54 protein-coding genes and 8 pseudogenes (1 of these 62 running past the window's edge) are annotated in these 55,610 nt (G+C 59.6%); 33 read left to right on the plus strand and 29 right to left on the minus strand.

The window, feature by feature from the left end; all coding sequences use genetic code 11:
• The 7 genes and pseudogenes from repA to IHQ71_RS30010 all read left to right on the plus strand — a co-directional run bounded on the left by repA (position 1) and on the right by IHQ71_RS30010 (position 8,748).
• A complete protein-coding gene (gene repA, locus IHQ71_RS29980; RefSeq protein ID WP_258163384.1) occupies positions 1–1,236 on the plus strand; it encodes a plasmid partitioning protein RepA in 1,236 nt (411 codons plus the stop codon).
• The gene (gene repB / locus IHQ71_RS29985; protein WP_258163385.1) at positions 1,233–2,204 is read left to right on the plus strand and encodes a plasmid partitioning protein RepB; all 972 of its coding nucleotides are present in this window, start codon (positions 1,233–1,235) and stop codon (positions 2,202–2,204) included. Before repA ends, repB begins: the two co-directional genes overlap by 4 nt.
• A 153-nt stretch (positions 2,205–2,357) precedes the next feature.
• The gene (gene repC, locus IHQ71_RS29990) at positions 2,358–3,566 is read left to right on the plus strand and encodes a plasmid replication protein RepC (RefSeq protein ID WP_258163482.1); all 1,209 of its coding nucleotides are present in this window, start codon (positions 2,358–2,360) and stop codon (positions 3,564–3,566) included.
• Positions 3,567–4,941: 1,375 nt separating this feature from the next.
• Complete coding sequence (locus IHQ71_RS29995; protein WP_258163499.1) at positions 4,942–5,139, plus strand: hypothetical protein; 198 nt, start codon at positions 4,942–4,944, stop codon at positions 5,137–5,139.
• Between the two features lie 85 nt (positions 5,140–5,224).
• Positions 5,225–6,376, plus strand: a pseudogene (locus IHQ71_RS30000) (strawberry notch C-terminal domain-containing protein); the annotation flags it as partial.
• A gap of 15 nt (positions 6,377–6,391) precedes the next feature.
• A complete protein-coding gene (locus IHQ71_RS30005) occupies positions 6,392–7,429 on the plus strand; it encodes a toprim domain-containing protein (RefSeq protein WP_258163386.1) in 1,038 nt (345 codons plus the stop codon).
• A gap of 377 nt (positions 7,430–7,806) precedes the next feature.
• Positions 7,807–8,748, plus strand: coding sequence for a DUF2493 domain-containing protein (locus IHQ71_RS30010; protein WP_258163387.1), 942 nt, complete (start codon positions 7,807–7,809; stop codon positions 8,746–8,748).
• Positions 8,749–8,807: 59 nt separating this feature from the next.
• Here IHQ71_RS30010 and IHQ71_RS30015 read toward each other — a convergent pair whose 3' ends face one another.
• Together IHQ71_RS30015 and IHQ71_RS30020 are read right to left on the minus strand one after the other, a co-directional pair.
• Positions 8,808–9,314 (minus strand): RES family NAD+ phosphorylase, encoded by a 507-nt coding sequence (locus IHQ71_RS30015; RefSeq protein ID WP_258163388.1) that lies wholly within the window; start codon positions 9,312–9,314, stop codon positions 8,808–8,810.
• Complete coding sequence (locus tag IHQ71_RS30020; protein ID WP_258163483.1) at positions 9,311–9,784, minus strand: DUF2384 domain-containing protein; 474 nt, start codon at positions 9,782–9,784, stop codon at positions 9,311–9,313. Before IHQ71_RS30020 ends, IHQ71_RS30015 begins: the two co-directional genes overlap by 4 nt.
• Positions 9,785–10,435: 651 nt before the next feature.
• On the opposite strand from IHQ71_RS30020, the gene IHQ71_RS30025 reads away from it, so the two are divergent.
• On the plus strand, positions 10,436–10,759 hold the full coding sequence (locus IHQ71_RS30025) for a DUF736 family protein (protein ID WP_258163389.1): 324 nt from the start codon (positions 10,436–10,438) through the stop codon (positions 10,757–10,759).
• 342 nt (positions 10,760–11,101) lie between these two features.
• Complete coding sequence (locus IHQ71_RS30030; protein WP_258163500.1) at positions 11,102–11,269, plus strand: hypothetical protein; 168 nt, start codon at positions 11,102–11,104, stop codon at positions 11,267–11,269.
• A 76-nt stretch (positions 11,270–11,345) separates the two neighbouring features.
• On the opposite strand, the gene IHQ71_RS30035 is transcribed toward IHQ71_RS30030, so the two are convergent.
• Complete coding sequence (locus IHQ71_RS30035) at positions 11,346–11,615, minus strand: WGR domain-containing protein (RefSeq protein WP_258163390.1); 270 nt, start codon at positions 11,613–11,615, stop codon at positions 11,346–11,348.
• Between the two features lie 358 nt (positions 11,616–11,973).
• Between IHQ71_RS30035 and IHQ71_RS30040 the strand changes: the two genes are divergently transcribed.
• Positions 11,974–12,369, plus strand: a complete 396-nt coding sequence (locus IHQ71_RS30040; protein WP_258163391.1) for a hypothetical protein — start codon at positions 11,974–11,976, stop codon at positions 12,367–12,369.
• A gap of 32 nt (positions 12,370–12,401) precedes the next feature.
• Here IHQ71_RS30040 and traG read toward each other — a convergent pair whose 3' ends face one another.
• From traG to IHQ71_RS30055, 3 genes are read right to left on the minus strand one after another with little or no spacing between them, the layout of a single operon-like run.
• Positions 12,402–14,321, minus strand: a complete 1,920-nt coding sequence (gene traG / locus IHQ71_RS30045; protein WP_258163392.1) for a Ti-type conjugative transfer system protein TraG — start codon at positions 14,319–14,321, stop codon at positions 12,402–12,404.
• Positions 14,318–14,551, minus strand: coding sequence for a conjugal transfer protein TraD (locus IHQ71_RS30050; protein ID WP_258163393.1), 234 nt, complete (start codon positions 14,549–14,551; stop codon positions 14,318–14,320). Before IHQ71_RS30050 ends, traG begins: the two co-directional genes overlap by 4 nt.
• Complete coding sequence (locus tag IHQ71_RS30055; RefSeq protein WP_258163484.1) at positions 14,541–14,828, minus strand: TraC family protein; 288 nt, start codon at positions 14,826–14,828, stop codon at positions 14,541–14,543. The genes IHQ71_RS30050 and IHQ71_RS30055 overlap by 11 nt, the downstream gene beginning before the upstream one ends.
• A gap of 220 nt (positions 14,829–15,048) precedes the next feature.
• On the opposite strand from IHQ71_RS30055, the gene traA reads away from it, so the two are divergent.
• The 6 genes from traA to IHQ71_RS30085 all read left to right on the plus strand — a co-directional run bounded on the left by traA (position 15,049) and on the right by IHQ71_RS30085 (position 25,777).
• On the plus strand, positions 15,049–19,668 hold the full coding sequence (gene traA / locus IHQ71_RS30060) for a Ti-type conjugative transfer relaxase TraA (RefSeq protein ID WP_258163394.1): 4,620 nt from the start codon (positions 15,049–15,051) through the stop codon (positions 19,666–19,668).
• A gap of 27 nt (positions 19,669–19,695) precedes the next feature.
• Positions 19,696–19,965 carry a hypothetical protein gene (locus tag IHQ71_RS30065; RefSeq protein ID WP_258163395.1) on the plus strand — a complete coding sequence of 90 codons (270 nt, stop codon included), beginning with the start codon at positions 19,696–19,698 and terminating at the stop codon, positions 19,963–19,965.
• 2 nt (positions 19,966–19,967) lie between these two features.
• Positions 19,968–22,442 carry a zeta toxin family protein gene (locus IHQ71_RS30070; protein ID WP_258163396.1) on the plus strand — a complete coding sequence of 825 codons (2,475 nt, stop codon included), beginning with the start codon at positions 19,968–19,970 and terminating at the stop codon, positions 22,440–22,442.
• Positions 22,443–22,639: 197 nt separating this feature from the next.
• Positions 22,640–22,855: a hypothetical protein gene (locus IHQ71_RS30075; protein ID WP_258163397.1), complete on the plus strand. Its 216-nt coding sequence runs from the start codon at positions 22,640–22,642 to the stop codon at positions 22,853–22,855.
• 323 nt (positions 22,856–23,178) lie between these two features.
• The gene (locus IHQ71_RS30080; RefSeq protein ID WP_258163398.1) at positions 23,179–24,786 is read left to right on the plus strand and encodes an RcgA family putative transporter; all 1,608 of its coding nucleotides are present in this window, start codon (positions 23,179–23,181) and stop codon (positions 24,784–24,786) included.
• Positions 24,776–25,777: an alpha/beta fold hydrolase gene (locus tag IHQ71_RS30085; protein ID WP_258163485.1), complete on the plus strand. Its 1,002-nt coding sequence runs from the start codon at positions 24,776–24,778 to the stop codon at positions 25,775–25,777. Before IHQ71_RS30080 ends, IHQ71_RS30085 begins: the two co-directional genes overlap by 11 nt.
• A gap of 555 nt (positions 25,778–26,332) precedes the next feature.
• Here IHQ71_RS30085 and IHQ71_RS30095 read toward each other — a convergent pair.
• Complete coding sequence (locus tag IHQ71_RS30095) at positions 26,333–27,178, minus strand: substrate-binding domain-containing protein (RefSeq protein ID WP_258163399.1); 846 nt, start codon at positions 27,176–27,178, stop codon at positions 26,333–26,335.
• Between the two features lie 61 nt (positions 27,179–27,239).
• Here IHQ71_RS30095 and IHQ71_RS30100 point away from each other — a divergent pair.
• Positions 27,240–27,368: pseudogene (locus IHQ71_RS30100) on the plus strand (DDE-type integrase/transposase/recombinase); the annotation flags it as partial.
• 485 nt (positions 27,369–27,853) lie between these two features.
• Here the strand turns inward: IHQ71_RS30100 and IHQ71_RS30105 are convergent.
• Positions 27,854–28,408: a DUF4142 domain-containing protein gene (locus tag IHQ71_RS30105; protein WP_258163400.1), complete on the minus strand. Its 555-nt coding sequence runs from the start codon at positions 28,406–28,408 to the stop codon at positions 27,854–27,856.
• 280 nt (positions 28,409–28,688) lie between these two features.
• Between IHQ71_RS30105 and IHQ71_RS30110 the strand changes: the two genes are divergently transcribed.
• From IHQ71_RS30110 to IHQ71_RS30125, 4 genes are all read left to right on the plus strand, one after another.
• Positions 28,689–28,946, plus strand: coding sequence for a hypothetical protein (locus IHQ71_RS30110; RefSeq protein WP_258163401.1), 258 nt, complete (start codon positions 28,689–28,691; stop codon positions 28,944–28,946).
• Positions 28,943–29,317: a GFA family protein gene (locus IHQ71_RS30115; RefSeq protein ID WP_258163402.1), complete on the plus strand. Its 375-nt coding sequence runs from the start codon at positions 28,943–28,945 to the stop codon at positions 29,315–29,317. The genes IHQ71_RS30110 and IHQ71_RS30115 overlap by 4 nt, the downstream gene beginning before the upstream one ends.
• Positions 29,314–29,715, plus strand: a complete 402-nt coding sequence (locus IHQ71_RS30120; protein WP_258163403.1) for a GFA family protein — start codon at positions 29,314–29,316, stop codon at positions 29,713–29,715. Before IHQ71_RS30115 ends, IHQ71_RS30120 begins: the two co-directional genes overlap by 4 nt.
• Before the next feature lie 100 nt (positions 29,716–29,815).
• Positions 29,816–30,151, plus strand: coding sequence for a hypothetical protein (locus IHQ71_RS30125; RefSeq protein WP_258163404.1), 336 nt, complete (start codon positions 29,816–29,818; stop codon positions 30,149–30,151).
• 218 nt (positions 30,152–30,369) lie between these two features.
• On the opposite strand, the pseudogene IHQ71_RS30130 reads toward IHQ71_RS30125, so the two are convergent.
• Both IHQ71_RS30130 and IHQ71_RS30135 read right to left on the minus strand, forming a co-directional pair.
• Positions 30,370–31,248, minus strand: a pseudogene (locus tag IHQ71_RS30130) (alpha-amylase family glycosyl hydrolase).
• A gap of 163 nt (positions 31,249–31,411) precedes the next feature.
• Positions 31,412–31,696: a DUF1236 domain-containing protein gene (locus IHQ71_RS30135; RefSeq protein ID WP_258163405.1), complete on the minus strand. Its 285-nt coding sequence runs from the start codon at positions 31,694–31,696 to the stop codon at positions 31,412–31,414.
• A gap of 255 nt (positions 31,697–31,951) precedes the next feature.
• Between IHQ71_RS30135 and IHQ71_RS30140 the strand changes: the two genes are divergently transcribed.
• Positions 31,952–32,101, plus strand: a complete 150-nt coding sequence (locus tag IHQ71_RS30140; protein ID WP_258163406.1) for a hypothetical protein — start codon at positions 31,952–31,954, stop codon at positions 32,099–32,101.
• 871 nt (positions 32,102–32,972) lie between these two features.
• Positions 32,973–33,197, plus strand: coding sequence for a hypothetical protein (locus tag IHQ71_RS30145; protein ID WP_258163407.1), 225 nt, complete (start codon positions 32,973–32,975; stop codon positions 33,195–33,197).
• A 668-nt stretch (positions 33,198–33,865) separates the two neighbouring features.
• On the opposite strand, the gene IHQ71_RS30150 is transcribed toward IHQ71_RS30145, so the two are convergent.
• Both IHQ71_RS30150 and IHQ71_RS30155 read right to left on the minus strand, forming a co-directional pair.
• On the minus strand, positions 33,866–34,267 hold the full coding sequence (locus IHQ71_RS30150) for a GFA family protein (protein WP_258163408.1): 402 nt from the start codon (positions 34,265–34,267) through the stop codon (positions 33,866–33,868).
• 397 nt (positions 34,268–34,664) lie between these two features.
• Positions 34,665–35,945, minus strand: coding sequence for an NRAMP family divalent metal transporter (locus IHQ71_RS30155; protein ID WP_258163409.1), 1,281 nt, complete (start codon positions 35,943–35,945; stop codon positions 34,665–34,667).
• Between the two features lie 110 nt (positions 35,946–36,055).
• Here IHQ71_RS30155 and IHQ71_RS30160 point away from each other — a divergent pair.
• Positions 36,056–36,490, plus strand: a pseudogene (locus IHQ71_RS30160) (OB-fold nucleic acid binding domain-containing protein); the annotation flags it as partial.
• 84 nt (positions 36,491–36,574) lie between these two features.
• On the opposite strand, the gene IHQ71_RS30165 reads toward IHQ71_RS30160, so the two are convergent.
• Together IHQ71_RS30165 and IHQ71_RS30170 are read right to left on the minus strand one after the other, a co-directional pair.
• The gene (locus tag IHQ71_RS30165) at positions 36,575–36,847 is read right to left on the minus strand and encodes a PAS domain-containing protein (RefSeq protein WP_258163410.1); all 273 of its coding nucleotides are present in this window, start codon (positions 36,845–36,847) and stop codon (positions 36,575–36,577) included.
• Between the two features lie 80 nt (positions 36,848–36,927).
• A pseudogene (locus tag IHQ71_RS30170) lies at positions 36,928–37,068 on the minus strand (damage-inducible mutagenesis protein); the annotation flags it as partial.
• A gap of 295 nt (positions 37,069–37,363) precedes the next feature.
• Here IHQ71_RS30170 and IHQ71_RS30175 point away from each other — a divergent pair.
• Positions 37,364–38,135 (plus strand): annotated as a pseudogene (locus tag IHQ71_RS30175) (SOS response-associated peptidase family protein).
• Between the two features lie 97 nt (positions 38,136–38,232).
• On the opposite strand, the pseudogene IHQ71_RS30180 reads toward IHQ71_RS30175, so the two are convergent.
• From IHQ71_RS30180 to IHQ71_RS30190, 3 genes and pseudogenes are all read right to left on the minus strand, one after another.
• Positions 38,233–38,915: pseudogene (locus IHQ71_RS30180) on the minus strand (IS5 family transposase); the annotation flags it as partial.
• Between the two features lie 75 nt (positions 38,916–38,990).
• Complete coding sequence (gene xth / locus IHQ71_RS30185) at positions 38,991–39,761, minus strand: exodeoxyribonuclease III (protein WP_258163412.1); 771 nt, start codon at positions 39,759–39,761, stop codon at positions 38,991–38,993.
• Positions 39,762–39,767: 6 nt separating this feature from the next.
• Positions 39,768–39,944 carry a hypothetical protein gene (locus IHQ71_RS30190; RefSeq protein ID WP_258163413.1) on the minus strand — a complete coding sequence of 59 codons (177 nt, stop codon included), beginning with the start codon at positions 39,942–39,944 and terminating at the stop codon, positions 39,768–39,770.
• A gap of 199 nt (positions 39,945–40,143) precedes the next feature.
• Between IHQ71_RS30190 and IHQ71_RS30195 the strand changes: the two genes are divergently transcribed.
• Genes IHQ71_RS30195 through ligD (IHQ71_RS30205) form a run of 3 tightly spaced genes read left to right on the plus strand, consistent with a single transcriptional unit; the run spans position 40,144 to position 42,908 of the window.
• Positions 40,144–41,040: a Ku protein gene (locus tag IHQ71_RS30195; RefSeq protein WP_258163414.1), complete on the plus strand. Its 897-nt coding sequence runs from the start codon at positions 40,144–40,146 to the stop codon at positions 41,038–41,040.
• A 15-nt stretch (positions 41,041–41,055) separates the two neighbouring features.
• On the plus strand, positions 41,056–41,868 hold the full coding sequence (locus tag IHQ71_RS30200) for a Ku protein (RefSeq protein ID WP_258163415.1): 813 nt from the start codon (positions 41,056–41,058) through the stop codon (positions 41,866–41,868).
• Entirely contained in the window at positions 41,865–42,908 is a 1,044-nt protein-coding gene (gene ligD / locus IHQ71_RS30205; RefSeq protein ID WP_258163416.1) for a non-homologous end-joining DNA ligase, read from the plus strand. The genes IHQ71_RS30200 and ligD (IHQ71_RS30205) overlap by 4 nt, the downstream gene beginning before the upstream one ends.
• A 159-nt stretch (positions 42,909–43,067) precedes the next feature.
• Here the strand turns inward: ligD (IHQ71_RS30205) and IHQ71_RS30210 are convergent, their stop codons facing one another.
• The 5 genes from IHQ71_RS30210 to IHQ71_RS30230 all read right to left on the minus strand — a co-directional run bounded on the left by IHQ71_RS30210 (position 43,068) and on the right by IHQ71_RS30230 (position 47,969).
• On the minus strand, positions 43,068–43,568 hold the full coding sequence (locus IHQ71_RS30210) for a DUF4334 domain-containing protein (RefSeq protein WP_258163486.1): 501 nt from the start codon (positions 43,566–43,568) through the stop codon (positions 43,068–43,070).
• 48 nt (positions 43,569–43,616) lie between these two features.
• A complete protein-coding gene (locus IHQ71_RS30215; protein ID WP_258163417.1) occupies positions 43,617–44,510 on the minus strand; it encodes a hypothetical protein in 894 nt (297 codons plus the stop codon).
• Between the two features lie 42 nt (positions 44,511–44,552).
• Entirely contained in the window at positions 44,553–47,201 is a 2,649-nt protein-coding gene (ligD, locus tag IHQ71_RS30220; protein WP_258163418.1) for a DNA ligase D, read from the minus strand.
• A 2-nt stretch (positions 47,202–47,203) separates the two neighbouring features.
• Positions 47,204–47,512, minus strand: a complete 309-nt coding sequence (locus tag IHQ71_RS30225; RefSeq protein WP_258163419.1) for a hypothetical protein — start codon at positions 47,510–47,512, stop codon at positions 47,204–47,206.
• Positions 47,513–47,783: 271 nt separating this feature from the next.
• Positions 47,784–47,969, minus strand: coding sequence for a hypothetical protein (locus IHQ71_RS30230; protein ID WP_308737990.1), 186 nt, complete (start codon positions 47,967–47,969; stop codon positions 47,784–47,786).
• Between the two features lie 121 nt (positions 47,970–48,090).
• Here IHQ71_RS30230 and IHQ71_RS30235 point away from each other — a divergent pair, with 121 nt between their 5' ends.
• Entirely contained in the window at positions 48,091–48,267 is a 177-nt protein-coding gene (locus tag IHQ71_RS30235; RefSeq protein WP_258163420.1) for a hypothetical protein, read from the plus strand.
• A 97-nt stretch (positions 48,268–48,364) separates the two neighbouring features.
• Complete coding sequence (locus tag IHQ71_RS30240) at positions 48,365–48,505, plus strand: hypothetical protein (RefSeq protein WP_258163421.1); 141 nt, start codon at positions 48,365–48,367, stop codon at positions 48,503–48,505.
• A gap of 105 nt (positions 48,506–48,610) precedes the next feature.
• Here the strand turns inward: IHQ71_RS30240 and IHQ71_RS30245 are convergent.
• From IHQ71_RS30245 to IHQ71_RS30255, 3 genes and pseudogenes are all read right to left on the minus strand, one after another.
• Positions 48,611–49,191: pseudogene (locus IHQ71_RS30245) on the minus strand (cysteine hydrolase family protein).
• 11 nt (positions 49,192–49,202) lie between these two features.
• Complete coding sequence (locus tag IHQ71_RS30250; RefSeq protein ID WP_258163422.1) at positions 49,203–49,499, minus strand: hypothetical protein; 297 nt, start codon at positions 49,497–49,499, stop codon at positions 49,203–49,205.
• 16 nt (positions 49,500–49,515) lie between these two features.
• A complete protein-coding gene (locus IHQ71_RS30255; protein ID WP_258163423.1) occupies positions 49,516–50,016 on the minus strand; it encodes a DUF4142 domain-containing protein in 501 nt (166 codons plus the stop codon).
• A 176-nt stretch (positions 50,017–50,192) separates the two neighbouring features.
• Between IHQ71_RS30255 and IHQ71_RS30260 the strand changes: the two genes are divergently transcribed.
• From IHQ71_RS30260 to IHQ71_RS30270, 3 genes are read left to right on the plus strand one after another with little or no spacing between them, the layout of a single operon-like run.
• A complete protein-coding gene (locus IHQ71_RS30260) occupies positions 50,193–51,362 on the plus strand; it encodes a zinc-dependent alcohol dehydrogenase (protein WP_258163424.1) in 1,170 nt (389 codons plus the stop codon).
• Between the two features lie 17 nt (positions 51,363–51,379).
• A complete protein-coding gene (locus IHQ71_RS30265; RefSeq protein WP_258163425.1) occupies positions 51,380–52,174 on the plus strand; it encodes an SDR family oxidoreductase in 795 nt (264 codons plus the stop codon).
• A gap of 1 nt (position 52,175) precedes the next feature.
• The gene (locus tag IHQ71_RS30270; RefSeq protein WP_258163426.1) at positions 52,176–52,472 is read left to right on the plus strand and encodes a hypothetical protein; all 297 of its coding nucleotides are present in this window, start codon (positions 52,176–52,178) and stop codon (positions 52,470–52,472) included.
• Positions 52,473–52,520: 48 nt separating this feature from the next.
• Here the strand turns inward: IHQ71_RS30270 and IHQ71_RS30275 are convergent, their stop codons facing one another.
• From IHQ71_RS30275 to IHQ71_RS30290, 4 genes are all read right to left on the minus strand, one after another.
• Positions 52,521–53,438 carry an NAD(P)/FAD-dependent oxidoreductase gene (locus IHQ71_RS30275; protein WP_258163427.1) on the minus strand — a complete coding sequence of 306 codons (918 nt, stop codon included), beginning with the start codon at positions 53,436–53,438 and terminating at the stop codon, positions 52,521–52,523.
• Entirely contained in the window at positions 53,435–54,094 is a 660-nt protein-coding gene (locus IHQ71_RS30280; protein ID WP_258163428.1) for a DUF6766 family protein, read from the minus strand. The genes IHQ71_RS30275 and IHQ71_RS30280 overlap by 4 nt, the downstream gene beginning before the upstream one ends.
• Before the next feature lie 61 nt (positions 54,095–54,155).
• Complete coding sequence (locus IHQ71_RS30285) at positions 54,156–54,656, minus strand: ferritin-like domain-containing protein (protein ID WP_258163429.1); 501 nt, start codon at positions 54,654–54,656, stop codon at positions 54,156–54,158.
• A gap of 93 nt (positions 54,657–54,749) precedes the next feature.
• On the minus strand, positions 54,750–55,610 hold the 3' portion of the coding sequence (locus IHQ71_RS30290; RefSeq protein WP_374990084.1) for an alpha-amylase family glycosyl hydrolase. The gene runs 636 nt beyond the window's last position; the window shows 861 of its 1,497 coding nt (coding positions 637–1,497); the start codon falls outside the window, past its right edge; its stop codon occupies positions 54,750–54,752.

Consider the following 55,610-nt stretch of genomic DNA (forward strand, 5'->3'; position numbering starts at 1 on the left):
ATGGCGAAGATCAAGCAAGCACCAAGCCCGAAAGCATCCCCGTTGCGGGAGGTAGTGCGACGCCATTCCAACACCCTGTCGAAACAACTCCAAGCCCATCAAGCGAAAATATTCCCTCCGCTCGCTAAAAAAACCATCAGGAACTTTACTCCCGCTGAAGTGGCTAAGTTTCTTGGCCTGGCAGAGGGATACCTCCGGACGGTCGTAGCAGACTTGGAAGCCCGTCAGGATAATGATTTCAGGCCATCAACCGGCCCCGGCAATCGCCGCGTCTACACTGTCGATGATATGGCAAAGTTGCGAAGGCTTCTGGACGAGACCACGCGTGGAGCAAGAGTGCCCCGTCGATACGTGCAGAACCGGACGGAAGGTGAAGATCTTCAGGTAATCGCCGTGATGAATTTCAAGGGCGGCTCCGGGAAGACGACGACCGCTGCTCATCTGGCCCAGTACCTTGGATTTCGTGGATATCGCGTGCTCGCAATCGACCTTGATCCGCAGGCGAGCCTTTCAGCCCTATTCGGAACTCAGCCCGAACTTGACGTGGGCGAGAACGAAACGATCTATGGCGCTATTCGCTATGACGACGAGCGCCGGCCGATGCGGGACGTGATCCGAAAGACATACATCCCTGGTCTCGATTTAATACCGGGAAATATTGAACTTATGGAGTTTGAGCACACCACGCCCAAGGCGCTGATGCAGAAGAGACCAAATGAACCGATTTTCTTTGCTCGGATCCAGACAGTCATCGAAGAAGTTGGGGACGACTACGATGTGGTGGTGATCGACTGCCCTCCGCAGCTCGGGTTCCTCACGATGTCCGCCCTCACCGCAGCGACTTCGGTCATGATTACCGTGCACCCGCAGATGCTGGATGTAATGTCCATGAACCAGTTCCTCGCAATGACGAGCGATCTGCTTGACGAGATAGCTAGCGTCGGCGCGGATGATCGGAACAACTGGATGAGATTTCTCATCACCCGTTTCGAACCTACCGACGGGCCGCAAAACCAGATGGTCGCCCTTCTCCGTAGCATGTTCGATGATGACGTTATGGTGAATTCCATGCTGAAGAGTACGGCGATCTCGGACGCTGGCTTGACTAACCAAACCCTTTTTGAGGTCGAACGTGGTCAGTTCACGAGAACGACTTATGACCGGGCTCTGGAATCGATGAACAACGTCAATGCCGAGATCGAAGGTTTAATAAAGCAGGTTTGGGGAAGATCATGAGTCGAAAAGGGATCTTTGACCATCTGAATGATTCAAACGATGAACTGGCCGTGCCTGCTCGACCACTTATGAAGCCGAAATCAATGGCCGCTGTGAGCGAAACTATCGGTAGCCTCAACGACCGCACTCGCAGAGCCGACGAGATCGAAAAGCGTCTGGCCGAAGGACAGGCGGTCGTTGATCTCGACCCCGCCGATATCGATCCTTCTTTCGCGCAAGACCGAATGCCCGGAGACATTGATGGCCTGAAGGCTTCTATCAAGGAGCAGGGTCAGCAGGTCCCCATTCTGGTTCGCCCACACCCGGAGGCACCGGGCCGCTATCAGGTTGCCTTTGGCCACCGGCGACACCGCGCCGTGAGTGAGTTGGGTCTTCCGGTCAAATCCATTGTCCGCGATTTGACCGACGAACAGCTTGTCGTAGCACAAGGCCAGGAAAACAATGAGCGACAGGATCTGACGTTCATCGAGAAGGCACGGTTCGCTGCCAGGCTGAAAAATCGCTTTCCACGCGATGTGATTATGTCTTCGTTGTCGATCGACAAGAGCACGCTCTCAAAAATGCTTATGCTTGTCGATGCGCTGCCGGTTGATCTGATTGATGCGATTGGCCCCGCACCAAGTGTGGGTCGGCCCAACTGGCAGCAATTGGCTGATCTTGTAGAGAAGGGTTCGTCGACGGCCGATGCGACGGAATTTGCAAAGTCGGATTCTGTGCAGGCACTCGCCTCAGAGGATCGGTTCAGGCGTGTTGTCGCTCATCTGCAGCCAAAGCGTATCACCCGTGGCGCCCCGGAGGTTCTGACGACACCAGGGGGCGAACGTCTCGCACAGATGAAGCAAAACAAGATCAAGATGGAAGTCACGATTGACAAGAAGGCGACGCCGGATTTTGCGGCCTTCGTCGTGGAACAACTCCCGGCTCTCTATGAGGCACACCGGGCAGCCAAACAGAAACGGGGAGAGTAAGCCGCAAAAGAAAAGGCCCCACAACGTCGCCGTCGTGGAACCCGATCTGTAAGTCTAGCAGCTACAGAATCGCATTTCCTCGAATTCTCGTCAAGAGCCTTTGGCACCGTTTTGGTGAGCGAATTTCTTTTGCCTTTTGAAAGGTGAGAGATGATGCAAACGGGAACTGTAACGACGCCATTCGGGCGGCGGCCAATGACGCTCGCGCTCGTGCGGCGGCAGACGACTGAAATCAAAGCTGGGAAGACAGCAGAAAAGTGGAAAGTGTTCCGCGACGCATCGGCAGCAATGAGTCAGCTCGCCATCCAGTCGAATAGCCTTGCTGTGCTCGATGCCTTGCTGACCTTTTATCCAGAGAACGAGCTGCGCCAGGACGCGCAAATGATCGTATTTCCGTCCAACACCCAGCTCGCATTGCGAGCGCACGGTATGGCTGGCGCCACGTTACGTCGGCACCTCGCCGTGCTGGTGGAGGCCGGGCTGATCGTACGCAGGGATAGCGCCAACGGCAAGCGATACGCTCGTAAGGACAATACAGGGGCCGTCGAAGCCGCTTTCGGCTTCGATCTTTCTCCCCTTCTGGCGCGCTCGGAGGAGCTGGCGCTGATGGCGCAAAAGGTCATGGCTGATCGCGCCACTTTCAGGAAGGCAAAGGAGAGCTTGACGATTTGCCGCCGCGACGTCCGCAAGCTGCTTACCGCGGCGATGGAGGAGGGTGCGGACGGCGACTGGGAGGGTATAGAAGAGATGTACGTTCGATTGGTCGCCAGGATCCCGCGCGTGCCGACGCTCGCCGAAATCACCGCGGTACTCGACGAGATGCAAATGCTTCACGAGGAAGTCGTCAACCGATTGGAAATTCGGGAGTTTTCGGAAATTAATATCGCCAATGCTGCTCACAATGAGCAGCACATACAGAATTCAAACACCGAATCCCCAAATGAACTTGAACCATGCTCCGAAAAAGAGCAGGGCGCGAAGCCGAGTGCAACGGGCCTGCCGAACCGCGATCCGATAAAAGCATTCCCGCTTGGAATGGTGCTGAGGGCCTGCCCAACGATAGCCGATTACGGCAAGGGTGGGGCAATTGAGAACTGGCGGGATCTCATGTCCGCTGCAGTGGTGGTTCGATCGATGCTGGGTGTTAGCCCCTCGGCTTATCAGGATGCCTGTGAAGCCATGGGGCCAGAGAATGCCGCCGTGGCCGTGGCCTGCATCCTGGAGCGAGCGAACTTCATCAACTCGGCCGGGGGATACCTGCGAGATCTGACACGGCGGGTCGAGCGGCAAGAGTTTTCGCTCGGGCCGATGATTATGGCGCTGCTGAAATCAAACGGGGAGGTTGGCTTGAAGGCGGGATAGCCGTTGGCAGCTGCCTACATTCTTAACCGACTGTAAAATAACTGTTTTTCGAGCTGGACGCTATCGGTCTTCGAATAAGGCCTTAAAAGGTTCTTGCCACACCAGATTTCACTCCCGGAACTCAAGTTCTCACTTGAAGCATGCGCTGATGTTGCTAGGCCATCTCAAGCGATGGCTATCGGCTCGATCTGGCGACGTTTTCAGCGGCAGGTGGAAGGTCTTCGGACTTTGATATTTGAAGGCACCGCGCTGGAGAACTGCATCGAGGCCAAGACAGTCTTTCTTGCTCATGAGTTTTGGTCTCGCGACGTGAGACACAGCACGGTCGCCGAGCTTCATCCATCCCGCTAGAGCTTTGACGGTTGACTCCAGTCCCTTGTCGTTGACGGTGATCTCCAGTTTCTGATCAAAGCGCCTTTTCTGCCATCAGCTTGGTCCGAAGGATCCTGCCGAGGAACAATATCCGGCCACCACAAGAGCCAGCGATTGATGTGATTTTCCACTGTCGTCTATACGGAATCTGGGGCGTCGAGCGCTCGGGCGTCTAGGATGGCGACTGGCTGCAAGTTGCCGTGATTTGGTAGCTTGTCGAACCACGCGCAACGGTGAGATCAATGCAGGACAACAACTTCCTCTAATGGGGCTCCGGCTTGCGAGTAGGTGTAGAAGGTGATGGAAAGAGGCTCAGTCAACGGTTCCTCCGGGAGCATTTCCGGCGGTGCGCCCCCGCCGTCCCATGCTCATTGACCCCTGGTGATCGGGGAACTCGATGCCATTTCGGGTGGCACCAACCGGTAGCAGGAACAGTGCGTACTGCTTCGGCGCAAAGCTGTATCTCATTGAATTTGTCATGAAATTTCTTCACTTTTCCGCCCCAATGCCCCGGCACCTGGACCGATGGCCGCGAGTAGATTGAGAGACCGCGGCCGCAGGGAAGGGAAGTTGGCAAGGAGGCGGAGGGCGGCGAAGTCCGCACGATTTGCCCCGCGTTTAGTCGGTCAATCACACGTCATTGGTACCCGATTCCATCATCCTGGCAAACTGAACAGACGGTCACCGGTGGTTGGAATGAGGCGGATGCCGGCCGGAAACAGTGAGGGCGGCGGTTTGAGCGGGAGGGAGAGGGGGGAAGGGGCGTTTTCGGTGGGTTGAGGGTGTCGGAGAGAGGCTTCGGCCAGCCCGCCACGGAGAAACGACATGGCACAGGCCATACAGAAAATCACGCTCAATGCAGGGCGCGACATCCCCTTCAGCAAGCTCGTGCTCAGCCAGCAGAACGTGCGCAAGGTCAAGGCAGGCGTCTCGATCGAGGAGCTTGCTGACGAAGATGCCCTAAGCCGCCCGGCTGCTGGAAGGCAGTGGTTGGCTCCCCGAGGTGCTGCGGCTTCCGGTCGACGCGACCCTCGCCGAACCCGACGATGCCTCAGTGTCGGATGCGGATGGCATCGATGACGAAGTCATGGAAAGTGCCGACGTCGAACTTCCTGCCTTCCTGACAGAAGGGGTGGATGCCGAAGAAACATCCACCGATCTTGCAGAGGGTGGTGACGCGCACCTCGAAGCGGCGGAATAATCGCGCCCAAACCCATCGCTCAATGGAGGCCCGACTAAACGTCGGGCCTTTTGATGTCTGAACATTGGAAACAATGCGTTTCGGGCGCTCGGAGGATAATCTCGAATCCCAATATGCCCGCGATGCGCTCCGGCAGTTCTATAAGCTGATCCACGGCGGCGGGGTCGCAGGATGTTCGCTGGAAAAATTCGAGACCATCACCGGCCTGTCGCTGAGCGCGGAAGAAGGCGGCCTCAAGGACGAGTTGCCGCCGATCCATACCTTCCTCAACCGCATGCTGGCGCTCACCATCGCCATGCAGAACTTGCTCTTCGACGCCTTCGAGCAGTTATTGGCCGCCCGCATCGAGGGCGCGATCGCAGCGGGAGTCTACGACAAGGGCCTGGAGACACTGACAGCGGACCGGATGACGGTGACGGCCAGACAACTGGTGTACACCCATCCCGTCACCGGAGCGCAGTCGCATCTCCTGACGATCGAACGCATGGACCGCAACGAGCCGATGCCGCTTGGTGACGCCTTGGGACTCGCTGCGCGAGATCCCCGTGCCATGTTGATGCTCAACGACAAGCCGGGCCGTGCGGCCGTGCAGATACCAACACGGTCGGTCATGCTCGATGACGGCTCGATCCAGCCGCGCGTGGCGCTCATCCGACCGATGGACGAAAACCGCTTCGAGGTGCGCCAGCTCGCCGAAACGAACTGGGAGGAAGCGGACGAGCAGAGCTTTTCCGCCGCCTGGAACGCGGAAGTCGGCGATCTTCCGGAGTTCTCCGTATCGACCATGCATGTCGTCTCCGGCCTCCTGTTGCCGATCTGGAAACTGCTGCCGCAGGATTATTGCCGGGTCTATCGCCTTGAGACCGACGAGGGCGAACGTATCGTCGGCCGCTTGATATCGGCGGAGGGGCTCTCCCGGCTTTGCCGGAATTTCGGGCTCGACCAAACGGAGGTCATCACCGCCGCACAGGTCTGGCAATCGCTGCTCGGCGGGACCTCGGTCGTCGCACTCGCCGGCAACATGACGCTGCGGCGCGCTCGAGTGATGAATGACTATCGCGTCGAGCTCGCTGGCTTCACCGACGGGATGCGCGACAGGCTGAGGTCCATCGGTCTCTTCTCCGAAATGATCGCCTGGAAGGTGAGGTTCTTTGTCCCGACCACGGACGAGGGGCCCGCGATCCTTTCACGGCTTATCGAGCGCCATCGCGTCGTCGATGTCGCCGGCCGGACGTGATGGAGGCCATACACCATGCTCTCCGCCTCGCAATTGGCGGATCGTCTGGCGCGCGATGCCGAGGCGGTCTGCCGTTATTATCTCTCCGCCGGCCATCGGGCCGGCAATTACTGGGTCGTCGGCGACGACGCCAACAGCAAGGGGAAGTCGCTTTACGTTCATCTCTGCGGACCCCGCAAGGGCAGGTGGGCGGACGCGGCGACCACCCAGTATGGTGACCTGCTCGATCTCGTGCGCGAATCCTGTGGACTGGTCGATTTCCGCGACGTTGCCGATGAGGCGCGGCGTTTCCTGAACGAACCTCAGTCCAGACCGGTTTCGTCCCGCAGGGAGGAGTCCCTCGACAGCCTGCCGGTCGAAAGGCCGGCTGGGGAACGTGCAACACGCCTGTTCCGTATGACGCAGCCGCTCTCCGGCACGCTTGCTGACAGCTACCTGCGCCAGCGTGGCATCCTGCGCGCGTCGTTGCATCCCTCGCTCCGCTTCCACGCGTCCTGCTACTATCGTGATCTCGTCAGCGGCAGGACGAGCAGTTATCCAGCGCTGATCGCAGCCGTGACCGATCAAGCCGGCGCGATTACCGGCGTGCATCGCACCTGGCTGGATCCGGACGGTGGCGGCAAGGCGAGGGTCGATGATCCCCGCCGTGCGCTTGGCGGGCTGCTCGGCAACGCCGTGCGGTTCCGCTTTCCTGTCGATGGCCTCGTGCCTGTCGTGGCGGCGGGCGAGGGGCTCGAGAGCATGTTGTCGCTCTCGCATGTGATGCCCGATATGCCGATCGTCTCGGCGCTGACGGCCAATCACCTTGCCGCGTTCCGGCCGCCAACCGGGTGCCTGCGCCTCTACGTCGCCGCTGACGCGGATGCCGCTGGCCGGCATGGCATCGAGGGATTGAGCCGCCGAACGCAGGCGTTTGGCATCCTGCCGCTTGTGCTCACCCCTGAGCTCGGCGACTTCAACGAGGATCTGCGCCGGCTTGGACCGGAGCGGCTCATCGCAAATCTTCGGGCACAGCTCGCACAGGAGGACGCTCAAGTCTTTCTGCCCGCCTGATTTGGCCTTGAGGAACGCGAGGGGCTGGCGCGGGGGCGTAGAGAAGGGGGGCTCTGCCAGTCGCCGTCCGGATGGCGCGCGCCTGCGGGCCTGGCGAGAGGCGACCCTTACCAGACGGCGGGCGAGCCTTCAGCGGGTCAGTCAGGTTTCTTCCCCGCGCCGGCTTTTTAGTCCGCATCGGCCGGTCCGAAAACCGGTTCCCACTTTTCGGGCCGATGCGGCAGCCGGCGCTCCTCGCGGGCCAAGAAACCCTCCCTCAACCGCCCGGCGCTGCGCTGGGCCGCTTCGCTGCGCTCGCGGTTCCGGCCCCGCCCGCCGCCTGAACAGGGATCGCCGTCAGGCCGCGAGAGGCGCGGCCCAACCCGACGGAGACCATCATGAACCTGACCCTTCCCATCGCCGACGCCTTCGAGCCGCACCACGCGTCTTCCCCGACGGACCGCTTCATCTACGAGATGCAAGTCTTTGGCTACCGCCCGTTTCAGGACGAGCCGGATCCGCGGCTGCTACCAGAAGAGCCGGTCGTCCAGTCGGCGCTGACCGCGATGTTCTCCGCAATGTTTGAGATGCTCGGCGACACGCGGCTGGAGCCCGATCTCGAAGATCTTCTCTGGTCGACGGTCAATCTCTTCCACCGCGCCGGCGAGCGTATCCAGCGCGAGCTTCAGCGCAACGAGGACGCACAGCGCAACGGCCAGCGTGAACAGGACGGCTCCGAGGTGAAGTCGGTCGAGCTCGAGCGACACATCGTCGAAGGCATCTCGCTTCTGGAGCGCCGCAACGCCTTCGAGTACATGCGCGACTACGCAGCCGATCTCTTCGAGGCGCAGACCGGAACGCCCTGGCGGCCGCGCACCGGCTCGAAGGTCAATCACGCCAACATGACCGCGGCGATGATCGACTCCCGGGATTTCCTCTCTGCCCGCCGGCATGCCGAGACCGAGGTGCTGATCCCGGCCGGTACCAAGATTGCCTTCGGCGGCGGCACCGACTACAACGATCACGACCGGATCTGGGCGAAACTCGATCAGGCTCTCGCCAAATATCCCGACATGGTGCTGCTGCACGGCGGATCGCCGAAAGGCGCCGAACGCATCGCCGCCTGCTGGGCGGAAACCCGCAAGGTGACGCAGATCGCCTTTAAGCCCAACTGGACGAAGCACGCCAAGGCAGCACCCTTCCGCCGCAACGACGATATGCTCTCGGTCATGCCATCAGGCGTCGTCGCCTTTCCCGGCTCCGGCATCACCGGCAATCTCGTCGACAAGGCCCGACAACTCGGCATCCCGGTCTGGCAGGTCCAGGGAGACGGCGCGTGAGCGCGACGACGGAAGCGTATGGTGTAATCGGGTGCGTCTCGTGCCCGGTTATGCCTGTGTCATGCCGATGGTGGGTGCAGCCTTGTGTCGAGAGCGAAAGCCTCCTGAAACTTCAGCGAATAGGCGCCTGTCGCGGCACTCGCCACAAAGAGGAGGTTCCAACTATGCGTCGACACCGCGCTCGGGATCGCGACAAAGGCATGCTTTCGCAGCAGTTCGTCGCCGAACGCCTGCTGGCCGGCGCTCGGAATTCCGGGGCGCAGCCAGTTGGGATTGGGAATGGTCGACGGGTCGACGACATGTACCGCGGAGATATCGGCGACGACGGCCGCGGTCAGGATGTGCGGAACAGTATCCAGCGCGCGAAACCCCTTGTGAACCGCGACTTCGAGGATCGCGGTCGACGGGTCGATCGAGCAGTAGACCGCCCGCACGCCCTTGCTATTCCAGCGGCCGCCGACACGATAGGCGCCTTCACCGCTATCCCATGTCGGGGCATAGGCGGCTTGGTCGAGCCGCCAGGCGATCAGCTCGGAACCGCCGAGCGCAATCGGCAGAGGCGTCATGCATAGACGCCGTATTCGAGCCGTTGGAGATAGTCCTCGACCAGTTCAACGCCGGCAGGCGTTCCCAGGAGGTCGATCGGGCGGCGCTGGTCGAGCCCGATTGCCGGACGCTCCAGCCATTGCTCGGCTTCCGCCTGCGTTCCCAGGACATCCGTCGCCTTGGCCAGGATTTCGGCAAATTTCCATGCCCGGCCGCTTTGCTCTTGGCTCAGTGGCTTGGACGGCGCATCCTTGCGCCGCTGCCATGTCCTGAGGCTCATACCGACGGCCTTTTCAAGGGATTCGGTCTTGCCGATGAAGACCAGGCATCCGACGAGGTGATCGATCGCAGACGCTGGCAAGCCATGCAGCAGGAGTTCATGCGCATCGAGCGCACTCGTCAGACTGCGCGACAGGACACGCGTCCCGCCGAGAAGCGCTGCCACCTTCTGCAATTCTCCGCCGGCTGCATCCGGGAAGCCTTTTTCCATTGCAATTGCCACCGTAACTCTCCTACGTCATCTGTCGTTCCATATATGACAGTTGACGCGACATTGTTCAATAGGGTCTTGAGAAGCCGGCAGCCTGAGAACGCGCGTTGCGGCGAATGCCGGACGGCTGGCAGGCGGCGGCGTCTGGTCGGTACGCATAGCGAACCCAGTCTCCTGCAGGCAAGACTGGTCGCCAGGAGCTGGAGCGACGTAGCGGCCAATCGCCGGCAGCGCGCGGGTTGCCAGTTCGCAATGCAGCCCGGTGATCCCGACGTGCACCAGCGCGGCGGCAGCAAGCCAGGCCGATACCGATTGTGCGGGTATGGAGCCTGATCCGCTGGAACCTTCTCATTTCCGCTTGTTTCCGCGCCGGTCGCGCGAGGGGTTGACGCCGATCGGGGGACATGGCCGGGCTGAGCCAGCATCTGGGCACGGGCAGCAACCGGGCGGCCGATCGATGTGCGTCCCCGACCTTCGGTTACATCGAGAGCCATCCCCTGTCCATGTCGCCTTTGTAGGCAACCCCCGGACCTATGCGGTCAACCCCTGAAGGGGTTCGCCCTCGCCCGAAGGCTCGGTGACCGCGGCCGAGGGCCGCCTTCTTTGGCGCCATCGGGAATGGTTCCCGATGCAACCGAAGGAGACAGCACAATGGCCACCACGATCGCAACCCTGACGCAGAAGACCGACGGCATCCTCGAAGGCATCTTCGCCACCATCCGGGTCAATGCCCCGATCGCCATCATCCCGAATGCAAGCAAGGCGAGCGAAGAAGCCCCCGACTACCGCGTCATCCACCGCAAGACCGGCTTCGAGATCGGCGCAGGCTGGAACCGCATCGCCCGCCAGACCGGCGAGGAATACCTCTCGGTGAAGCTGGAAGCCCCCGAGATCGGCGTGATCTTCGGCAACCTCGCGCCGGCGCCCGGTGGCGAACCGAACAAGAAGGTGATCCTCTGGAACAACCCAAACTGAACGACGAGCGAGTGGCCCCGAGTGATCGGGGCCGACTTCGCCTTGCGGTTTGTTGCGCGCTGAACCGGAAGTAAAAGCGGGCATCGAGCCCGCTTTTACTTCTCTTGCCGGTGCCCACACGAGACCAAGGACTGTCTGCTCAGATACGCGAGTGTGCCGTGAGGCTCGTGCCGCCTCAAGGACTTCGCGGCCCCTCCAATTTTCAGCCGATGCCCCGAAGGGCACCGTCAGAAAATCGGTTCCTCCGCTCGCCGGCTCCGCCGGTCGCTGACGCGCTCCTTGACCCGGCCCGATCCTCACGACCCCGGGCGTCATCTTTCACATCATCAGGAGATGACGACGATGACGATTGCACTCGAAATTCAGGTTGAAGAACTGCGCGCCGAACTCAGGAATGCCGATCCGGCCGAACGCCGCGAGATTGCAGCGGATTTGGAACTGGCACAGGCCGAACTGGCGGCAGCGATCGCCGAGCAGGACGGCACCATCGACGCCGACCCGCCCTTCTGAGGGCGGCGTTTGCCTTCTCCCCTGGATCGGCACGCCGGATCGACCGGCGCACCGGCCCGAAGCTGCGCTTCCCACATCAGGCCATGCGCTCACGCTGCACACTTGCGTTCGGTCTGTAACCGCGAGATCGTTTCGTCCGTAGCAGATCGAGGAACAAGCGGACAGCATCCTCTTCTCTGTCGAAGTGATGCACCATGGCCCGTCCGCTTGTTCCTATGCGGCCCCATCGCCGCGTCAGACACGGCGTGCCGAACAACGTCGGTTCGATCGCGAGCGCGTAGAAGCGCGCCATATTTTTCGTCGCGTCCGTGCGTTCGATGTAAAGCTGGTAGGGCTGACTGAGCATGGCGAAAGAATCTCGCGTTCGAGCTTTTGCGTCCAACGAGACTTATGAATCGGTCAGCCTCCGTCGATTCATTTTCGTGGTCGATTGTCGGATCTGAGGTTCGTGGACTTGGGCGAGCCGGCCGATGGCCGACCGGGTGCTATTCGCTCCGCTCACGGAGCCCGCAAACGGTCTCCGCCTCCGGTCACGCCCCCTCTCGCGGAAAGCTGCGGCCGGATCGATCGGCCGCGACATTGCGATGGGATACCCCTCGCTCTCCGGCCGGTTACGTCAGCGGTACCAGCAGGTTCTTGCTTTGATCCAGGTTTGCGGTTAGACTATCAGGAACCTGATAGTCAGTTGTCCCTGGCAGTCCGTGATGTCGACAGAGCATCAAAGTGGTGAACCCGAAACCGGCGCGACGAGCCGCAGCAACGCTTCCCGCGCGCTCCGGTTCATCGTCCGGTTTCCCTTTTTGATCGCCTTCGGCATCGTCAGAGCTGCGGTCTACAGCGCGTGGTATCTTGCCTTCTTTCTCCTCTGCATGTTCCGCCCCTTCACCGGTTTCCTGATGCTGACGGCGATCGTCATGGTGCCGATGGCGATCGTCGTCCACGCCCATCCCGATGCGGCCAATGGGATGCCATCTCTCGCGTTCGGTCTGATGGCGATCGGGCTCGTTGCCTTCGCGATCGGCTATACGATCTTCCTCGATTGGTTCACCCCGCCCGGCGCGGAGGACCCGTTCGCCCGCTATCGCCGGTCCGATCGGTAGGAGACATTTGCCGACGCGAGGTCTGCGACCCCTCACGGGATCGGCTTGACGAAGCGGTTCGTCTTCGCCTCCTTCTTCATGTCCTTCCGCCGGAAGTAGATCGCCCGACCGCAGCGGATGGGGCTATGGCCCTGGACAATGATGATCTGCTCGTCCTTGCGCATCGACTGGGTGATTTCGTGGGGCATGATCAGCGGACGGCGCTGGAAGTTCACGCTCTCGGATTTTCGCGATGCGTTGTTCTTCGTGTCCCAGCCGATGTTGCGGGAGCTGCCCTTCACCTCCACCGTCATCTCGCCGCATTGCGCCGAGACGTTGCGCGCGGTGTCGAGCGCCTTGATCGCCGCGTAGGAGGCAAAAGCGCAGCCGTCGATCCACGACGTCGCGCCATCCTTCCCGAAATGCCGCTCCAGTTGCCCGACCGACTGGTACATCAGCATCATCGAGATGCCGTATTTGCGGCCGCGGTCGCGCGCCTCCTCGAGCACCCGCATGTAGCCGAGAAGATCGACCTCATCGAGCATGAACAGCGCCCGGCGTTGGAATGCACCATCCGCCTGCACCATGGCGTTGATCAGGGAGCCGATGATAACGCGGCCGATCCCGGGATAGGAGCGTAGGATCGATGCCGGGATGTTGAGGAAGACGTCCTTCTTGCCCGAGACGATATCGCTCGATTTGAACGCATTGCCGCAGACGAGCGCCGCGTAACTTTCGAGCGACAGCCACTGCGTATCCTTCGATGCGGTCGAATAGACTCCGCTGAACGTTTGTTCGGTCATGTTGGTGAAGACGCCGAGGGTTTCTCGGATGAAGGTCGAGGCGGAATGCTCCTGAATGTCGCGGAGCATGGCGAGCACGGAGGGCTCAGGCTCCGAAACGATCTGGCGCAGACTGCGCAAGGTCCGCCGTCCCTCGTATTCCGGTGAGAGCATCACATGGGCAAGCAGACCGGTCAGAAGATTGTGGGCCTGGTTCTGGAAGTAGGAGCCGGTCGAGCTTTCGAAGCGCGCGCTCTCCGACAACAGCATATGGGCGATGCCAACGATGTCCTCTTCCTTTTGCTTCGAGGTCTCGATCCCGTCGAGCACGTTGAAGCCCATGATCGGGTTCGTGGGATCGAGCACCATGACCTCGCGCCCAAGGGCGCGGGTTCGGTGTTCGACAACCATCGGCGCGACCTCCGTCGATGGATCGAGGCAGATCAGCGGCGCGCTATAGCGTAGCGCGGTTGGCACCACGTTGCTCGTGGTCTTGTATCCACCCGACCCGGCAAAGAAGAGCATGTGCGTGGAATCGAAGTCCTGTTTGTAGGTGAGCAACGGCGCCCTGCCGCCTTGCCCCCAGGTCGCCGGATCGTTTGGATCGAAGGGCAGTTCGTGGACGATTTCCTTGTCGACCCGGTAACGCTCACCGACGGCGATTTCGCCGTCCGGCGGAAACAGCTTTCCGGCAGCAGACATCGAAAGCCAGTCTGCGTCCCCGAAGGTTCCGCGCTTGGCGCGCGTCACTGGCTCGGGCACGACGGTCGAGATGCGCGCCGTCACCGCCACCGCCATGAAGCCCATCAGCGCGCCGATGACGGCAACGAAATCCAGATAGGAAAGCGCCTGGTTCCATGTGACCGTGCCGCTCTCCACGGACGGGGCGAGCCTGCCGAATTCGCGCAGCGCGTAGATGCCGGCCACAGCCAGAAAGCAGACAAGGCTCGCCATCGCCACCGGCCTTCGCCGGTGCAAAGGCAAAGCCCATACACTCAATAGACCCGCGAGCGGCCCGAATAGAAGCGCCGGAACGGGTGCTGCCCGCAGGAACCAATAGGCCGACTTGCCCGACATCCCAACGGCCAATTCCTGCCACCGCCAGCCAACCGCATAGGCGGCAAACGCAGTGACAGTGAGCGGCACCAGAATGAGCAACAGGCTCGGATGCAGTTTTCCTGGCCCACTCATTCTGCTGCCTCCCCGATGCGCCGCGATCCGACATCGACCATGGGCATCTTGAACGCCTCCTCGCCGATATCGCGCATGCGCCGATACTCCGATGACCCCGGAGCGATCCTTGCCAGTTCGAGAAAGCCACCGAGCAGGAATGCCCGGTCGGCCTTGCTAAGACCCGACTTGACAACGATGCCGCCGAGCAAAAACTTCTCCCGTGCCTCATACTTGCGATCAGCCGTCATGAGAAACCTCCGCCGTCGTTCCAGTGCCGCCAGTTGGCGGTCGACGCGGCGTAGGAGTTGGGCCGGAAGGTCCCTTTTTCTCCCCTTTCCGAAATCGCGCGGCGATCTCCTCGACGAGGCGCTCGATCTCCTCGTCGTCGATCTCCATTTCGGCCAGCCCCGACTTGGTGGCGGCTCGGGCAAACCGCTCGGCGGATTTGGCGATCATCGCGCGTCGGCGCTCGCGCAGCTTCTCGATCTGGGAGTCTATGTCGGTGATCGATGATTTTGCAGCCATTCCAGCGTCCTTTCCTGTTGGAACAATCTCAACGATTTCGATCATACTATCTATTTTCTGATAGTAAAATAGGCTATGTTGCATTCACCCGAAAATGTCGCAGCGGAAATCCGGCCGATGACCGTGTTCCGGAAAAGCGGCATCGGCCCTGCGGTCCGATCGGTTTGAGGGCGCAATATACGTCGCTGGCGCGACGTGCTTGGAAGTTCAGGAGACCACAGTGGCGATCATGTTCGTCAGAGCGCAGGTGATCAGCAGGGGAGCGGGACGCAGTATCGTCTCGGCGGCCGCCTATCGCCACCGCGCCCGGATGATGGACGATCAGGCTGGAACGTCCTTCAGCTACCGGGGCGGCGCGTCCGAACTGGTGCATGAGGAGATGGCGCTGCCGGACCAGGTTCCGGGCTGGCTGAAGACGGCGATCGACGGCCAATCCGTCGCCAAGGCAAGCGAGGCGCTCTGGAATGCACTCGATGCCTTCGAGACGCGGGTCGATGCGCAGCTGGCTCGCGAGCTGATTATCGCACTGCCGGAAGAGTTGACGCGGGCGGAGAACATTGCGCTTGTCCGCGCGTTCGTCCGAGACAATTTTACGTCGAAGGGGATGGTGGCCGATTGGGTCTATCACGACAAGGACGGCAATCCGCACATCCATCTGATGACGACGCTGCGTCCGCTGACCGAGGAGGGGTTCGGACCAAAGAAGGTCCCTGTGCTTGGTGAGGATGGCGAGCCGCTGCGCGTCGCCACACCAGATCGGCCGAACGGCAAGATCGTCTACAAGCTCTGGGCCGGCGACAAGGAAACCATGAAGGCGTGGAAGATCGCCTGGGCAGAAACCGCAAACCAGCATCTGGCGCTCGCCGGCCATGAGATTCGCCTCGACGGCCGCTCCTATGCGGAACAGGGCCTCGACAGGATCGCGCAAAAACATCTCGGGCCCGAAAAGGCGGCGCTCGCCCGAAAGGGCGTCGAGATGTATTTCGCGCCGGCCGATCTCGCCCGAAGGCAGGAGATGGCCGACCGCCTGCTGTCGGAGCCGGAGCTTCTCTTGAAGCAGCTTGGCAACGAGCGCTCTACTTTCGACGAGAAGGATATCGCCAGGGCGCTGCATCGCTATGTCGACGATCCCGTCGATTTTGCCAATATCCGGGCGCGTTTGATGGCGTCGGACGATCTGGTCATGCTGAGGCCGCAGCAGCTCAATGCCGAAACCGGCAAGGCGTCGGAACCGGCAGTATTCACCACGCGAGAGATCCTGCGGATCGAATATGACATGGCGCGGTCGGCTGAGATTCTATCAGAGCGCAAGGGCTTTGGTGTTTCCGGTGCCCAAGTCGCTGCAGCTGTCAAAAGCGTCGAAACGGCCGATCCGGCAAATCCTTTCAAGCTCGATGCCGAACAAGTCGATGCTGTCAGTCATGTCACCGGCAACAACGCGATTGCAGCCGTTGTCGGTCTAGCCGGCGCCGGTAAATCGACGCTGCTTGCCGCCGCGCGCGTCGCCTGGGAAAGCGAAGGCCGGCGGGTGATCGGCGCAGCACTTGCCGGCAAGGCGGCCGAAGGGTTGGAGGACAGTTCCGGCATCAGGTCGCGCACGCTGGCCTCCTGGGAATTGGCATGGGCGAGCGGGCGCGAGACGCTCCAGCGCGGCGACGTCCTTGTCGTCGATGAGGCTGGCATGGTGTCCTCGCATCAGATGGCTCGTGTCCTGAAAGCCGTGGAAGGCGTAGGCGCGAAAGCCGTGCTGGTCGGTGACGCCATGCAGCTTCAGCCGATCCAGGCCGGTGCTGCCTTCCGGGCGATTTCGGAGCGTGTCGGCTTTGCGGAACTTGCCGGCGTCCGCCGCCAGCGCGATGAGTGGGCGCGTGAGGCCTCGCGGCTCTTCGCCCGCGGCAAGGTCGAGGAGGGTCTCGACGCCTATGCGCAGCATGGACGCATCGCTGCAGCCGAAACACGCGCAGAAATCGTCTCGCGTATTGTCGCGGATTGGACGGATGCCCGGCGCGACCTCCTTCAGAAAACCGCCGGTGGAGGAGAGGCTTCCCGGCTTCGTGGCGACGAACTTCTTGTGCTGGCGCATACCAATGAGGATGTGAAGCGTCTCAACGAATCCCTGCGCAAGGTGATGATGGAGGAGGGCGCGCTGACCGGCGCCCGCGAATTCCAGACGGCGCGCGGGGTTCGCGAGTTCGCTGCTGGCGACCGGATCATCTTCCTCGAAAACGCGCGTTTTCTGGAACCGCGCGCCCGCCGTCTCGGTCCGCAATACGTCAAGAACGGCATGCTTGGTACGGTCGTAACCACCGGTGACCAGCGGGGTGATGCGTTGTTGTCGGTGCGTCTCGACAATGGCCGCGACGTCGTCATCAGCGAGGCCACTTATCGCAACGTCGATCACGGCTATGCCGCGACGATACACAAATCGCAGGGGTCGACGGTCGACCGGACCTTCGTGCTCGCCACCGGCATAATGGACCAGCACCTGGCCTATGTGGCGATGACACGGCATCGCGATCGCGCCGATCTTTATGCTGCGAAAGAGGACTTTGAGACAAAGACGGAATGGGACCGCAAGCCGCGCGCCGATCACGCGGCCGGCGTTACAGGCGCGCTGGTGGAAACCGGATTCGCCAAGTTCCGGCCCAATGATGAGGATGCCGATGACAGCCCCTATGCTGACGTCAAGACGGACGACGGAACGGTCCATCGTCTCTGGGGCGTCAGCCTGCCGAAGGCGATCGAGGATGCCGGCGTCGCGGACGGCGACACGGTCACGCTGCGCAAGAACGGCGTTGAGAAGGTCAAGGTCCAGATTCCGATTATTGACGAGCAAACCGGACAGAAGCGGTTTGAGGAACGGGAAGTCGAGCGCAATGTCTGGACGGCGAAACAGGTCGAAACCGTCGAGGCTCGCCAGGAGCGGATCGAGCGCGGTAGCCATCGGCCGGAATTGTTCAAGCAACTCGTCGAGCGCCTGTCGCGGTCTGGCGCCAAGACCACCACGCTCGATTTCGAGAGCGCCGCCGGCTACCAGGCGCATGCGCAAGATTTCGCGCGGCGGCGCGGTATCGACACGCTCGCCTCGGCCGCGGCCGGGATGGAGGAGGGCGTTTCCCGGCGGCTGGCGTGGCTTGCTGAGAAAAAAGAGCAGGTGGCGGAGCTCTGGCAGCGCGCGAGCGTGGCACTCGGTTTCGCGATCGAACGCGAGCGGCGCATTTCCTACAGCGAGGACCGGGCGGAATCAGTCTCTGCAGAAATCCCAACCGGTAGGCGCTATCTGATCCCGCCCACCACTGACTTCGCGCGAAGCGTCGACGAGGACGCTCGCCGCGCGCAGCTTTCGTCACCCCGGTGGAACGAGCGGGAGGAAATCCTTCGGCCGCTGCTCGCAAAAATCTATCGCGATCCGGATGTCGCGCTCACCCACCTGAACGCGCTCGCCTCGGATGCCAGGATCGAACCCCGCACGCTCGCCGGCGATCTCGCCAATGCGCCGGATCGGCTCGGCCGCTTGCGCGGGTCCGACAATATCGTCGAGGCGCGCGCAGCGCGCGACGAGCGCAGTGTTGCTGTGGCGGCATTCAAGGAATTGCTGCCCTTGATTCGTGCGCACGCGACCGAGTTTCGCCGGAATGCCGACCGGTTCCGCGAACGTGAGCAGACGCGCCGTGCCTATATGTCCTTGTCGATCCCGGCGATTTCTAAACAGGCCATGCAACGTCTTGTCGAAATTGAAGCAGTGCGCAGCCGAGGTGGCGACGACGCCTGGAAAACTGCCTTCGCCTTTGCCACCGAGGATCGCTCTCTCGTGCAGGAGGTCAAGGCCGTGAGCGATGCTTTGACGGCACGCTTCGGCTGGAGCGCCTTCACCGGAAAGGCCGATGCGATTGCCGAGCGCAACGTACTCGAGCGCATGCCGGAGGATCTCACGGACGAACGGAGGGGGAAGCTGACGCGGCTCTTCGAGGTTATCAGGCGCTTCAGTGAGGAGCAGCATCTTGCCGAGCGCAAGGACCAGTCGAAGATCGTCGCCGGCGCCAGCATCGAAGCCGGCAAGGAGCCTAACGCCGTGCTGCCAATGCTTGCCGCAGTGACGGAGTTTAGGACGCCGATTGATGATGAAGCGCGTCCACGCGCGCTCGCCACTCAGCACTATCGTCACAATCGTGCTGCTCTGGCCGAGACTGCCACGCGCATCTGGCGCGATCCGGCCGGCGCCGTCGACAGAATAGAGGGTCTGATCGTCAAAGGCTTTGCGGCCGAGCGGATCGCGGCGGCTGTCGCGAACGACCCCACTGCTTACGGGGCGCTGCGCGGCTCCGATCGCCTGATGGATCGGATGCTCGCCGTCGGCCGGGAGCGCAAGGATGCGCTGCAAGCCGTACCGGAAGCATCCGTCCGACTGCGCTCGCTCGGCGTGGCTTATGTCAGCGCCTTCGATGCCGAGCGCCGGTCCGTCACGGAAGAACGACGCCGCATGGCGGTTGCCATTCCCGGATTGTCGCAAGCCGCCGAAGACGCGCTGCGCAAGTTGGCAGCGCAGATGAAAAAGCAAGGCAACAAGCTCGCCGTTGCCGCCGGTTCGATTGATCCGCGCATTGGCCAGGAATTCGCCGCGGTCAGCCGCGCACTCGACGAACGTTTCGGCCGCAACGCCATCCTCCGCGGCGAGAAGGACGTCGTCAATCGTGTGCCGGCGGCGCAGCGTCGTGCCTTTGAGGCAATGCACGAGCGGCTGATGATCTTGCAGCAGACCGTCCGCATGCAGGCAAGCCAGCAAATCATATCGGAGCGTCAACAGCACATCATCAACCGCGCGCGCGGCGTCATCTTTTGAGAGCCTGAAGAAAGAAAGGAAGAGATCATGGCCGAACAAGAAATCCCATACGACGCGATCATCCGGACCGAGGTCGCCATCAAGATCCTCAACGAAGCCCGGGCGATCGTCACGGCGCGCGTCTATGAACTTGAAGAGCAGGACCCCCCTGCTGCGGAGCAGTTGCGTGAGCGCCGCCGTGGCCTTCTCGATCTCCAGGAGCGTCTCGAGGCCGACGCGCCCGATGCGGTGGAGGACGTGATCGCGGTCTGGGGACCGCGCGTCAAGGACGAACTCCGCTTTTGGGCGGAGTTCTGACCATGGCGGAGGACGAGCCCGGCCTGCTCTCACCGGCAAGAAACGAGACCATTTTCCGAAACGACATTTTGCGCGACTATCTGCCTGACACCATGGGTCGGGCGGAGCGACCGCACCTCATCCTGCTCGGCGGGCAGCCAGGTGCGGGCAAGACGGCCGTCCTCACGGCAAGCCAGAACGAGCTTGCCCAGTCCGGGCCAACCATCCGCATTGTCGGCGACGATCTGCGGTCCTATCACCCCGAGTATCTCGCCTTCCAGAGGCAGGATCCGGAGACTGCTTCCCGCTACACGCAGATGGATGCGGGGCTTTGGACGGAGAAGCTTTTGGCGGCTGCTACGGAGCGGCAGGTCAATGTCGTCTTTGAGACGACGATGCGCACGCCGGAGAATGTCGCCCGGGCAATCGGCACAGCACGCGATGCTGGATACGCGGTGGAGGTGCGCGCTGTTGCGGTCAATCCACGCCTCAGCTGGCAGGGCGCCCATCATCGCTTCGAGGAAATGCTGCATGCCGGGCAGGGGCCGCGCATTCCGCCACAGCACGTTCACGACGCGGCCGTCGACGGGCTTCGTGTCAGTCTGGAAAAGCTCGAGGGCGAAAAGCTGGTCGACCGGGTACAACTGCGAACCCGAGGCGGTGCGATTGTCTATGACAATGAACGCCGCGACGGGCAATGGTTCTATGCTCCCAGCAGCAGACTGGTCCTGGAACGCGAGCAGAGCCGGCCGATGACGCGGGGCGAGTTGCAGCGTTTCGCGGACGACTGGAACCATGTGCTGGCTCGCATGGAAGAACGGCGGGCGCCCAACGACCGCATCGCTGACGTCAAGACGCGCGCCGCAGACGATGTGCGCTACCTGCTCTCGCAGCGTCACGAGGCAGATGGAGCGGAGAGCCAGCGCCGTGGACGGACAATCCCCCAAGAGCCCGCCGAGCGTCATCGGCTCTTCGTCGAATTCTACGACAACGCGGTGCGTGACGCCGAGCGCCGACCGATCGGCAATGTCGAGGCGCATGCGATCGGGCGCCTCGCACAGACCTACATGGCACTGCGACTGGTCGAGGTGGCGCGAGACCTCGGTTTGCTGCCGGAGGATGGGACGATCGTCGCGACGCGGGCGATGGTGCAGGACAAGCGTGGAGCTCCCGAATTTCCGGCGGCCCATCGGATGCCGGCGGATCCCGCTGTCGAAACGGCGGATGGGCGTCGCCGCCGGCTGACGGAGCATTTCGCCGTGGAGCTCAATCGAGTGGCGATCGACCGTGACGTGTTCAGCCCGACCGATCGGATGGCGCGTCTCGCCAACGTTGCGGATTCCTGGACAGTGGCGGCCGGCATGCGCAAGACCCTTGTTCGGGCGGCAAATGGCGTAGCCAATGGCCGCATGTCCGCCCACCAAGCGATGTCAAAAATCGTGGAGCCAGGATATGCGGCCGCGATCGCTACTGCACAGGGCCGGCTTGAGCGCAATATGGCGCTCGCCGAACGTGCGGCCATCGCGACCATTATCTTCAATGGGAAGGGGGAACCGCTTCGCGCCATGCGGGATGATCTGCGGCTTCGGACCCCAGTCATCGAGAACCGCGCGCGCGCCAAGTCGATGATGGAGGCGGCCCTGGAAGAAGCAGCGCGGCATACCCGTCTCGATCCGGGATTGCGCCGAACTGCGGATGCATTCGCGAACGGTATTTCCGAGAACGAGCGGAAACTCGCCCTTGGGTTGGGCCATCGGTTGGGTCGGGATCGCGCTCATGCCCTTGGCACAGCCCTCGTCCCGGCCAAGCATTTGCCGGACCTCACGGAATCTGAAATCGGCCAGCGGATGCAACGCTCCGCGCGGCTTGCGGACAAGCGCGCCGAGATCGAGAACCTGTCCCGACTGGTCTTCGGCGATGGTGAGGCAGTCTCGGTACAGCGTATCAGCGATGGACGCAGCGGTGCGGCCGCCGGCGCCGACGTGCGTGAGGGTCGGCTTGGAGAGATGGCCGGCGAGGGGAGGCGATGGCTTGGCGGGCCGAGCCCGGAGCGGCAGGCCGCGGAGGCCTACGCGCCCCGTCTTGCGGCGGCATTGGCCGACTATGGACTCGCAATGGAGTTCGAACGACACCGGATTGTGACACAGCATCGCGAGGAACAGGCGAGGCAGCGGGTGGAGATTCCCCGACCGTCGGCGAGGCTGTCGGAAGTCCTAGGGGCCGAGAACCCCGAAAAAGTCCGACGGCTAAACACCGAACCAGCCCTGCACCGCGAGCTTGAAACCCTCTCCCTCGCGATCACCAAACGCCTCTCTCCAGCCGAGAAAGCGGTTCTGAAGGAAGGAAATATCGCCCGGGTGGCCTCGTCCTTCGCCATCAGCGCGGAGCAGGGCGCTTCGTTGCGAAAGATCCATGAGGGCGCCAAGACTTTGCAGGAGACGACACTTCGCCAGAACCGCGAACGAACACAGGGCAACCAGTTGCATCTTCGCCGTTGAACCAGGAAAGCGACCCGACATGCCAGGCCGGGCCATCTCGCCCCCGGTCCGGCATGTCCGTTTCAGGGATGTCTGCGCAGGACGCTAAGAGACACATGGTCGGGCGGATACCATTTGACGGATTCGCCAAGGAATGACGTGACGATTGAAAGGCTTCCCTGTAATAGCGTCCGTACCCCATAGAAGGTGATGGGGTCATGGGCTTCGACCCGGAAGTGCAGACCTTCTTTGGTCGGCGTCAGGATCGCTCGCGCTTCGCCAAAATCGAGAACTTTGTCAGCACCGATGGCGGCGATCGAGCGGCAATATTCGCCGGATCGGGCGCACACCTTCTCCAAGACGCATTCCGCACACCGGACCGGCACGAACGCTTCCGCGACGTGTTCGCACATTGGGACACCTCCATGACCTGAATTCCGATTGGGGATACGACCGTTGGGTTTGGTTCGCGCCGATAGGTGTGCGGGCGCAGGCGCTATTCACCGGATATGCGGCGCGCCAAGAGAGCGGCTCGGCCAGCTTGAGTAAGCGCATTCGCTGTTATGCGACCCAAGCGAGTTTGATAAGTCGGTTTGTATAGCACGCTTCAAGGCTGACATTCCAAACCTCAAAGTTGTGCGCTTCATCTTGAAGCGCTGTTCAGTTACATCGAGCTAATAAAACCGTTGATTGAGGACGAAAGCACGATAAGATACGAAATCCAGCGAAGCGAAACGAATTTAGGGCCCGTAAGCCGTTGATAAAGAACGGAAAGTTTTTCCTTCCTCCGTCGAAAGGCGGGGGTGATTTCAAAGAGCTATTCAAACAACTAGCTGCGGCGGGAGCGGGCCGGCCATTGGCCAGTGATGGGTTCCCTGCAGGCCCATGGACGCCCGAGCTTCTTGCAGAGGCGATTTCGCAAATCGATTCCAACCGGACGGGGGTCGAAATGCGAACAGTGCAACTTTGGTTTCAAGAGAACGATAAGGGAATTAGCACCGCCAACATTCGTTGGCTGGCAAGGATTTTTGGGTGCGATGATCCGGCGGCCACAAGCGAATGGCAGATAGAGCTTAGTTTGGCGCAGTCTCGGCTGACCGCCAAGAGGCGAGATTCAAAGAAAGCGGAAAACAGCGAAGCGCTAGACGCTGCAGATCTGGAGCGTACAGCGACCGCCGATGAGACGAAGTCCAAGGCAGGCCTGACACGCGATATGGTCGCCCAAGAGCCGAGTCGGCATTTCAGTTTGGCGAGGAGATCGGAGGCGCTTATTAGCCACGGATCTCCCTTGAACCTACCGGTGTCGGTGTTTGCGGGCGCCACCGCTCTTGGGTTTTTGTCTTATATTACGGGGATTCACAACGCTACCTATGGCCGCTCGGATGGCCTTGTTAAGCAGGTTGGATTTCTGTGGGCGCCAAATTGGACAATCCTCTTCATGGTGTTTCTCCCACTGTTTTTTGCGCTCGTGGCAGAACTGCTCGTGTTCTGGAAACATGAAGGACGTTTGAAGCTTGTATCGCAGGGCCGGATGGAAAGCGACAATGCTTGGGCGCGCACCGTCGAGGCTTCGTCCTATACATATTGGGCGGTCTTTTTTATCTGTGTGTTGTTCGCTGGTCTTTTTCAGTGGATCGGCATGTGCCTGATCCCGTTGATCAACGGCGGTGGCGACTATGCGATCGATTGGAGCAAGTTAACACTGGTGCGCCCTGAAGTCATATCAGTGCCAATGTCGATTGTGTTCACAGGGCTCGCTTACCTGTACATGTGCTTGTGCTTCTATCTGTTCTTCGTAGGTCTCATTTTGCTTCATACGATGGTGCATGACCTTTGGAAAATCGGAGAGCTCTCGAAGAGCCAGCCGGGAGTGGGGTCTAAGTGCGAGGTCAATGAAGTCGGCCTACGGGTCATGCGCGGAATTTTTCGATGCACTATCTTGGGGATCCTGATCGCCATATGCATGAAGGCCCAAAGCGCCTACCTAACGTCGAATGGAAAGAACATTGGGGCTTGGTTGGTCGGTGATATGTTCTCAGGATTCCAGAGGCGCAGCGCTGTGAGCGACGGGTCTCGCTATATAATGCCGACGCATTACAGCAGCCTGCTTATCGCTATGTCGGCCTGTTTTGTTTTTTTATACGGCTCCATCCGTCTAGGTGTCGGACGTCGGCGTCATTTTCCTTTGTGGAGGATGTCGGCGATCGTAGCCCTACTCTTTGCTGGCTACCTGCTGATCGACGCGTTCGCTGGCTTTTCGATCCTTCTGGGCGTTGGCGTGCTGCTTGCGACATACGGTCTGTTTGATCCAGGGTTCGGGCAATGGCGAGCGAGCGAATTTGGAAATCATCAGAATGTATCATAATTGGCTTGATCGTTGGGATGAGCGGCGGGCGCGGCGCGGAGAGGAGGGGAAGGAAACAACGGATTTCGTCCTTGACGCGGAACGCGCCTTTCCAGACGCGAAGGAGACTGCAAGTCTCGACGAGTTTTGTGGCCTTGCGGACCAGGCTGTCGCTGATCCAGCCTTCTTCGATGAACCGAGTCCAAGCGAGCAAGGTTTTCAAAGGCAAGATGGGTGGCTCAAATTTCCATCGGGTATTTCTACCGATATTGAACAGAATAATATCGTTTGGGCGAAGATCACAGATAGCGCCTCGCTCGATCAGGTGATGGTGGTTTTTCACCACTGGAATGCAACCGCGCGAAATCGTCAGATTGCCAAGTTTTTCTCACTGCGTGGCGTCACGGTTGTTGAGATTGCTATGCCTTATCATTTCGAGCGCCGACGTCCGAGCTCGTTGCACGCCGACTACATGCTCAGTGCGAATCTCGGTCGAACGATTGAATCTGTAAGACAGGCAATATGGGATGGGCGAAAACTCATACGTTGGTTGAAAAGCGAAGGCTATCGAAAGATTTCGGTTCTCGGTATGAGCTTGGGTTCCTGGGTCGCGGGGGGTATTGCAGCTCACGACTCGGCTGTATCTAAAGCCTCGTTGTTTTTGACGGCCGGGAGTTTAGCGGACATGGTTTGGACGGGCCGCGCGACACGATTGATACGCGACAGCCTTGAGCCTGAAATTGAACTGAGCGACCTGAGGAGGGCTTGGGGTCCGCTTAACATGGAGAACTACGTGCATCGTTTGGCACGGCCTGATCTCGATCTTCACGTTGTGCTGGCCAAGAGAGACAAGGTGGTCTTGCCAGAGCTGTCGGAGAGATTCATGCAGAGGCTGAAAAACGCCGGAGCTAAGCCAAATATTTTGGAATTAAACTGTGGCCACTATTCGCTTGCCGTGCCACCTTACATCTTACTTGCCGGTTTGAGTTTGAAGCGGTTCCTATCCAGCTGAGAAGCGACCTAAACATTGAAGGGGCATGGGGTATATGGCAGGCGGATCAAAGGGCGAACGGGATAGCGCAAGTGATGTGTAATGTTATAACATATCGCATAACATAGGTTATGGAACTCGCATATCGTTAGCGTGGCGAAGTCCCCCACTGGGTCTGGTGATGGTCTTGATGCGGGATCTCGATCCCGTAATCCCAGAATTTTGCACACCCTGCATTTGATGCGGCGCGTATTCCGGATCGGCGGCAAGGGCGAGGCCAATCGTTTTGATTAGCTCGCGAGCAGTTCGAGATCAGTGCTGAACCCAACGGTCCGCCTGTAAAAATGCGGTCCTCGGTCGAATCCGGCCGGACGCTGGTGCAGGCCGGACGACATAGGCATAGTAGCTGTTTTCCTCTCCTCGGCCGCGTCAGATTATGTCGATGCATCTATTCCGCCAGTCGGCGGTGGCTGACTCGCTCCTGATTAGTAGCTCTGCTGGGTAGCAGGATCTTGCGTTACTGCTTGGTCCCGCGATCCAAACGAACAACGGGTCTGCAGACACCGCCATTGGTGACTACGCCGACTGCCTCGCTACGATCTCAAAATCGATTTCAATCATGGGCTCGACCGTCTCGCCAGAGATTCTCCGTAAAATCGACTGAGCGGCCTTGGTCCCGATCATACGCCGATCAATGCGGACTGTTGTCAGCGACGGATAAGTGTGAGGTGCGAAATCGAAGTCGCCGAACCCAACAATTGCGACATCCGCCGGAACTCTGCACCCCCTGGCGATCGCTTCCGTGAGCGCCCCATGCGCCACAACATCGGAACTTCCGAACACCGCAAGCGACCCCGTTCCCCGGCCCAGCAATTGACTGAGAGCTTTTCGTCCGTCGCCAAAGGTCGAGGGCGAGTTCATCTCGATTTCAGGTAGCTCCACCGTTGCCACATTAGAGAGCCGCTTTATGAATCCATCTCTGCGTTGAATAGCACGAGGATCGTTGGCGCCGATTTGCGCATAGCGGTCATAGCCCTTCGTCATAAGATATTCGGCGACCAAGGCTCCGACCTCATTGTGCGAAAACCCGACGGCGATATCACGCGGCGACGGCGTCGAATCCCAGATCTCAACGATTGGCAAGCCTGCCCCCGACAACATCGCTCGCGTTTCCTTCAGATGCGTGATGCCAGTCAGGATTGTGCCATCGGGCCGGCGCGCGAGGATGGCTCGCGTCAGTTCCATCTCCCGTTTGTGGTCATAACCTGACAGGCCGAGCAGGAGTTGATACCCCGCCGCGACGAGTTCGGCGTTCAAACCTTCGATCGCCTCAGCGAAGATAGTGCTGGACACCGATGGAACGATGGCCGCCACCAAGCGCGAGCGCCTTGAGGCGAGGCCGCCGGCCAGAAGGTTCGGCACATAGCCTGTCCTGGCGATGACGCGTTCGATAGCTTCAAGGGGGGTCGGGGTGTTTATCGCGCGGCTGCGCCAGTTTCGGCGCCCGCATTGTGGCTCGGTCCGGATCGACGAGACCTACGTCAAGATCCGCGGCAAGTGGCGTTACCTGTATCGTGCCATCGATAAGCACGGAAACCCGATTGACTTCCTGTCGCTGGAAATCTGGCTACCGAAGCTCCTCCTCGACCGCCTGTCTGATAGCGCCAACGACATAGCTGACGAGCCCGCCCCCGGCTGCTTGCGCGAGCACATCCCGACTGATGTCCTTCTTCTCAGCATCCGCGAGAAGATCCTCGACAAGGTGTAATGCGTCCGCCTGCTGAGTGCCGCTGTTGATATGTTCCGATTTCCAATGTTGAAGGAATTGTTCAGCCTTCATTGCTTGGACCTCCTTTGCGGTGCAAATCGTTAAGGGCAGAAATGGTTGCCAATGTGACGCCGGCGAGTTTGCCCTCTTCGATCTGGACGAAAAGCCGATAGTCTGAAAAGACAGGCGCTCGACCCTTGCGGGGAGCGCCGCCCTGTCAGACCCGGACAGCCTTTCGGCGTCTATGGATCGACCTGTCGAATGGAAGACAGCGACAATAGGACGGAACAGGCCAGCCTTCGCGGCTGCGGGAATCGCGGCGCATGGTCTTAATTCCTTGCGGTGCAATGGCCGACCCCGCTCGTCTTCCACCTCAATCCCGTTCGCCGCGGGTTAGAGCTTATTGCGCCTTGGAGAGTTTCTTCACCTGGTCCAGGTGCATTTCCAGCGTGGGCAGGGTTTTCTTCGCAAATTCGCCCAACGGGATCGTCAGGCTTTTCAGCATAAGTGCGGAAGAGATCGACAGCCTCCACGTGAGCACTTTCCTGCATTGAAACATACGCGGCGTCGAAATCCTGATCGCCTATACCTTCCAACTGGTGGAGCTCGTCGCGATGCTTGGTCGTGAGTTCGGATGCCGGCGCCTCTTCGCCTTCCTTCTTAAGGGTCGCCATAAATTCCTCGCCGGCTTTCGTGTGATCGGCGATCATCTGTTCGGCGAAAGCCTTGACCTCCGGAGACGTCGCCTTGTCGACCGCGAGTTTGGACGAGTCTATTTCCAGCTTGGTGCTGCTCAAAACCATCTTCACGAATGTCGCCTTATCCGCGGCGAAGCCACTGCCGGCCAACGCGACGGAAATCAAAAGGGCACTGATGAATTTCATGGTTGTGGTCTCCTGTGGGTTAGACTCAGAGACCTTTGCGCCATGGGTGGCGCGACCTTTGAGTGGAGCCAGCGCAACAATTCGAGCGAAAAATCGTTCCATGTCCGAAGCGCCGTTCTGAACTCATGGAGACAGGTTGTTTGCTGCAGGAGAGACTCACATCGGCCCGAGAGCCAGATTTTATCTCTTGTCGCGCGACTTGCTGAACTCAATGGGCTGTTGGCAGTTCATAGGCCGATATTCATGGCGGGTTTGCACCAGTATCGAAGGAGAGAGACAGATGCCGATTACCTATCACGTTGGTGAGCACGATGGCGGTTTTGGATATCGTCTGGGCGACGTATGGTCCGAGACGTTTCCTGATCATGACAGCGCGTTCGCCGCGGCCAAATCTGCAGCGGCGCGGCAGCAGCTCGGCGGTGTAGATACTGATATCACCTACCAGCTATCCGACGGACGTTGGCAAACCGAACGTGCCGAGGGCGGCGACCGTCCGGCCACCGATGTCGTTGATGATCGAACGGAGCCCACATCATGAGAACGATTACGGGATCCTGCCGATGCGCACAAGTGCAGATCACGGTCCGCGGCGAACCCAAAAGAATCGGCATATGTCATTGCACCGACTGCAGACAAGAAAGCGGATCGGCATTTACGTTTTTCGGCGTTTGGCCTGCCGCGAAGTTCGAGCATCTGGGCGAGACGGCAGGCTTTCGTGGCAGGCAATTTTGTCCCACTTGCGGCTCCCGACTGTTCTCCGCCGATGACGGAGAAGCGGAAATCAAGCTCGGAATACTCGCGGAGGCGCCGACAAAACTGACCCCGACCTATGAGCTCTGGATCAAACGTCGTGAACGTTGGCTTCGACCGGTCGAAGGCGCGGAGCAGTATCAGGAGGATCGCAAATGAGCGAATTGTGGACCGGTGGCTGTCTTTGCGGCGCGATGAGATATGAATTTCAAGGAGATCCGCCCTACAGCGGATATTGCCATTGCAACATGTGCAAGCGCGCCACGGGCGGCGCATTTGCGGTTCTCGTACAGGCCCGGAGAGGCCACCTGAAATGGACGAAGGGACAACCCTCGGAGTTTCGGTCGTCTCCCATTGCGACCCGAGGCTTTTGTCCTGAATGCGGGACGCCACTCTATCTCCAATATGATGATGACGAGCTAATCAGATTGACAGCCGGTTCGCTCGATCATCCAGAAGGCATTCGCCCGGCCGGCCATTACGGCGTCGAAAGCCGGCTAGCTTGGGCGGACAATGGCCCTGATCTTCCAGAGGAGGAAACGAAGGAACAATTCTGATCGAGCGTCGCTGGCAAGCTCTGGCCGATATTTTTCCCAGTGTTGGGAACCGCCGGGACAAAAGAGGGTTTTAGGTGCGGCGCAACAAAGGAGCCTTTTCATGGCCAAGACCCCAATCGGCGAGCCCATCCCCGTTGGCAACCTGCCGTCCCCGATCGAAGACAAACAGCCGGCATCTATGACCGCCGACGGCCTGCCGTCTCTGCGGGAGAATACCCAACCAGAGCCCCGGCCCGCCGATAATCTGCCTTCCCTGGCGGAGGACGTCCAGTCGGCACTACCCGTCTCTGAAGCTACTTCGGTCAGCGGATCGTCCGACCTGATGCAGATGAGCTGGCATCTTGCGCTGCTGCCGGCCATGACTTGGTCGTCATTCTTCAACGCTTCGTGGAAGGCGTGGGAAAGTGCAGCGCAGCCGCAGTGGCCTGCTCGATAGACCGAACCTCGCTTTCCACAGCCAAACGCACAATGGCCAGGAGACGCTCGGCCATTGTGCGTTTTGCTCGGAGAATTGAGATTGCGGGAAGATTCCCGCCTGGACCTTCCCGCGCGTCGCAGAGTCCTCGCGAAGCAGACTGATTATGAATCAGTCGTGAACATTTCCATCGGCCGTGTCGTCGTCAAGCGGTCAATCGCGCGTTTAGTCATGCGGTTCTAGATCTCGCGGCGCTCGAGCAGATAATCCAAACCACCGGCCCTATACCAGCGGTAGCCATACGCGTCGAGAACAACGGTATGCCGGCCTTTGTCGTCCGCGTGACTACTCGCCCCATCCGCAATATCGATCAGTTCGCGTCCGGTTGTGCAGGATCAGCACCGAGTTTGCCGCGCCAGTCGTAGCGGATCGCCAGCTCGTCGAGAAATCACCCCAGCCGATTTCCGGGGCTTCCTTGCGCATTCTTATGAGCCGTTCCGTCCAGTTCAGCATTAAATTCGGATCCCGGCGAACGCCAAGCTGGATCCAGAAGCCCATGATCTTGAGGATTTCAGCCTGGACCTCCGGATGGGACGTATTGAGATCCCGGCTGATGATTGTAAAAGCGCTGGAAATACTAGGCCCTAGCTTTCTCGTCGTATGTCCATGTCGTCTTCTGAACGCCCGGAAAGACCATGCCTTCATTTGCGTTCGGCGGCTTCTTGTCAGACCAAACGTACCAGTCCCGATAAGGCGACTCGCGGTCGCTCCTGGCGTGTTCAAACCATGGATGATCCTTGGACGTGTGATTGATCACCAGGTCGATCAGCACCCGGATTCCGCGCTGTTTGGCGCCATGGGTGAATTCCACGAAATCGCCAAGCGTGCCGTAGCGAGGATCGACGTTGTAGTAATCGGAGATGTCATAGCCGTCGTCCCCGGCGGGGCGAGGTCTGGAAAGGCATGAGCCAGATTGCCGTGATGCCCATGCCGCTGAGATAGTCGAGGCGACGCATCAGGCCTTGGAAGTCACCGACACCGTCGCCGTTTGCATCCATGAAGGTCTCGACCGAAAGACAATAGATGACAGCGTTTTTGTACCAGCGGTCATTGATCATTCGCACGCTCCGAGTCGCTCCCACGGCAATCCCGCCCCGGCGACCTTCCCGATCTTCGAGGCGCGCCAGCGGCAGCCGGCGCGCGCGGGATCTGGTCTCAATTTCGTGGAAGTTGGCAAAGTCGGAGGGCAGCATTGCCGCCCTCCCCGGGGAGCCGGTTCCGTCAGTCGATGATCTTCACGACCTTACGGGTCTTGGGCTCGACGATGACGCGGCGCTTGTTAACGACTGCATAGCCGAAGTCGTCGTGATCCTTGACATTCTTGATCATGACTTTGTCGGGCAGGGCGTCACCGATCACGACATCCTTTTCCACCACAACATCGTCATCCATAGGCTGTTCGGTCACCCAGGTCGTGACGGGATCGGGCACGACGACGACATCCTGAGCGAAAGCTGGAACAGCGAGAGCCATCGACAGCGCGGCACCGGCTACTAAGCTTTTCATTTGTGTTCTCCTTGCAGATCTTGCGGAACGAGCCGCTATTGGCGTGGTGCCAGCCGCAAACGATTGCAGGGTGTCTTTGTTCCGGTTCTCGTTCTATTTACGATTTTCCGCCGTCTTCAGCCGGTCTTTCCCGCAACGGCAGCTGCAAAAACATGACACTCGCGTTCCAATTTCGGTTTGTTAAAGAGCGGCATCGAACGTGAAGGAACAATGGGTGCCGGGGTAAGGTTGCCTCGGAAACCCATGGAGGCTCTCATGCCGAAAGCTGAACCCCGTCGTCCCCTACGCCCACTGGCGTTGGCCGTCGCCTCGTTGTTCCTCGCCGCAAGCTCGTTGTTGTTGTCCGCTGCGCAGATCGGCTCGCCCCCTGTCTCGGGCTACGGCATCGACTATGAGGCCAAGTGACGAAAGAAGGGGGCCGGCCACTCGCTTTGATTTCGCTGACAAATCAGCTCTCTCGACGAGCGGCAAATTTTAGGCCTCTGTGGACCAAGCGAGAAAATTGTTCCCGACGATGGGCGAGACTGTTCGAATCGGGCCTACATGCCGATTGGCGTTCGGGACCGGGCTCGTCCCCTCCTACGCCTCCCGCGTCGCCGACCACGTCGTCTTCTTGGATGCCGGCATAGTGGTGGAAAGCGGCACCCTGAAGGATGTTTCCAGACACCCGCGAGCGAGCGGACCAAGGGTTCATCGCATCGCTGAGTGCGGCGGTGCCTCATTCGATCGAGGGGCGGCGCTCGCCGACGTAAGGAGATTTCCAAGTTCATTGACAAGATCCTCGACAGAGCCCTCGCTGGTCGCGGACGCGCTGCGCCGGATTTCGTTCAGCATGCCGTCACCGTTGAGGCCCGGTTCGTCCGGGCTTTCCGTCCTCCTACGAAGCGCGCGAAATGATACCACCGACTTGTGATAGAACGGTGTTGCATGAAGTTCCATTGGATCCACCTTCTTCAGAGAAAGCCGTTGAACTTGGGAAGCCATGCGCGCCGGCGCACTGTCCCGGCTATTTCCAGCTTACTGAACGCGGCGCCTCCAGCAGAGAATTGATGGCGACGGCCTACTGCCATTTGCGCGAGTGCTAAATTTAGTAATTGCCCACAGGACCAAATTGTTCGAGGTAAGAGCAGACCGGCCGGCGACTACCCGCGCCTTTATGGCCCGCCGCCTCGGTCGCTCTCTTCGTTCACATTAGGTTCACTGCGCTCGCCCTATCGTGCGCGCAAGTCGCAGTTCAGGTTGTCGTATCGGCTGCAAAGAAACGATGGAGCCCGATATGCAGGCAATCTCGAGAGAAACGAGCGCAAACCAGGCGCAATTCCAGATTATCAAGACGGTATATGAAGCGCTGAGTTCCGCTGATTGGTTCTACGATACTGATGAGAGCCGGCAGGACATTTCGGATTTGGTGATGCGCCGGTATCGTCAGGGATACACTGAGGCGGCGGGTCTGCTCGCCGCCTGCGAACCAACAGTGAGGGAGCGTTATTCGCGGTCCTGATCGCCGGGGTCCCAACCTAGCGCTCGACAACGTTCTTCTCCCGCGGCGATACCCTCCTGACGGTCCGCAAACGGACCCAGGAGCGCAACTGGTATTTCGTTGAAGATAACCGTCACGTGCTTGGTAATCGGGTCCCACATTAAATCCATCCCGGCTGAATAGGTCACGCGCTTGCTCCCGTTTTGTGTAGACGCTTCGCAAGCAGTAATCGTTCATTGGAAAATTACTTTCTTACGAGCGAGTGACGCAGCCAGGTGGCGAATAGGCCAGCCAGCGCGCCATAGTTCCCCACCAGCGGTTCGAAGGGTGCCGCGAGGTCCATCGTCGTTCCTGTATGTTCAACGTGGGCCGCGGCCTGACTCGCAACATGTTGGGATATCACCCAGGGTTTTTCAGGGTTAACTTGGTCGCATGCTTCGTCTAGGGGGACTCCGCGGGGCAAAAGGGGAGTGCTGGCGGGCCTCCCCTTCGCAATTTTAAGGGTCAGCTGCGCGCGCCACCGACCCAAAAGCCCAGGATCAGACCTGAGCTCCAAGAGCTCTTCCTCGCGACGACCTTAAATACTCTAGCACGTCCCGAAGTTATGATTACTACCGCTCGAATAATGCTTGCGCCCTGGCACGCCTGAACGCGACCAATCTGAACCGAGGACACGATGCTGAAAGTTCTTAAAGCGAACGGCAGAAGGGAATCTCGTTCTTGTCGTGAGGGATGGCTCCAATGACCGGCGCGAGCCAAGGTTCACGTCGAACGGTCCACACTTCGACCGTCGGCATGATCGCGTTGGGCGCATCATCGAGAGTCCCCAAGAACACCTCAACGCCGTCCTGCAGAAAATAGAAGAGCCGAGAGCCGCAGACCGGGTAGAACGACCTCTTCTCGAAGGTGCGAATTTCTCCGGATATCTGGAATTGGTCGGCTCGCCAGTTCGCGGTTGCGGAAAACGCGGAGCCGGTGATCCTTCTACACGTTTGGCAGTGGCACAGCCCCGACTGATTAGGCTCGCCTCGGACCTCATAGCGCACAGCGCCGCAAAGGCATCCTCCTGTACGTATTCGTTCAACAGCCATGCTCTTTCTCCGGCGCAAGGTGATGGTCGAGATGTCAGCTCGGAACGAAGTTCTCACAATCAATGAACGAGGGGGAAGCCGCCTCCCCCTCCCTGCCCTCGGCATCCTGACGGTTGTCCGAAGCAGGACGCGAATCTGGCACATCGGGGTTTCGGTCTGAAGAGTCCAAGACGTGAACGAAAAACTTTTCCCGACTGCCGGACGTCCCCGAAATCAGGCTTGAGTTGAAACCGCATCGTGGGCTGGCTCGGATGTCCCGCGATCCGTTCACGTGGAATCGAATCCATGAATTGATTTCGACGTGGGGTCCGAACTCAGATGTCCGTCTGGCAGACTTCATGGGTGATCTCCCCTCCTGCAGCATTGCCGTTCCACAAAGCGACGCGGCGCGGTAGGGTCAGAACAGGAGCATGCCGATGGTGCTGAGACTCATGACGAGCGCGGTGAAGCCACTGATGAAGACCATCCAGCGCGGGGCTTTCAGCTCTCCCATGATGGCGGGGTTCCGCGCCATCATGACCATAAGGACGATGATCGGCGCCGCGAGCACGCCGTTGACCACTGCGCTCCAGAACAAGGCGCGAACCGGGTCGATGCCCAGCATGGTGACGGCGATGCTGCCGAGCGTGGCGACAACGATCGTGGCATAGAAGGCTTTGGCTTCCTTGAGCTTCTTGTCCAGGCCTTCTGGCCAACCGAAGCTCTCGGCGACGGCGTATGCGGCTGAACCCGCCAGCACCGGGACAGCGAGCAGTCCGGTTCCGATGATGCCCGCCGCAAAGACCGCGAAGGCGAACTCCCCCGCCACCGGCTTGAGCGCTTCCGCAGCCTGGGCCGAGGTCTCGATCTTGTCGACGCCGTTCACATGCAGCGTCGCTGCCGCCGCCACGATGATACAGAGCGCCACGAGGTTGGAGACTCCCATGCCGACGAGCGTGTCCATCCGAATGCGGCCGAGTTCGGGTTCGGCCATCTCGGGGTTGCGCCGCAGGCGGGCGAGCTTCCGGCGCCTCAGTTCCTCAACCTCCTCCCCCGCCTGCCAGAAGAAGAGATAGGGGCTGATCGTGGTGCCGAGGATGGCGACGAAGGCGGTGAAGTGGTCCCCGGAGAATTCGAATGTGGGCATCACGATGCCGCCCAGTGCTTCTCCCCATGGCACGCCGACCACCAGCACGACTGCCACATAGGCGAACAACGACAGCGTCAGCCATTTCAGAATGGAGACATAAGCGGCATAAGGCACGAAGACCTGAATCATGGCGCAGAGGATGCCAAACATGAGCGCGTAGGCGACTTCCGGCCCCCCCACGAGCAGCCGGAGCGCCGCTCCCATCGCGGCAAGATCGGCTCCGATGTTGATGAAGTTTGCCGTGAACAGCAAAGCCATCGCGCCGTAGGCCAGCCGTCGGTGGTAATGGAGTTTTAGGTTCTTTGCGAGGCCCTTGCCGGACACCGCGCCGATGCCCGCGCTCAGCCCCTGGACGGCCGTCATGAGGGGGTACGTGAACAACATCGTCCAGCCGAGGGTGTAGCCGAACTGGGCACCCACCTGACTGTAGGTGGCGATCCCACTCGGATCGTCATCCGCCGCTCCGGTAACGAGCCCCGGTCCCAGCGCCTTGAAAAAGCTTGGGCTTTCCTGCAGGGTTTTCCTGCCGAGTGGCGCAGGTGCTTCCATTGCATCATCCGGAGAGTTTCTGTGCCGCGACAATGCGCGGAAAGCGATACGAGTTCCGTTGATCCGAAAGAGGGCGTCCCGTTGTCGTCATCGGGCGATGTCACGACATTGATGGACGGTGGCTGATGACGGCAGGCCTCGTTCTCGTCCGTCAAATGCCCGGATCGGCTAAAGGCGTGATGTTTCTGACGATCGAGGATGAGACCGGTCCGGCCAACGTCGTCGTCTGGCCGAAGCTCTTCGAGCGGCGTCGATGCGTCGTGCTCGGATCGAGCATGATGGCGATCAATGGCTGCATTCAACGGGAAGGGGAGGTCGTGCACCTCATCGCCCAGCAGCTGTTCGATCTTTCGGGCGACCTATCGGCCTTGGCCGATCGTGATGGGGCGTTCAAGCTGCCGGCGGGCCGCGGCGACGAGTTTGCCCACGGTTCGCCGGGAAGTCCGGATTCGCGGGATCGAGCGCCGGCGGTCAAGCCGAGGGATTTTTTCGTCCCCGACCTTCATATCGATACGCTGAAGGTGAAGGCCAGGAATTTTCACTAAGGAATCCACCCTGTCGCCGGTGGTGTTCTAGCTCCACCCATTGATGTGCCCGGCCATTTACAGGCCGGTCAGGACATTGTAGCTTCATCTCATATGCTCAACTTCTGCAAATCCAGACGCTGTCGCTTTCAACAGGGAGCCAAGCTGTGGGATATCCCACTCACCCGAGCCCAATTCCGCCATTGGCCTGCCGTTAACGTCGGCGGGATTGATCTGGAACGCGCGGCAAAAGGACTCGCTGGCTGCTAAAATGAGAAGGTTTTCGTCGAGCATCAGTAGGGGCGTGTCGGATGATAGAACGACGGCCAGCGCGAAATCGAAAGCGAGTTCTGGAGCGTTGGTTGGCTGATTGGTCATGATGGCCCTTCAAGGGCGCTGGAGGCTTTCCAAGCGAAAGCAAAAACCGGCAGAAAGTTCTGAAAGTGGTGTGGACGTTTGGCCAGACCGCCGCCCGGAAGCACTGCGTCTATTTCGGAAACCCCAAAAGCAAGGCAGCCGACCTTTCTCGTCGAACCGCTCTCAAGAGAAGCGATGCGATCGCGTAGATCGGTAATTACCCTGTTGCGGGCAGCAGTCATCATTCACGCGTCCCTTGAAGGCCGTGTTGGAGTATCGACTTCATGTCGTTCGAATGCAGATGTTCTCTATCTGTTCCGATGTCGTCAAAGAGTCAAGCAACCAAGAATAGGAATATTATCTCTCAACTTAGGAAACCAAGAGATTCGCTTTGCGAATCATGGCCCTGGACCGATTGCGGAGATTTGGTCGGAGTGGAAATAAATTCCCGGATTCGCAACTTGTGATCCGCCGCTTGGCATTTGGCAATTCCATCGGTTACGATACCAGCAGTGTTCACGGGAATGGTCACTGCCCATGTGCAATCTGTACCGCATGGAAGACAAGGATTGGGTTGCCAAATGGGCTCAGGATGCCGAGAGCATGATCAATCTCATGCCAGCGTACCAAATGAACCCGGATCAGATGGGGCCGATCGTGCGCAATACGGCCGTTGGTCGAAAGCAGCTGGTGCATGCGCGTTGGGGCCTGCCCTCCCCGCTATTCGCCCTGAAGAAAGAGGCCGAGAAAGAAAGCCGAAAAACTACGAGCCAAGGGCAAGGAGGTCGACTTTGAGGCCCTGCTGCGTGATCAGGTGGATGGCGGCACCACGAATGTCCGCACTCTCAATTTTCCGCACTGGAAGCAGTTTGGTGTCGAGCATCGCTGCCTTGTTCCTGTGACCAGTTTTGCCGAGCCCGATCCAGCCAGCAAGGAAGAGGGCGGCAGGACCCCAAACGCCTGGTTCGCGCGCGATGAAAGCAAGCTCCTGATGTTCTTTGCTGGCATCCATGTCCCACAATGGACAAGCGTACGGAAGGTTAAGGACGGACTGACGACCGATGATCTCTATGGTTTCCTGACCACCGATCCGAATGACCTTGTGAAGCCAATTCATGAGAAGGCCATGCCGGTCCTCCTGCTGACCAACGAGGAGACCGATGTTTGGATGCGCGCGCCGTGGGACGAGGCCAAAGCGCTTGCCCGTCCATTGCCCAACGACGCGCTCATCGTGGCATCCCGGGAGCCTTACGGCTCGACGATCGTAACGAAGGCCGGAGAACCGGTTGCCCCGGCGAGCCTTTTCTGAGCCTGACCGGTCTAGGCTCCAGACTCAATCAAGGTCACCAGATGACAAGAGCAGCGATGTAGCATGTCGCTGCGAAGTTGAGCATCAGCTTGTCATATCGTGTCGCGACACGCCTCCAATCCTTGAGACGGCAGAAGGTGCGTTCAATAATATTTCTGCGCCTGTAGGCGACAGGGTCGAAGGGTTGCATCCTCTTTCGAGTAGGATTGTTGGGAATGACCGGCTCGGTGCCGCGCTTGATGAGGAAGTCGCGTAAAGCATTGCTGTCGTAAGCAGTGTCTGCGGCGCATAGGCGGCTCGGAGGCAGAGGCGCGAGCAGCGGAATGGCAACGGGTGCGTCGCCACGCTGTCCAGGCGTTATTCGCAGTGCGATGGGACGGCCGCAACCATCGACAACAGCATGGATTTTTGTCGATCTGCCGCCTCGCGAGCGATCGATTGCTTCGCCATCCGCCCCCCTTTTCCGCCGGCCGCTGATCGATGGGCCTTGGCAGAGGTGCTGTCGATCATATGGATATCCCGATCGCTGGTTTGCACCAAAGCCTCAAACAACCGACGCCAGATTCCCCGTGCCGACCAGCGATGAAACCGGTTGTAGATTGTCGTTGCCGGTCCATAGCAGGCAGGACAATCTTGCCATCGACAGCCCGACCGTAGCACATGAATGATCCCGCTGATCACCCGGCGGTCGTCAGTGCGATGCGCGCCGGGTTGATTGGTCGGAAGCAGAGGCGCAATGACGGCCCACTGCTGATCGCTAAGCCAGAACTCTCCTGCCATGATCCAAAGCTCCCATTGTCATGGCAGTGAATCACAAGGCAAAAATACAATCAATAGTTTGATTGGGTTTGGAGCCTAATGCAACTCGATCCACACCGGCGCATGGTCGCTGGTGTGATCCCAGCCTCTGACCGACTTGTCGACCTTGGCCTGCTTGAGATTGTCAGCAAGTGCGGGGCTTAGCAGGAAGTGATCGATCCGCAGCCCCGCGTCGCGGGCAAAGGCATTTCGAAAATACTTCCAGAATGTGTAGATCCGCTCATCGGGATGAAGGTGCCGCACCGCGTCCGTCCAGCCCTGGTCAACGAGCGCGGCGTAGGCCGCTTTCACCTCCGGTCGGAACAGCGCATCGTCCCGCCACCGTTCAGGTTTGTAGACATCGAGGTCGGTCGGCATGACATTGAAGTCGCCGACGAGAGCGACTGGAATACCTAGCTCGAGCAGTTCCGCCGCATAGTCATGTAGCCGCTCGAACCAGCCTAGCTTGTAGTCGAACTTCGGCCCGGGAGCAGGATTGCCGTTGGGCAGATAGAGGCAACCGATAATCACTCCGTCGATTGCTGCCTCGATGTAGCGGCTGTGACTGTCGTCCGGATCGCCCGGAAGACCACGCCGCGTTTCGAGCGGATTCTGTCCACGCGCTAGAATGGCCACCCCATTCCAGGATTTCTGACCATGCCAGATGGCGCCGTAGCCGGCGCGCTCCAGTTCCCGACGTGGAAACTTGTTGTCCGGGGCTTTCAGTTCCTGAAGACACACAACATCTGGCTCCGCCTCGGCGAGCCAACGCAACAGCAAGTCGAGGCGGCCGTTAATGCCGTTGACATTGTAGGTGGCGAGTTTCACCTGATATCAGCGCTTACGATCGCCTTGATCACCCTGACCCGGCTTGGCGTCGTTCTTCGCATCATGACGCGCATCGGCTGACAGAGATCGCGAGACATCGACGCTTTCCTTGAACTTGCCGTCTTCATCGCGGCGGACATAGCGCTTATCAGTACCGGTATCGACAAGTTCACGCTTGCTCATGGCAGGACTCCCTTGGGGTTGTTCCACTTGGAAACGCGCGCGGCTTCAAAAAGATGCATGCGAATCAGGACTCTACGCGAGACTCGCAATGCGAGCGGCGGCCACCAGCTAAGTCATTGAAAAATGATTCGTTTTGACTCGGAACGATTCGCTGTTGATTCGCTTGAATCGCCTGAGTTGCGTCAGGAGTCGCGTTATCATGGTTAGCCCAAGAGCGAATTGGAAAGGCTTCATCAAGTTCGGAGAGGTCTCCTGTCCGGTGGCGCTCTACACGGCAGCATCGTCTTCGGAACGTATCGCCTTCAACACGCTCAATCGCAAAACGGGAAACCGGGTCAAACGCGAGTTTGTCGACAGCGAGACCGGTTTTCCTGTCGAACGCGACAACCAGGTCAAAGGCTATGAGATCGAGAATGGCCAGTACATCCTCCTGGAGCCGGATGAAGTCGCGGCAGCCGTGCCCGAGAGCGACAAGACCCTGAAGATCGAAGCCTATATCCCCTGCTCGCAGATCGACACGACCTACTTCGACAAGCCCTACTATCTGGCGCCTGACAAGATGGGCACCGATGCCTTCGTGCTTCTGCGCGATGGCATGAAAAACGAAAAGGTCGCAGCCATCGCTCGGACCGTTCTCTTCCGCCGGATGCGCACCGTTCTCATTCGCGCGCACGGCAAGGGCCTGATCGCGAACACGCTCAACTTCGACTACGAGGTCCGATCGTCCGAGAAAGCGTTCGAGGACATGCCCGACCTCAGGATCGAAGGCGAAATGCTCGAACTTGCCGAACACATCATCGGCACAAAGAAGGGCAGTTTCGACGCGAGCACGTTTGACGACCGCTATCAAGCCGCCGTTGCCGAGCTGGTAAAAGCCAAGATCGAAGGCCGTTCGCTGCCAAAGAAGAAGGCTCCCGTGGCGTCGAAGCCCAGCGATCTTCTTCATGCGCTGCGCGAAAGCGCCGGTCTGGGCGCAAAGGAGGCCGCACCAAAGCGCACCGCGGCAAACGCCAATAAGGGTGCGGCTCGTGCGAAGGCAGCAAAGCCCGTCGCGAAGTCAAAAGCCGCCGCGGCGCCCACGCGTCGGGCCGGCTGACCGGAGGAGTTCGTCATGGCAGTTCGCCCCTACTGGAAAGGCTATCTCAAGCTCTCTCTGGTCACCTGTCCGGTGCAGATGATGCCGGCGACCTCCGAGAGCGAGAAGGTTCGTTTCCACACCCTCAATCGCCAGACACAGAACCGTGTCGTCAGCCACTATGTGGATTCCGTCACCGGTAAAGAAGTGAAGGAAGAGGACGAAGTCAAAGGCTACCAGCGCGGTGAGGACGAGTACATCATCCTGGAAGACGAAGAGCTCGAGAATGTCGCGCTGGACAGCACCAAGACGATCGATATCTCGACCTTCACGGCTCGCGATAGCATCGAGTGGATTTGGCTCGACACGCCGTACTATCTTTCCCCCAACGATCCGGTCGGTCAGGAAGCTTTTTCCGTCATTCGTGATGCGATGGCATCCCAGAACATGGTCGGCATCTCACGGCTGGTCATCACCCGGCGCGAGCGCGCCGTCATGCTGGAGCCACGCGGCAAGGGTATCGTTCTCTGGACATTGCGGTATGGTGACGAGGTCCGGGATGAAGACAGCTATTTCGAGGGCATTGGCGATGAGAAGGCGGATTCCGACATGATGCCCCTTATCCAGCAGCTGATCAAAAAGAAGACCCAGGACTGGACGCCGAAACTGGTCATCGACCCAGTCCAGGATCGGCTGCTCGACATCATCAACACGAAAAAGAAAGCGCTCAGGAAGCCATCGAAGAGCACGACCAAGGCTCCCGCATCCTCACCGCCGCCCAACAACGTCGTCAACATCATGGATGCCTTGCGCAAGTCGGTCGCGGCGGAAAACCGGACCAGTAAATGAGCAGACGTGCCAAACCGCTTCTCCAGGACGACCAGGTCGCCAAGTCTCAGCCACGCCGGCGCCGCGATCCAGCCCAGCCGAACCTTCCGTTCGATCCGATGCCCGACCGTGTCGAACCATGCCTGGCATTGCTGAAGACCACTGCGCCGGCGGGACCAGACTGGGTCTATGAGGTGAAGTGGGACGGTTATCGGCTGGCGATCCATATCGAGCCGAAGGAGGTTCGCATCATCACGCGCGGCGGCCATGACTGGACACACCGGTTTCCGGCAATCGCAGCGGCGGCTAAGAACCTGAGCGTCGCAACAGCCATTCTGGATGGTGAGGCCGTCGTGCTCGACGAACACGGCCGATCGGATTTCGGGGCTCTGCAGCAATCACTGGGCGGACGTGGCGGCAAGCGGACATCGACGGAATCCATCCTCTATGCCTTCGACCTACTCTATTTCGACGGCCACGATCTTACGGGGACGGAGCTCTCTGTGAGACGACATCTGCTCGAGGATCTGCTGGATGGCGCCGACGGCGCGATCCAACTGTCCGAGGAGGTCAGCGACGACGGTGCCAAGCTCCTGGAAAATGCTTGCGCCCTCGGGCTGGAAGGTATCGTCGCCAAGCATCGCGACAGCACCTATCGGTCCGGCCGCACCGGCGACTGGCTGAAGATCAAATGCGTGCAGAGCGAGAGCTTCATGGTCGTCGGCTATGAGCAATCGGCGTCGGCCCGGGGCGGAGTCGGCAGCCTGCTTCTCGCTGGCCGAAACGGAGACGACTGGGTCTACGTCGGCTCCGTGGGAACCGGGTTCAACATGAAGGATGCCGAATACCTTCGCAAGACACTCGACAAGCTCAAGACAACACAACCAGTCGTGCCGCTCAAGGGCAAGAACCTTGTGTTCGCCCAGCCGACGTTGATCGCCGAGATCGACTTCCGGGGCTGGACCCACGACGGCAGTTTGCGCCACGCATCTTATAAGGGCCTTCGCGAGGTTCAGGATAATGCCGCAGTCTTTGACATGAGCGAACGGCCGGCCAGCTAAAATGAACAGGGCGCTCGACCCTTGCGGGGAGCGCCCTGTCAGACCCGGACAACCGCACGCGACAGACAAGCTGCTCGGTAAGCGGTCATCAAAACGGGTAGTGGCCGATAGATGATAGCTCGCTCCAGGAAATTCAAGCCCTGCCCAACCAATCAACGCTCACGGCTCATCAACCCGTTCCAGTTCGAAGAAATAGATCCGATCGTCTACCTGGATCGTCATTGCTCCCATGATTTTCCGATCACCCACTCTGCGGAAATGATCGACGATGGGCTGATCGTCATACACCATCGCGGCACTCGCCACGCCTTGGAACGACATGGTCTTGAGCGAAGCCACGGGACCTTTCGCCCGAAACCCGCGCTGAAGATACGAAAACAGGTTCTTTGCGGCACGCGTCCTGCCAACTTTGTGAAAACGGAGGGCGAGGCGCAGCGTTATTCTTGCCGGATCGATGGGGATCAGTCGCCGCTCGTCGAAACGAAACAGCAGCGCATCGGCGCGCATGTCCGGCGTAAACCGCTTGCCGAACCAGCCGAGGTTTTCCAGCACGCCGTCGAACGGATGGCCGGACGGAAAGGTCCGACCGGTCCACAGTCCGATCATCTCGCGCGGCTCGATCGGCGGCAAGCTTTGAAACTCACCAAGCGCGTTCTGCATCTGCCTACTCAATCCGAACGCTCCTCTCCCGGTGATGCGAGGGACTATTCACGCCGAATCGCCCTGCTCTTCCCTACGCTGTTGAGTGCGCAGTTTTGATCTGGCCTTTTGCCGAGCGGTCCGCAACTCCTCCAGGTCTGGCAGCCACCATCCTCGCGCGCGTTCTTCTTCCCCGGGTGACGTACGTGCCGGCCAGGTCGTCACCAGTTCCTCGAGCGAACCAGGTCGCCACGACACCCAAAAATGCTCCTCGCTCTGGCCTGCAGGAAAATAGAACGCACTGACAGTCGCGGGATCTGCCAGCTCACCATCCGTGCCGATGAAGATAACGACACCGACATGCGTACCGACCGCACGCTCGAACGGCGGGACATCATGCGCAGGCACCGGATAGCGTTTTCGACGACGCTCACTTGATCTCGCCTTCGATGCCTCCTCTTCTTCCGTGCCCTTGAATGCCTCGCGACGCGCTTTCCTTGCCTCGGGTTCATTGCGCTCAGCTGCCGCCTCGATCGCCGGCCATCGTCGTCGGAGTTCGTCGTATGATCGGTAAGGGACAGTCCACAGCCGGCGATCCGCGTCCCAGCGCGCAGACGGGATTTCTCGAATTTCGTTCACGACCGTGCGCGAGTAGGGCGTCCGGATTTGAAAGGCCGAAGGCGTGGTTTCGAGATAGCGGCTTTCGATCGGATCGAAGGCGAATGCGTCCCTGCCCTTCTCGTCGGCAAACGCATCGGCCTCCGCTTCCATCTCGGCGAGCCAGCGACCGATGCGTCTCTCGGCGGTGCGGCCGGGCACGAACCAGGCATTCAGGCTGTCGCTCCAGCGTGCGCGAGGGAAAGATTCCCGAAAGTGCTGCACAGTTATGCGATCGTGCGGCAGGTCGGTCGTTGCGCCAACACGCGGCTCAGTTGGGGCGGTGTCGTTCGGTTGCTCTTCCATCTTCCTTACCGCAACATTGTGGCCTCGGATTTGGCCGAACGCTCATGCTGCTTGTCTGGATTTTCCGAGGCGTTTGATGGCCTGTTCAAGCGGCCGCTGACCGTCGCAATAATCCTGCCACGCCGAGCTTTTCGCAAGCAGCGCAGGGACCGTACGGACCGTAAATCTCTTCGGATCGAGGTCCGCTTTGACCTGGGTCCATGTCAGCGGCATCGACACGGTGGCGCCGGGCCGCGCTCGCGGAGACAAAGGCGCCACCGCCGTCGCCATGCGATCGTTGCGCAGGTAGTCGAGAAAGATGCGGCCCTCACGTTGGCTCTTGGCCATCTTGATCAGATAGAGATCCGGATTGTCGCGAGCCATCTGCTCACAGACATCATGGGCAAAGCCCTTCGCGATGTCCCAGCCGAGTTTCTTGCCCTTCGGCACGGCCAGCGGCGTCACCACATGCAGTCCCTTGCCACCCGTCGTCTTGCAGAAGCTGACGAGCCCGAGTTCGTCCAGCCGGTCGCGGATCTCGCGAGCGGCTTCGACGACGGTGGAGAACTCGACCTCAGGACCAGGATCGAGATCGAACACCAGACGGCCAGGCACTTCCGGCTGACCGGGCTCACAATTCCAGGGATGAAGCTCGACGCCCCCGATCTGGGAGATGGCAGCGAGACCCTCGACGCGATCGATCTGCAGGTAGGGCTTCTTGTCGCCAAACACCGTGACGAGTTCCAGCAGGTTCGATGTCCCCGGCATGGCATGGCGCTGGAAGAACTGTTCTCCTCCGATGCCGTCGGGTGTGCGAATGATCGAGCAGGGGCGTCCCTTGATATGGTCGATCAGCCAGGAACCGACGGCTTCATGATAGTGCGCCAGATCGACCTTGGTCACAGGCTCTCCATCACCGGCATCCGGCCATAGCGGCTTGTCGGGACTGGAGATCATCACGCCCATAACCTCCACCTTCGCGCCCTTGCGGAAGCGGTTTGGCGCCGGTTTCGACGTGTCGGGATCGGGCACCTCGGTTTTGGCTGGTGAGGCCGGCTTCTCGGCCTTGACTTCTGCAGCCGGCTTGTCTTCCCGCAAGCCCTTGAATGCCGCTTGGCGCACCTGGCCATCGGCCGTCCAGCCGGCAAACTCGATCTCGGCAACAAGCTCGGGTTTCAACCAGACGATATCAGGACTCTTCTTAGGCGCACCAATCCCGGTGAACGGTGATTTGGATGTTTCCATAGCCTGCAGTTTGGGCAGGAGTGTCTCGACGGTCTTGGCGCCGTATCCAGTACCGACGCGGCCGACATAGACAAAGTGGTCGCCGCGATTGACGCCGACAAGCAGGGAGCGGAACTTGCCGTTGGTCTTGGCATAGGCGCCGATGACGACTTCATGCCCTGCCCGGCATTTCGATTTCGCCCAAGTGTCAGTACGGCCCGATTGATATGGTGAATCGACAACCTTTGAAACAATACCTTCCAACGACAGCCGACAGGCAGATTTGAGAACTGCGTCGCCGCCGGTTTCAAAGTGCTCGACGAAACGAAGGCGCGGATCTTCGCCGGCTTCCGACAAGAGTGACGCCAGACGTTGCTTTCGCTCAGTGAGCGGCAGCTCACGCAAATCTTCTTCTCCCACAAAGAGAAGGTCGAAGGCGAAGTATACGAGATCGTCGGTCTTTCCCTCGGACAGCGCCGCCTGCAGTGCCGCGAAATCCGGGGCGCCGTTTTCGTCAAGAGCGCAGATTTCACCGTCGATGATGGCGTTCGGTAGCGCGCACGCTGAGGTGGCGATTGCGGGGTATTTGGCGGTCCAATCCAGACCCTTGCGGGTTTTGAGGGTTGCATCACCATTCTCGATGCGCATCTGGATGCGATATCCGTCGAACTTGATCTCATGGATCCAGCCGTCGGCAGATGGCGGGCGGGCCAGAGTTTCGCAGAGCTGCGGCGGAATAAAATCCGGCATGGTGGATTTCTCCCGCTTGGCGGCTGACGGCTTTTTCGCGGTCTTCAGAACCGCTTTGCGCTCCTCGGCGGCAAGGCCGTGATTGCTATGCCAAACCGCGTCCGCCTCGACGTCGCCATTCTGCATCATGAATGGCTTCGGCTTCCTGCCCTTTCCGGATGCGATCGCCTCCATCGTTCGGCCGGAAGCCACCGACGTAGCGTTTTCCTCCAGGACGGCGGCTCCGTTCTCCTCGACCGAAAAGTCGTCATGATGCTTGATCAACAGCCAGTTGGTCCGCTTGCCGCCATCGCGGTCATGACGCATCCGCACGAGGACGAAGCTGCCGTGGAGCCGCTTGCCCTGCAGCGTAAACTTGAAATCACCTTTGGCGAGCGCTTCTTCCGGCGTCCGGTTGCCCTCCGGCTCCCAGTAGCCGCGATCCCACAACATCACCGTACCGCCGCCATACTGGCCTTTCGGGATGGTGCCTTCGAAATCGCCATAGTCCAGCGGGTGATCTTCAACTTCGACAGCCAGCCGCTTGTCGTGCGGATCGAGCGACGGGCCTTTGGTCACGGCCCAGGACTTGAAGACGCCGTCGAGTTCGAGCCGAAGGTCATAGTGAAGACGGGTCGCGTCGTGCTTCTGGATCACAAAGCGCCGACGGTTCGAAGGTTTGACCTGAGCTTCACCGCTCGGCTCGCCCGTTTTCTTGAAATCGCGCTTGGCGCGGTATTTGGAAAGATTGTCAGCCATGCTCAGTGGCTCGATAGACGCAACGCGCCGGCGTCCCCGAGACGGGGCTGGACGGCGGCAATCCGGTTGAATGCTATGTCTGCCGAGACCTCGATCTCTCCTCGAAGCGGCGCGTCGGAGCGCGGTCCGTCATCATGGGAGGCGTCGCCGCCCGACGGCAGGGAGCCGGCCGTGTTGCGATCGGTTGCGGATTGGAGGAAAGTGTCCGGCCTTGAAATGCCGTGCTGCTGAACCAGATGTTCGACGGCAAGACCGGCTGCTTCCCGGGTTTCGAAAGTCGCCTGGATCGTCGTCGTGCTGTCATGCGCCATTTGGCTGTCTCCTGCTACTGATGTTCACAGGACGGAAACGCGTCTGGCGCCTGGTGGTTTCGCGGTGCGGAAACGAGTTCGCTGAAAAGCGACAGCTAAAGCGCAATGCTCGTCTACTCTATTGGCGCGGATTCAAATCCACAGATACGATGTGTCGATGCCGAGAAGCTGCGGCGCTCGGGGTGGTCTTATTCAGGGCGTCCCACCCTCGCAGAGCTCGCTATGAATTGGATGACAGCTTCGCCCCAATCGGAACTCCCGATGAGCGCGACTACGCGGCGAGTGGCTCGCGCTTTGCCACATGGGCCCTGACGGCCTCGCGCGCTTCTGCGGCCGATGAAAAGCGTCTGCCATCGAGATCGATAACATCAAACTTAACGGCTAAAAAAGCGAGATGGTTGTCAGCCGGAATGAGGACGGCAACGGGAATGCCTTTGTACTCGACGACCTGCTTCATCAGGGAGTCTCCGATCAAAATACGATTGAATGGGGAATCAGGGTCGTCTCGTCACAGCGAGCACCGTGCCATTTGTGCTCGGGCGCCTCGAGGCAATCCGCACCTAGGCACCCCGCTTATCATGGAGATCAATACTGATGGCGGCGACGCAGATGCCGCGCGGCGCATCGCTCTCGAAATCAAGCTTTTCCGTTCGCACAGTGGTCAACAAGCCTACTGTGTCGGAAAATCCAACATCTACTCGGCGGGCGTGACCATTCTCGCCGCGTTCGCGCCGGAAAACCGCTTCGTCCGGTGACGCGATCCTGCTGGTGCACGAGCGTCGACTAGATACCACGATGCAACTGACTGGCCCTATCAGGTCGTGTCGCCAAATCGTCCGGGAACAGTTGTCGTTGCTTGAAACCGCGCAGGAACTCGAGCTGGCTGGTATCCGCGACCTTGTTGAAGGCAGTGATCTGACGATCGACCAACTGTACGAGAAGGCCACCAAGAACTGCTATCTAAAAGCTGACGCGCCTTGGCGCATGGTCTAGTCGCGGCGATACTCAAGTGATTGCATCACGTCTGTCGAGTGCGAAGTACCGAAAGCCACGAGCCGACGGGTAGTGCACGCGCCACGTTTCGCTTGCTGACCCAGATCAGGAAATTCCAGATAGGAACTCCTCCGTGGTCAGCAGTTCCAACTGGACCGAAAAACGGTCGCCCAACAGCGTCAAAGACGCATCATGTGTCTCGTCCGCCCCGCTGCACACTGCGTCCTTCAAAACGATGATGCGATACCCAAGGTCGATGCCACCCAGCGCGGTCGCCAGGACGCGAACGTCCGTCTCTCCGCCGGTCAACACCAGTGTGCCAACCTCGTGATGTCGCAAGGCGGAGTGCAGTTGTCCGTCTATCCAAGGCGAGTATGTCTGCTTGTCGAAAACCGCAGCCGGCGGGCAGAACCTGGCGAGTTCGGGCACAAGGCCGACCATTTCAGGAGGCAAATGCTCCCGCGTCATCATCCACCCATTTTTCATAATATTGTTGCCACCGTCCTGAGACTTCGGACGGTGTTTTTGGGGGTATGAACCGTGTAAAGACCGTACGTTCGCTATGCCGGGCGGCCACTTCGACGACCTGGGGCGACACCGGCTTCCATCCATGCCACTCGCCACGGCGTGTCTTCAGCAAACATGCGCTGCATGTCGACGCACAGATGACGCCAGTTTCCCAGCATGACAGGTGTCCCTACTTGATCCTGCCCCAGGCATAGCCAATGAGCGCCGCGATGCCGACGGACATGAAGACATTGCGTTTAAGTGTCTCCTCGACATCCGCGATTGCGAGCTCGATCTTGTCAGCTCCAAAGCTTTTGGCGTTCGCAGCGATCGCAGCGACGGACCGCCGGAGGTTTTCGATTTCGGTTTTGAGCGATTCTAACTGTGCGTCACTCGCCTCCCGTGGCCTTACGTCTGGACCATTGTTCAACACCATACCGTGGCTATCAACCAGCTGGGGGTTCTCGACCTTGTCGTTGTCAGTCATCTTCATCTCCCAAGCGTCATTGTTCGACATTGAAGCTCCTCACTCTGATCAGGTGCATTCGGATCGTTGGATAGGTTGCCAACGCGAAACTCTTGAGCGCCCCGCCCTCCCCGTCCTTCGAGAATTTGTCGAATAGCTCAACGGCCTCCGTGTGAACCGAGACTTGGGTAGAAACATAGGCGGCGTCGAGCTGCGGACCCGAAAGCGGCTTCAGGGACTCGAGCTTTTCTCGCAGTTCCGGGCTCAAATCCGGAGGCAGCGTGACCCTGTCCTTTGCTGCGGCCTCCTTAAGATTGTGCGTGCTATGACCGTGGTCTTTGACCATGTCGTTCGCAAAAGCCTTGACTTCGTCGCTCTCGCCTTTCTCAAGCACGAGTTTGGCGGCTTCCATCTCGAACATGTCGGACTGCGCAGCTTTCTCCGCGAAGCCGTGCGGCGCCAATTCCGCTGCAGTACCCCAGGTCGCAAGCGGTAGCCAGAATAACGTCGCCGATGCGATGATCACTGCCGTCTTCATGTGAAGTCTCCTTTGATGCCTCTAACGGCGACTGTGTTCCGAAGTTCCGGCGGTGGCCGCTCGGTGCGCTATCGGACGCTGGCGAACAAATCTGGGTCATGTTCCGAAGTTCAGGAACCACGAGTCCGGTCTGCCGTTCTTGCCTCAGTTCCATTGATCCCGAGAGGCATCCCTCGATGAAAGCACTGACCTGGCACGGCAAGGGCGACATGCGTTGCGAAGAGGTCCCCGATCCAAGAATCGAAGATGGCCGCGACGCGATCATCAAAGTGACGGCATGCGCGATCTGCGGATCGGACCTCCACATCTACGACGGCGTCATTCCATCCATGGAACATGGCGACATCGTCGGTCACGAGACGATGGGTGAGGTTGTCGATGTCGGGAGGGAGAACAGCAAGCTCAAGATCGGCGATCGCGTGGTTATCCCCTTCACCATTGCCTGCGGCGATTGTTTCTTCTGCGAGCGAGGCTTCTTCTCGGGCTGCGAACGGTCAAATCCGAACAGGGACAAAGCCGCCAAGCTATGGGGCAACTCGCCCGCGGGTCTCTTCGGCTACTCGCACCTGCTAGGCGGCTTCTCAGGCGGTCAGGCGGAATATATTCGCGTTCCCTATGCCGATGTGGGTCCGATCAAAGTGCCGGATGGGCTCACCGACGAGCAGGTTCTCTTTCTCAGTGACATCTTCCCAACGGGCTACATGGCTGCCGACTTCTGCAACATACAGCCTGGAGATACCATCGCGATCTGGGGATGTGGTCCCGTAGGCCAGATGGCGATCCGGTCCGCGTTCCTCCTCGGAGCCGAAAGAGTGATTGCGATCGACACGGTGCCCGAGCGGTTGGAACTGGCGCGGGCCGCCGGCGCGCTCACGCTCGACTTCATGGAGGAGGACATTTACGACCGGATCATAGAGCTGACCAAGGGCCGCGGGGCGGACGCCTGCATCGACGCGGTTGGGACTGAACCCGAGACAATGGCAAGCTTTGACTCCATGGTTGACCGGATCAAGGTCGCCACATTCATGGGCACGGACCGGCCGCATGTGCTCCGGCAAGCAATTCATTGCACCCGCAACTTCGGAACGGTGTCCATCGTCGGAGTGTATGGCGGCTTCGTCGACAAGATTCCAATGGGATCGGCAATCAATCGCGGCCTGACGTTCCGGATGGCCCAGACACCAGTGCAACATTATCTGCCCATCCTCATGGAGCGCATTCAGAAGGCCGAGATCGATCCGTCCTTCGTCATCACGCATCGGGGTTCGCTGGAAGACGGACCCGATCTCTACAAAACTTTTCGAGACAAAAAGGACGGCTGCATCAAGGTCGTGCTTAAACCCTGAACTACAAGGAGAATCCCATGGCTTCCGCAATTGGAAAACTTGCTGTCATCACCGGAGCATCAAGCGGCATTGGCTTCGAGCTTGCAAAGATGGCCGCTCAGGAGGGCTACGATCTCATCATCGCCGCGGACGAACCCCACATCAGCGACGCCGCTGATGAGCTTCGCGCATTTGGCGTGAGTGTTGAGTCGGTCAAGACAGACCTCGCCACGACAGAAGGGGTGAAGTCCCTCGTGGAAAGTATCCAGGGGCATAGAAGCCAGGTCGAGCTGCTGATGGCGAACGCCGGCGTGGGCCTGGGTCATGGCTTCCTTGATCAGGACCTCGATAGCATCCGTCACATCATCAACACCAATGTGACGGGGACGATGGAGTTGATCCACGCGGTCGGCAACCTGATGCGGAGCCAACGTTCCGGCAGAATCCTCATCACAGGCTCGATCGCGGGTTTCATGCCGGGCACGTTCCAGGCTGTGTACAACGGCACAAAGGCCTATCTCAACTCATTCTCGTTTGCGCTTCGCAACGAACTCAAGGATTCAGGTGTAACCGTAACCTGCCTGATGCCAGGCGCAACGGATACGAGGTTCTTCGAACGGGCCGACATGCTGGACACCAGCGTCGGCCAGGCCAAGAAGGACGATCCGGCCGACGTCGCACGTGTCGGATTCGATGCCTTGATGGCTCGAGAGGGTGACGTCGTCAGCGGTTTCAGGAACAAGGTGATGGCGGCGGTAGCCAACATCACGCCGGCGGAAATGCTGGCGGAACAGCATCGCAAGATGGCGGAGCCGGGATCGGGCAAGCATTAACGTGCACCTGATCCAACTTCTGCTTCCCGTCGTGGTGTCGGATGACGATAGGGTGAGTTTTGAGGCTATTCTTGGCGAGCTCACCGATCAATTCGGCGGCGCAACGGGATTTTTGAACTCGCCTGCTGACGGCCTGTGGGAGGATGGCGGAAAGCTTGAGCGCGACCGTGTCGTCACTGTCGAAGTGATGGTCGACGAGATCGATGCGGATTGGTGGAAAGCCTACCGCAAACGCCTGGAACGGACCTTCCAACAAAAGGAGTTGATCGTTCGTGCGGTCGAGATCACAAAACTCTGATCTGTTCAGCCGGCTGCTTCGCCATCTGCTCAGATCTGGGTGGACGGATCAGCGAAGCAACAGCGCGTGATCACTAAGATCGTTTCTCAGGGTGGTCGCCGCAACGACGGCTTGGCCAATTGCGTGACCGATCTGGTCTACGCCCAGGACGACATCGCCCGCCGCGTATAATCCCGGGACGCTGGTTCTTTGATGACCATCAACCCGAACACATCCTTCCGAACTGACATCAGCGCCCACATTGGCAGCCAAAGTCGAACGCACGTTCGGGCCGAACGCGGCGTAGACAGCATCAAACCGCCTGGTCACGTCCCCGAACCGTAGTTCCATGAAACCATCCCGCGGAGAATACTGATCAACCCGATCATCAATGACCTCGATATCGATCGCCTCGAGAGCCTGGCGCTGCGTCGGTGAGACAGCAAGCGCGCCACTCTCGGAGCAGATAGCGACCGATCTGGTATAGCTTCTGAGAAACTTCGCCTCCGCGTAGAGGTGGTCTCCCTCTCCCACGATCGCGACGTGTTTGTCCGTAATCTCATAGCCGTCGCATATCGGGCAGTACCGGAGGAGCCCTCGCTGGAGAGCGTCGGCGTGATCTCGCTCCGTCAGGCTCGGCGCACGGTTCCGCACGCCCGTGGCCAGGATGACAGCCTTCGCCAGGATGCTTGAACCCTCGGCGCGAGCCTCGAAGCCCGCAGGCAACGGCCGCAAGTCTTGCAAAAGACCGTCGATCGTTTCGACGGGATAGGCGACCACTTGCTCCCTCATCCGGCGCAACAGGTCTACGCCGCTGATCCCTTCCGGCCAGAACGGAAGATTGTGCGACCTCGGAATCATCGCCGCGCGGCTGTTTCCGGCATCGACAAGCACCACTGATAAGTGGAACCGCGCCAAGTAAAGCGCTGCGGTGAGTCCGGCCGGTCCGCCGCCGATCACGAGGGCATCAACCATGGCGACGATCACGCTCCCGTTTCGGAATGCGGAGCCGATACCGGCTTGGATTCGGGTGACCCTCTGAACCTGAGGAAAATCGAGAGAAAGATCAGGATGGCGGTTGACAGAAATTCCGACTGCCAATTCTGGAAGGATTCAAACCACATCTGCGCACTGAAGATATGGTCCAAGGTCGTGGGTGCCGCGCGCCCATGCAACGAAGCCTCCGCGGCTTCGGCAGCCGCGCTCTCCCGCAGGTGCATGACAAAGCTTGCGATGAAGAGCCCGAGGAGGACCAAGCCCAGGGAATAGGAGTAGAGGTTCCTTGAAACGCCACCCATTCGCACCGCGAGCGGAGCATTCGGATTTCCTTCCTCGTCCGCAGGATCAGCGTCCTGTGGCGAGACCTCGTCCGGGTCTTTGGATTCCGCCGAGCCCCGCTGAAAGAGGTATGCGGTGAGCACGACATAAGCGCTCATCTGAAGGAATTCACTCTCCCAATTTTCAAACAACGCCGACAGGAAATGACCTGTAGCGAGGTATGCGAATAGGGCGATGGGAGATGAACCGTGGGTCGATAGCTCTTCGTTGTAAACCGAATGACCCGTGAACATCATGCCGATAACCGTGGCGAACGTGGCCAACAGGAGGACGATCGTCAGTCCGTTGTCCTTCAAGACTTTCATCGCAAACTCCACCTGCACGCGAGACCGGGCGGCGCCTGGAGCGCCGCCCGTCTGTTCATAGTCATGCTGCCTTTTGCTTGCCCTTCGCATTGACCTTCGCTTCCGCAAGCTGCGTCAGCGCCTGGTCGGTGTTGGTCTCTTCGAGAAGAGTTGCTTCCAGCAGTTGGGCGACATCATTCTTGCCGAGCTGCATGGCCCAGGACTTCAGCGTGCCGTAACGGGCGATTTCATAATGCTCGACGGCCTGCGCGGCTGCCAGAAGGCCCGCGTCGAGTGCCTCGGAGTCCTTGAATTCCTCCATGATTTCCTGGCCCTCTTCGAGGATGCCGTCGATTGCCGGGCACGTCTTGCCGCGCGCGGGTTTGCCGAGAAGCTCGAATACCTGCACCAGCCGTTCGACTTGGCCTTCGGTCTCCTGGAGATGCTTGTCAAAGGCGGCCTTGAGGTCTTGCGATTTGGCGCCACGGCTCATCTTCTTGAGAGCGGCAATGATTTTGCGTTCGGCGTAATAGATGTCCTTGACGCCATCTGTGAACAGGTCTTCCAAAGTCTTGATGGGCATGAGTGTACTCCTGACAAAAGTGGTGTTCGCCAAAACGGCGGAGTAATGTCTGGGGCGTATCCCGCGACAGCGATTCAACGGGAATCGGCGGCCTCAGTTCCACGCAGGCATAACGAATGGGCCAAGCGGGCCCGTTGTGTACGAGATCGTACACGCACAGGGAATTAAGTTGATCACGATGTCGCACGGCAGACCTGACATCGCGGGTTTCGTTGGCAGACAACTTGAATGAATGCTCCGCGCGCTACTCCAACGATCTGAGTCAGCTCTTGAACATCCGCACGCCATGCCGACTGAGCACCCGTTTGCCCATGGCGCCCGTATTGCGATATATTTCCTTCTCCGTGAGCTTGGACAGCGACACATCATCAGGCGAAAAATTGGCACGAAGTTTGAGTACTCCCCGGGATAAATCCAATCGACAAAAATGCAGCCGTCCGGCGCGTCCAAGACTTCGCCGCCCCGCATACTTTTGCCAAGCGTGGGAACAATCTCGGTCGCCCGTATTTTGAACAGACGCTTCAGAAAACCCCGCCACTCCCGCGCCTTTGGCTTCCGCTGTTCGGACCGATCCCGTCTGCAATTTTCAAAAGTGGTTGGGTCAGAGGGGTCCGGTATTTCATCCGCTCCGAAGCCGTCGGGAAAGCCCCCGAAGTTCAACGCCTCCCTTTCGCGGTTCTTCCAAACATCGGACCTCAGTTTTCCATCGTAGTCCGCGAAAAACCGAAAAGGCCGGCTGCTGAGGTGGTCGTCGCCCATGAAAAACAAAGGTATCTGTGGCGACAGAACAAGCATTTCCACGAGTGACATGTACAGGTTCTTCTCGAGGTTCTCGTGCAGCCGATCGCCTCGGGCACGGTTGCCGATTTGATCGTGGTTCTGGAGAAAATGAACGTAACTTGTTGTGGGTAGTGAAGACGGATGCGGCGGCTCGATGGGCAGTATTCGCTTGCC

The sequence above is a fragment of the Rhizobium sp. TH2 genome (assembly GCF_024707525.1).
Lineage (GTDB): Bacteria > Pseudomonadota > Alphaproteobacteria > Rhizobiales > Rhizobiaceae > Rhizobium_E.

Excerpts from the sequence above, each read along its gene's own strand:
- ligD (WP_258163418.1), bottom strand. The coding sequence starts at position 47,201 with ATGGCTGACAATCTTTCCAAATACCGCGCCAAGCGCGATTTCAAGAAA.
- IHQ71_RS30140 (WP_258163406.1), top strand. The coding sequence starts at position 31,952 with ATGCCGAAAGCTGAACCCCGTCGTCCCCTACGCCCACTGGCGTTGGCC.
- IHQ71_RS30215 (WP_258163417.1), bottom strand. The coding sequence starts at position 44,510 with ATGGAAGAGCAACCGAACGACACCGCCCCAACTGAGCCGCGTGTTGGC.
- IHQ71_RS30280 (WP_258163428.1), bottom strand. The coding sequence starts at position 54,094 with ATGAAAGTCTTGAAGGACAACGGACTGACGATCGTCCTCCTGTTGGCC.
- IHQ71_RS30260 (WP_258163424.1), top strand. The coding sequence starts at position 50,193 with ATGAAAGCACTGACCTGGCACGGCAAGGGCGACATGCGTTGCGAAGAG.
- IHQ71_RS30265 (WP_258163425.1), top strand. The coding sequence starts at position 51,380 with ATGGCTTCCGCAATTGGAAAACTTGCTGTCATCACCGGAGCATCAAGC.
- IHQ71_RS30235 (WP_258163420.1), top strand. The coding sequence starts at position 48,091 with ATGGAGATCAATACTGATGGCGGCGACGCAGATGCCGCGCGGCGCATC.
- IHQ71_RS30010 (WP_258163387.1), top strand. The coding sequence starts at position 7,807 with ATGAACCTGACCCTTCCCATCGCCGACGCCTTCGAGCCGCACCACGCG.
- IHQ71_RS30070 (WP_258163396.1), top strand. The coding sequence starts at position 19,968 with ATGGCGGAGGACGAGCCCGGCCTGCTCTCACCGGCAAGAAACGAGACC.
- IHQ71_RS30050 (WP_258163393.1), bottom strand. The coding sequence starts at position 14,551 with ATGACGGCTGATCGCAAGTATGAGGCACGGGAGAAGTTTTTGCTCGGC.
- IHQ71_RS30075 (WP_258163397.1), top strand. The coding sequence starts at position 22,640 with ATGGGCTTCGACCCGGAAGTGCAGACCTTCTTTGGTCGGCGTCAGGAT.
- IHQ71_RS30035 (WP_258163390.1), bottom strand. The coding sequence starts at position 11,615 with ATGCTCAGTCAGCCCTACCAGCTTTACATCGAACGCACGGACGCGACG.
- IHQ71_RS30015 (WP_258163388.1), bottom strand. The coding sequence starts at position 9,314 with ATGACGCCTCTGCCGATTGCGCTCGGCGGTTCCGAGCTGATCGCCTGG.
- IHQ71_RS30110 (WP_258163401.1), top strand. The coding sequence starts at position 28,689 with ATGCCGATTACCTATCACGTTGGTGAGCACGATGGCGGTTTTGGATAT.
- IHQ71_RS30005 (WP_258163386.1), top strand. The coding sequence starts at position 6,392 with ATGCTCTCCGCCTCGCAATTGGCGGATCGTCTGGCGCGCGATGCCGAG.
- IHQ71_RS30120 (WP_258163403.1), top strand. The coding sequence starts at position 29,314 with ATGAGCGAATTGTGGACCGGTGGCTGTCTTTGCGGCGCGATGAGATAT.
- IHQ71_RS30190 (WP_258163413.1), bottom strand. The coding sequence starts at position 39,944 with ATGAGCAAGCGTGAACTTGTCGATACCGGTACTGATAAGCGCTATGTC.
- IHQ71_RS30150 (WP_258163408.1), bottom strand. The coding sequence starts at position 34,267 with ATGGCTGTTGAACGAATACGTACAGGAGGATGCCTTTGCGGCGCTGTG.
- IHQ71_RS30225 (WP_258163419.1), bottom strand. The coding sequence starts at position 47,512 with ATGGCGCATGACAGCACGACGACGATCCAGGCGACTTTCGAAACCCGG.
- IHQ71_RS30115 (WP_258163402.1), top strand. The coding sequence starts at position 28,943 with ATGAGAACGATTACGGGATCCTGCCGATGCGCACAAGTGCAGATCACG.
- IHQ71_RS30155 (WP_258163409.1), bottom strand. The coding sequence starts at position 35,945 with ATGGAAGCACCTGCGCCACTCGGCAGGAAAACCCTGCAGGAAAGCCCA.
- IHQ71_RS30065 (WP_258163395.1), top strand. The coding sequence starts at position 19,696 with ATGGCCGAACAAGAAATCCCATACGACGCGATCATCCGGACCGAGGTC.
- IHQ71_RS30135 (WP_258163405.1), bottom strand. The coding sequence starts at position 31,696 with ATGAAAAGCTTAGTAGCCGGTGCCGCGCTGTCGATGGCTCTCGCTGTT.
- ligD (WP_258163416.1), top strand. The coding sequence starts at position 41,865 with ATGAGCAGACGTGCCAAACCGCTTCTCCAGGACGACCAGGTCGCCAAG.
- IHQ71_RS30255 (WP_258163423.1), bottom strand. The coding sequence starts at position 50,016 with ATGAAGACGGCAGTGATCATCGCATCGGCGACGTTATTCTGGCTACCG.
- IHQ71_RS30195 (WP_258163414.1), top strand. The coding sequence starts at position 40,144 with ATGGTTAGCCCAAGAGCGAATTGGAAAGGCTTCATCAAGTTCGGAGAG.
- IHQ71_RS30200 (WP_258163415.1), top strand. The coding sequence starts at position 41,056 with ATGGCAGTTCGCCCCTACTGGAAAGGCTATCTCAAGCTCTCTCTGGTC.
- IHQ71_RS30145 (WP_258163407.1), top strand. The coding sequence starts at position 32,973 with ATGCAGGCAATCTCGAGAGAAACGAGCGCAAACCAGGCGCAATTCCAG.
- repB (WP_258163385.1), top strand. The coding sequence starts at position 1,233 with ATGAGTCGAAAAGGGATCTTTGACCATCTGAATGATTCAAACGATGAA.
- IHQ71_RS30165 (WP_258163410.1), bottom strand. The coding sequence starts at position 36,847 with ATGACCAATCAGCCAACCAACGCTCCAGAACTCGCTTTCGATTTCGCG.
- IHQ71_RS30025 (WP_258163389.1), top strand. The coding sequence starts at position 10,436 with ATGGCCACCACGATCGCAACCCTGACGCAGAAGACCGACGGCATCCTC.
- IHQ71_RS30230 (WP_308737990.1), bottom strand. The coding sequence starts at position 47,969 with ATGAAGCAGGTCGTCGAGTACAAAGGCATTCCCGTTGCCGTCCTCATT.
- IHQ71_RS30040 (WP_258163391.1), top strand. The coding sequence starts at position 11,974 with ATGTCGACAGAGCATCAAAGTGGTGAACCCGAAACCGGCGCGACGAGC.
- IHQ71_RS30210 (WP_258163486.1), bottom strand. The coding sequence starts at position 43,568 with ATGCAGAACGCGCTTGGTGAGTTTCAAAGCTTGCCGCCGATCGAGCCG.
- IHQ71_RS30030 (WP_258163500.1), top strand. The coding sequence starts at position 11,102 with ATGACGATTGCACTCGAAATTCAGGTTGAAGAACTGCGCGCCGAACTC.
- IHQ71_RS30055 (WP_258163484.1), bottom strand. The coding sequence starts at position 14,828 with ATGGCTGCAAAATCATCGATCACCGACATAGACTCCCAGATCGAGAAG.
- repA (WP_258163384.1), top strand. The coding sequence starts at position 1 with ATGGCGAAGATCAAGCAAGCACCAAGCCCGAAAGCATCCCCGTTGCGG.
- IHQ71_RS30105 (WP_258163400.1), bottom strand. The coding sequence starts at position 28,408 with ATGAAATTCATCAGTGCCCTTTTGATTTCCGTCGCGTTGGCCGGCAGT.
- repC (WP_258163482.1), top strand. The coding sequence starts at position 2,358 with ATGCAAACGGGAACTGTAACGACGCCATTCGGGCGGCGGCCAATGACG.
- IHQ71_RS30285 (WP_258163429.1), bottom strand. The coding sequence starts at position 54,656 with ATGCCCATCAAGACTTTGGAAGACCTGTTCACAGATGGCGTCAAGGAC.
- traG (WP_258163392.1), bottom strand. The coding sequence starts at position 14,321 with ATGAGTGGGCCAGGAAAACTGCATCCGAGCCTGTTGCTCATTCTGGTG.
- IHQ71_RS30250 (WP_258163422.1), bottom strand. The coding sequence starts at position 49,499 with ATGACTGACAACGACAAGGTCGAGAACCCCCAGCTGGTTGATAGCCAC.
- IHQ71_RS30085 (WP_258163485.1), top strand. The coding sequence starts at position 24,776 with ATGTATCATAATTGGCTTGATCGTTGGGATGAGCGGCGGGCGCGGCGC.
- IHQ71_RS30020 (WP_258163483.1), bottom strand. The coding sequence starts at position 9,784 with ATGGAAAAAGGCTTCCCGGATGCAGCCGGCGGAGAATTGCAGAAGGTG.
- IHQ71_RS30125 (WP_258163404.1), top strand. The coding sequence starts at position 29,816 with ATGGCCAAGACCCCAATCGGCGAGCCCATCCCCGTTGGCAACCTGCCG.